Source organism: Allobosea sp. RCC_152_1 (assembly GCF_041360765.1).
GTDB classification, from domain to species: Bacteria; Pseudomonadota; Alphaproteobacteria; order Rhizobiales; family Beijerinckiaceae; genus Allobosea; species Allobosea spartocytisi.
The window spans coordinates 1-54,343 of the sequence record NZ_JBFUPU010000010.1; the positions used below are offsets into that span (position 1 = coordinate 1).

The following is a 54,343-nucleotide window of genomic DNA, read 5'->3' on the forward strand; positions in this document are numbered from 1 at the left end:
GCGCAGAAGAGGCGCCGCTCAGCGGCGGCGCCGTCTCGATGGGCGGTTTATAGGCGGGACCCCCGAGACATGTCAACACGCTCGATGAACTTTTTTTGACGGACCTGTTCGATTTCCTCGGAACGCCCCCTGCCGGCCCTGCGCATCTTTTTTATTTGGTACGCGCGCGTTGTGCGTGAGCGCATTGCGCGCGCGAAGACCTCTGGTTTCGCAAAACAGCCGCATTCCGCCGGCACAGGGGCGGACGGCAGGGCGGATTGATTCCGGCTGCCGACACGGGCATGTTCTCGGGACACCTTCGTTCAGAGCGCGCTCAAGACCGCCTCGCTCCGGCGGGGTTCGCGATCAAGGTCAAGACAGCACACGATGAACGCCCATCCCGAGTTCGCCCAACCGGTCGAGCCGCTTGCCCCCGAGGCAGCGGCTTTGCTGGTCGATCTCGGGATCGAGCCGCCCATTCTCCCGGTCGATTCGCGCCAGCAGCCGCTCGACCGGCGTGGCGTCTCGCTGCGCTGGCTTTTCGCCTGCGCGCTCGTCGGCTCCTGCGGCGCGGCGCTGCTCGGCGCGGCGATCCTGGTCGCAATGCGCGGCGACACCAGCTATCCCGAGCAGCCCGAGATGGTCGCGGTCCGTGCCTCCTCGGCGGCGGGGGACGGCGGCGGCGCCCGCAAGGCCGACAAGCTCGTCGCCGATCAGCCGGTTCTCGCGGCGCGCCACACGATGCGCGCGCCGATGTCGCAACGTGTCGGAGACCGCGAGGTCATCCGCGTCAGGCCCTTCGTGCGGCTCGCCACCAACCTGTCGCTGACCACCGGCGTCTATGCCACCAACATCCCGCCCTTCAACCCGTTGCGGCTCTTCGCCGAGGGCGGCCAGCCGGACGAGCGCTATGCCGAGCCGGCCCAGGACACCGCCGACGCCGACGTCACCATCGTCAAGCGTGACCTCGCCGACATCGTCATTCCGCCGGGCAAGCCGCAGCTCGGCGACAGCGAGGTCGTGTCGCAGATCGAGGAGGAGCGCGCCAACGTCGCCTCCGGCCGCCAGCGCGCCCTGCCGATCCCGCCGCAGCTCATGCTGAGCCGCACCTTGACCGGGGCGGCCCCCGTCAATGGCGACATCCTCGGCTATGCGCCCGCGACCGATACGCGCTTTTCGGGCATCGAGGTCCGCGTCGTTCCCGAGAACGTCACCAATGCGCCCAAGACCCCGATCCCGGCCTCGCGCGAGCCGGAGGTCGAGGACAAGCTGGTGATGGCCAAGCGCGGCGAGAATTTCGAGCAGGTGATGCGCGGCGCCGGCGCCCAGCCGGAGCAGATCCGGACCATGATCACCGCCTTCGGCGGCAAGGTGAAGACCGCGCCCCTGCCCGACGGGCAGGTCCTCCAGGTGCTCTATGCGCCGGGACCGGGCGCGGGCGACGCGCGCCAGATCATGCGCGTCTCGCTGCTCACCAACGGCCAGCCGGACGGCATCATCGCGATGAACGACAAGGGCGCCTTCGTTGCCGTCAACATCCCGGAGGCGGCCACGCCCCAGCGCGGCGAGCGGCGCAATGTCGAGAGCGAGGAGGAAGACGAGGATTCCGGCGGCGCCCGGCTCTATGAGAGCCTCTACGAGACGGCGGCCCGCCACGACCTGCCCCGGCCGCTCGTCGACGATCTCGTGCGCATCTTCTCCTATGATCTCGATTTCCAGCAGCGCATCCATGGCGGCGACAATCTGGAAGTGATCTACACCGAGGAAGAGGAAGGCGAGCGGTCCGAGATCCTCTCCGCCAGCCTCACCGTCAACGGCGAGACCCGCCGCGTCTATCGCTACCAGTCGCCGGAAGACGGGCTGATCGATTATTTCGACGATGACGGCAAATCGCTGAAGAAGTTCCTGCTGCGCAAGCCGGTCGCGGAAGGCGAGCTGCGCTCCGGCTTCGGCATGCGCTACCACCCGATCATGCGCTATTCGAAGATGCATACCGGCATCGACTGGGCCAACCGCATCGGCACGCCGATCCTCGCCGCCGGCAACGGCACGGTGCTCAAGGCCGGCTGGTCCTCGGGCTATGGCAAGCACACCGAGATCCAGCACGCCAACGGCTATGTCACGACCTATTCGCACCAGTCGAACTTCGCCCCCGGCATCGTGCCGGGGGCCAAGGTCCGCCAGGGCCAGGTCATCGGCTACATCGGCACCACCGGCCTCTCCACCGGCCCGCATCTGCATTACGAGGTGCTGGTCAACGGCAATTTCGTGAACCCGCTCAAGATCCGCGTGCCGCGCGGGCGCGAGCTGCAGGGCCCGACGCTGGCCGAGTTCAAGCGCCAGCGCGACGAGGTCCGCGGATTGATCGAGAAGGCGGGGGGCACCGTCGCACAGTTGCGCTGAACGCATGGCGCGCCGGCAAAACGCGGCGCGCTCTGCTTTCGCCAGTTGACATGAGCCGATAAAGGCGACACCGCGAAACGGCTTCCTGTCCTCGCGGCGTGACCCTGACCCATGCTCGCTTCCCTGCTTGTCGTCCTGCCCGTCTTCGGGCTGATCGGACTGGGCTATTTCGCCCGGTGGACGAAGCTCCTGCGCGAGACGACCGGCGAGGGCCTCTCCGACTTCGTCTTCGTCCTCGCCGTGCCCTGCCTGCTCTTCCGCACCTTGGCCAAGGCGGATATCCCGGCGACCCAGCCCTGGGGCTACTGGATCGCCTATTTCGCCGGGCTCGCCGTGGTCTGGGCGCTGGCGATGCTGATCGCCAGCCGCTTCTTCGCCCGGAAAGGGCCTGAGCTGGTCGTGTCCGGCTTCGCCGCCGCGCAGTCGAACACGGTCTTCGTCGGCGTCCCGATGATCCTGAAGGCCTATGGCGATGCCGGCGCCGTGCCGCTCGGCCTGCTTCTGGCCGTCCATCTGCCGGTGACGATGACGGTCGCGACCCTGCTGGCCGAAGGACGCACGGCCTCGATTCCGCTCCTGATCAAGCGCCTCTTCACCCATCCGATCATCATCGGCATCATCCTCGGCTCGATCGTGCGGCCCTTCGTGGCGCAGATACCGGAGCCCTTCTGGACGCTGGTCGATCTGCTGGCCGGTGCGGCCGTGCCCTGCGCGCTGATCAGCCTCGGCATCGCCATGCGCCGCTATGGGCTGGAATCGGGCCTCGCTTTGCCGACCGTGCTCAGCGGCCTCAAGCTCGGCCTCCACCCGCTGCTGGTCTACTGGCTCGCGACCCGGATCTTCGAGATGCCGGCGCACTGGTCCGGCGTCGCCGTGCTCTTTGCCGCCTGCCCCTGCGGGATCAACGCCTATCTCTTCGCCGAGCGCTATCGGCAGGGCGTGGCCGACGCCTCGAGCGCGATCACCCTGTCCACCTTGCTGTCGCTCTTCAGCACGGCCGCCTGGCTGACGTTTCTCGGCGTCGGGTAGCCCCACGCGGCGAGCCCGCCCGCATTCCGACCTTCAGGCAAAACCCAGCCGCTGCCTGATCGCGGCGGCGGTGACGCCTTGCGCCCGCAACTCCGCCAGGCTTTCGGAGGCGCGACTCTTGGCGAGCTTGCGGCCGTCCGCGTCGATCAGCAATGCGTGGAAATGATAGAGCGGCGTCGGCAGGCCGAGCAGGCGCTGCAGCACGACATGAACGTCTGTCGCAGCCTCGAGATCCCGGCCGCGCACGACATGGCTGACGCCCTGCAAGGCGTCATCGGTGACGACCGCGAGATGATAGCTCGTCGGCACGTCCTTGCGCGCGAGCACGACATCGCCCCAGCGAGCGGGCTGCGCCGGCACGAAGCAGCGGCGGCCTGCCTCATCGAACAGCTCGTAGCCCAGGCCATCCCCGGCTTGTGACAAGGCTCGCGCCATGTCGAGGCGTAGCACATGCGGCTCGCCGGCAGCGATCCGATGCTCCGCTTCCGCCTTGTCGAGCCCCTTGCAAAAACCGGGATAGAGCGGCGCGCCGTCCGGATCGACCGGCCAGGATTTCCCGTTTTCGGCCTCGCACGCAGCGACCGCCGCCTTGATCTCCTGCCGCGAGCAGAAACAGGGGTAGACCAGTCCACGTGCCTGCAACGACGCGAGCGCCCGTCCGTAATCGCCGAAATGCTCCGATTGTCGGCGGACCGATGGCTCGAAGCGGATGCCGAGCCAATCGAGATCCTCGAGGATGCCATCGACATAGTCCGGCCGGCAGCGGCCGAGATCGATATCCTCGATCCGCAGCAGGAGCCGCCCGTCGAAGCGCCGCGCCAGCGCTTCGTTGGTCAGGGCCGACAGGGCATGGCCGAGATGCAAGCGCCCGTTCGGGCTCGGCGCGAAGCGGAAGACCGGCTGGCAGGGAGGCTTGCGGCAATCGGGTGGATATGCGGCCATCGGTTCGATCTTGAGATATGTGGTTCTAGAGCATTTTCGAGCGAAGTGGACACCGGTTCGCGTGAAGAAAATGCGATAAAACAAAGAGATGGAGCATTCCCGCGATTCGGAGAAACGCGGGAATGCTCCAGAAGCGCCATCCGCCGGGGCCAAGTCGCTGCTGACGGGAAGCGTCCTGCCTGCCAGCCATCCTGACGCCCATGACCGAACGAATCACCTGCAACGCCGATCTCGAAGAAGGCATGGCCGCGCTCGCCGCGCGGCATCCGCATTGGCGCGCCATCATCGACCGCACCGGCCTGCCGCCGCTCCGGCTGCGCGAGGGCGGCCTCATTGGGCTTGCTGGCATCATCGTCTCCCAGCAATTGTCCGTGGCGAGCGCGCGGGCGGTCTGGAACCGCTTCGAGAGCGTCTTCGTGCCGCTGACGCCCGAGCGCCTGCTGGCCGCGACCGATGACGACATGCGCCTCTCGGGGCTGTCCCGGCCGAAGCAGCGCACGCTGCTGGCGCTGGCGGCGGCGCTCGCCGAAAAGCGTCTCACCTTCGAGGCGCTCGAAGGCATGAGCCCCGAGGAGGTCCATGCCGAGATGACCGCGATCTCCGGCATCGGCCCCTGGACGGCGGATGTCTATCTGCTGTTCTGCCTCGGCCATCGCGACGGCTTCGCCGCCGGCGACCTCGCGATCCAGGAGGCGGCCCGCCATGCCTTCGCCCTCACGGCCAGGCCGAAACCTGCCGAGCTCGCGGCGATGGCGGAGGCCTGGCGGCCCTGGCGCGGCGTCGCCGCGCGCCTGCTCTGGGCCTATTACGCCGTGCTGAAGCGGCGCGAAGGCATCAACGCTTAGGTATGCTGCTTTTCCACGAGAACACGGATCATCCCGGACGCAGCGAAGCGGAGATCCGGGATGACCGCGTAGTTCCAAGTCCCGAAAATCAGCCGCGGGCGATTTTCAACGCCGTCTGCGCACCGGCGCGCAGCATCCCGCTGTCGCTCATCACCGTGACCATGCGCGCGCCCATGGCGAGGCCGGCCTTGGCGCGCTCCGCGGTCCCGGCATAGAGCGCCACCGGCTTGTTCACCGCCGAGGCCCGGGCCACGACATGCTTCAGCGCCTCGTCCACCTCGCGCGCGGCCGCATCGACCTTCGCACCGCCGAACAGGGCGATCGAAAGGTCCGAGGGGCCCACGAAGAGCGCATCGATCCCCTCCAACGCCAGGATGTCGTCGACGATCGCCATCGCCTCGCGCGTCTCGATCATGGCGAAGGTCATGGAGAAGCCGTTGGCCTGCCTGAGATAGCTGTTCTGGTCGAGGCCGGAGGCGCCAAGCCCGCCATAGCTGCCCCAGCTGCGCTCGCCGAGCGGCGGATATTTGGAGTAGGCGGCGAAGCGGCGCGCATCCTCCATGGTGTTGATCATCGGCGCGATCACCCCGGAGACGCCGGAATCGAACAGCTTCGAGACGTTCTGGAACTCGCCGACCGGGATGCGGGCGATCGCCGGCTTGCCGGCCGCATTGATCAGCGGGATCGCGCGGATGACCTCGCCGAGCGTGATCGGCCCATGCTGCATGTCGAGCGTGACCGCATCGAAATCCTCCTGCGCGAGAATGGCGGAGACCGACGGGTCGGGCAGGCCGCACCAGGCCGAGACGACGGTCCCGCCTTTCGCGAAGCGATCGGCGAGGGAGGACAGGACGGTGGGCTTGGCCATGATGGGGTGATCCGCTTGGAAGCCCGCTCTCGACGAATGGCGGGCGTCTGCAAGGTGGACCGGCGGCGCCCCAAAAAGCAAACGGGCGCCCATGCGCCCGTTTCAATCTCGCCTTGCGTAAACCGGGAGGCGGCCCGGGCATCAGCCCAAAAAGCGGTTGCAAGCTTTTAAAGGGCACTAACGCCCGGCCTGAATCTCTTCCGCCGCCTGGATCAGCAGCTCGGCCATCACCCGGCGGATCTCCGTCTCCGGCACCGCGACATCGCCCAGCGTGAAATCGTTCTTCACCTTGCGCAGCACGTCCTCCTCGCCGGCCTCCTCGAAATCGGCCACGACGACCGCCTTGGCATAGGCGTCCGCCTCGGCGCCGCTCTTGCCCAGCTTCTCCGCCGCCCAGAGTCCGAGCAGCTTGTTGCGCCGTGCGGTAGCCTTGAAGCGCAGCTCCTCGTCATGGGCGAACTTGTTCTCGAAGGCGTCCTTGCGCTGGTCGAAGGTCGTCATGCGGCGTCGGGCTCCTGTGCGGGGCTTGAGATGGCGTCGTCGTCCCTCATATAGGGCGGCGCCCCGGCAAGAGCCAGTCTCGGCCGCGGGCGAGGACGCTTTTAAGGGCTTTCAGCCATCCGGCAGCGGGGCCGGAGGCGATTTGTTGCGTTTGCGGGCGAGACACTCCATATAGCAGGCGCATGGCGCCCTTCGGCGCGAAGCGAGAAACCGGCTCGACGCCGGTCCGCGATCCCCGACGGATCGCCTGGACCGGGGCGAACCGGCCGACACGATCAGGGGCCAAGATCCCGCCGCGACAGTCATCGCGTCCAGTGAAGGGCCGACCTTTGGATTTCCTCAAGCCACGGTACATCCCCATGAATCGCCGCCGTCGCATCTACGAAGGCAAGGCGAAGGTCCTCTATGAGGGGCCGGAGCCCGGTACGCTGATCCAACATTTCAAGGACGACGCCACCGCCTTCAATGCGAAGAAACACGAGGTGATCGACGGCAAGGGCGTGCTCAACAACCGCATCTCCGAGCACATCTTCTCGAACCTCAACGACATCGGCGTTCCCACGCATTTCATCCGCCGGCTGAACATGCGCGAGCAGCTCATCCGCGAGGTCGAGATCATCCCGCTCGAGATCTGCGTGCGCAATGTCGCCGCCGGCTCGCTCTCGACCCGCCTCGGCCTCGAGGAAGGCACGCAGCTCCCGCGCTCGATCATCGAGTTCTATTACAAGAACGACGCGCTGAACGATCCGATGGTCTCGGAAGAGCACATCACCGCCTTCGGCTGGGCGACGCCGCAGGAGATCGACGACATCATGGCGCTCGCCATCCGCGTCAACGACTTCCTCTCCGGCCTCTTCCTCGGCGCCGGCATCCGCCTCGTCGACTTCAAGATGGAGACGGGCCGCCTCTGGGAAGGCGAGATGATGCGCATCGTCGTCGCCGACGAGATCAGCCCCGATTCCTGCCGGCTCTGGGACATCAAGTCGAAGGACAAGATGGACAAGGATCGCTTCCGCCGCGACATGGGCGGCCTGATCGAGGCCTATTCGGAAGTCGCCCGGCGCCTCGGCATTCTCGGCGAGAACGAAAACCCCGGCCAGAGCGGCCCGCGCCTCGTGCAGTGAGCGCCGTCACCCGGCCACAATCGCAATCGAAGCGGGAGCGCATGCGCTCCCGTTTTCATGTCGCGCCCCTGTTCCTCGTGGCGAGCCTCCTGCTCGGCGGCTGCGCCGACCAGTACGGCGCCGGCATCGCCGAATTGCCGGCATCGGCCGGCTGGCACCGTCTGCCGATCGGCTCCTGGGTGCTGAATGACGGGCTCGAAGCCCGCGCGATGGTGTTCTGCCCGCGCGACGCCTGCCCCCGCCAGGGCTTTGCCGCCGTCGTTTCCTTCGAGGGCGCCGAGGCCCGCCGCATGGAGCAGGCGCTCTCGGAAAATCCGGCCGAACTCGCCCGCTCCTTCGCGCGGCTCAAGGCGGAGAAGGCGGCTGCCAAGGCAGCCGAACAGCGCAAATCCGGCAAGAAGCCTCAAAAGCCGGCACCGGAACGCAGCGTGACCGACTATGCGCGCTTCGATACCGCCGATGCCAAGGGCGTCCTCGTCACGATCCGCGCCAAGGATGTGCCCTCCCGGCAAGGCGTCACGGCAATCCTCTACGCCCGCGAGAACGACCGCCTCGTCGTCGCGCTCGCAGTCAGCGACGAGGCCGAGGCGGCCAAGCGCGAGGCGCAAGCCGCCTGGCACAGCCGCTGATTCACGTGAAACCGCCGGAAACGGCTGAGCCCTCCCCGATTCGCACAGAACCAGCAAGCTGAGCATGCCCTGATCGCAAAAGTGGTTTCCACTTTTGCGGAACATGCTCTAAGGCACCCGCAAACAGCCCGCGCTCGGAGAATGCCATGAAAGCCCGCGTCACCGTCACCCTGAAGACCGGCGTGCTCGATCCGCAGGGCAAGGCGATCGAGGGCGCGCTGAAGTCGCTCGGCATCGACGGCGTCGGTTCGGTGCGTCAGGGCAAGGTCTTCGACATCGAGCTTGCGACCGCAGACAAGGCCGCCGCCGAGGCGGCGCTGAAGGCCGCCTGCGAAAAGCTCCTCGCCAACACCGTGATCGAGAACTACCGCGTCGAGATCGGAGCCTGACCGATGAAAGCGGCCGTCATCACCTTTCCGGGCTCCAACCGTGACGGCGACGTCGCCAAGGCGCTGAAGCAGGCCGGTGCCACCGTCAGCCATGTCTGGCATGCCGATACCGAACTGCCTGGTGGGACCGATCTCGTCGTGCTGCCGGGCGGCTTCTCCTATGGCGACTATCTGCGCACCGGCGCCATCGCCGGCCGCGCCCATATCATGGACGCCACCCGCGCCCATGCTGCGCGCGGCGGCTATGTGCTGGGCATCTGCAACGGCTTCCAGATCGCCTGCGAGGCGGGGCTGCTGCCCGGCATCCTCGTGCGCAACGCCCATCTGAAATTCGTCTGCAAGCGCCAGCACCTCACGGTCGAGCGCAACGACACGCCCTATACCCGCGCCTACGCCAAGGGCCAGGCCATCGACGTCTGCATCGCCCATGGCGAGGGCAACTACATCGCCGACCCCGAGACGCTGGCCCGCCTCGAAGGCGAGGGCCTCATTGCCTTCCGCTATGCCGATGCGCAGGGCCAGGTCACGGCTGAGGCGAACCCGAACGGCTCGCTCAACAACATCGCCGGCATCTATTCGCAGGGCTTCAACGTGCTCGGCCTGATGCCGCACCCGGAAAACCTGATCGATTCGCTGGTCGGGGGCACCGACGGGCGCGGCCTGTTCGAGAGCCTCGTCGCGGCCAAGGCCGCCTGAAACCAGCGCCACAAGCCGTCATTCTCGGGCGAAGCGAAGCGCAGACCCGAGAATCTCACGACAAGAAGGCGCCGGTTGAAGAGATGCTCGGGCCAAGCCCGAGCATGACGGCTGTTCGTCAGCTTCCCTTCAGCGCGCGCTGGAGCAGCCTCGCCGCCGCCGCCTGATCCAGCGGGCCGACATGCTTGTCGAGGATGCGCCCGTCCGGGCCGATCAGGAAAGTCTCCGGCACGCCGTAGACGCCCCATTCGATCGCGGCGCGGCCGCCCTTGTCGGCGCCCACCGCCGAGAAGGGGTTGCCGAGCGCGCCAAGGAAGCGGCGGGCATTCTCGGCCTCGTCCTTGTAGTTCATCCCGACCAGCGCGACCTTGCCCTGCTTCACCGCATCCGTCTGCGACAGGCCGACGAGCACGGGATGCTCGACCTTGCAGGGCGCGCACCAGCTCGCGAAGACGTTGACCAGCGTCGCCCGGCCCTGACCCAGATCGGCATTGCCGAAAGCCGGGACCGGCTGGCCGCCCCGCGCCAGACCCTCGACCGGCGTCAGCGCGATCGCCGGCGCGGTCTTGCCGATCAGCGCCGAGGGCACGCGGCTCGCATCGCCGGAGAACAGCCCGATCCCGAAGATGATGGCGAGGCCGCCGAACAGGATCAGCGGCACCAGGAACAGGAGCGGCGAACGGCGCCGCGGCGCGGCCTCGCCTTCCATCGTCGTCTTCGCCTGCTGTTCGGTGCCCGCCGAACTCATGCCGCCTCTCCACCCTGGCGGCGGCGCCCGGCGCCGCGCTGCTCCAGCGCGGCGAGAGCCCGCTTCTGCGCACGGTGATCGCGGATGATCGAGAGCGTCAGCCCGGTGAGGACGACGGCGACCGCCGCATAGGCGGCGAGGATGAAGCCGGCATGCGGCCCGAGGCTCGTGGCCAGCGCGGTCATGCCGGCGCTCCCTGCGCCGACAGCCGGTCGAGCCGCTCGGCCTCGAGGATCGTCAGGGTGCGCACGCGCCGGCGCATGATCTCGGCGCGCATCGCCAGCATGTGCAGCGTCAGCGCGAAGAGCGTGAAACCCAAGGCCAGGATCAGCAGCGGCCAGAGCATGGAGCCATCGATGGTCGAGCCGCCCATGCGGAAGACCGAGGCCGGCTGGTGCAGCGTATTCCACCAGTCGACCGAGAACTTGATGATCGGCACGTTGACGAAGCCGATCAGCGTCAGGATCGCGACCGCCCGCCCCGCCCGCGAGGGGTCGTCGAGCACGCGCCAGAGCGCGATGATCCCGAGATAGACCAGGAACAGGATCAGGACCGAGGTCAGCCTGGCATCCCAGACCCAGTAGGTGCCCCACATCGGCTTGCCCCAGAGCGCCCCGGTGACCAGGCAGATCAGCGCGAAGCAGGCGCCGATCGGCGCCGCCGCCTTCTGCGCGACATCGGCGAGCGGGTGGCGCCAGACCAGCGTGCCCAGCGCCGAGACAGCCATCATCGCGTAGAACATCATGGCGAGCCAGGCCGCCGGCACGTGCACGAACATGATGCGGATGGTCTCGCCCTGCTGGTAATCGGGCGGCGCCACGAACCAGGCGAGATAGAAGCCGACGACCAGCAGCAGCGCCGACACGCCCGCGAGCCACGGCAGCAGCGCGGAAGACAAGCGCATGAAGCGCGTCGGGTTGGCGAGGTCGATCAGGCTGGCCATGTCATCTGCAAACGGTGCCATCGGGCACGGGCGCCGCAGCAATAGCAATCCCGGCCCCGTCACGGCAATGCGCCGCAGCCTCGCTGCGACATCACGAAGCTGCTGGCGCACGAATCAGGCAGTCCCGAGGCAAGCCCTTCGAAGGCTTGATCTTTTCCGATTTTGGCTCGAAAGGCGCCGTTGCGTCAACCGCGTGCGCCACGGTATCACATTGAATATATTACAGATTCAGAACTCTCCGCTTGCGGGGCGAGCGCTCGCATTCTACCGTCGGGAACCGATGGGGGGACCACCATGGAAATGCGTTTGTCCGACGCGGTCCAGCGCGAGGTCGAGCTTGCGATTCGCTCGAAAGCGAGCCAGTCGCTCGTCGTAGACGTCTACGCGACGGCCGAGGAAATCCAGCGCGAACACGATGTCGGCGGCATCGGCCTCGATGCCATCGCCGACACGGTCGCGCGGCTTGCGGCGCAATGCGGCTGCGCCGTGGAGCTCGACCACCACGGCCGCGGCGCCGCTCACTCCGGCTGACGCAGCGCGGCTGCCGCCGCCAGCGTCCCGACCACGATCGCCGCCAGCGACAGCGCGACCAGGATCACGAACGGCGTGCGGAACGGCACCGTTCCGCCGAGCGCCGCATTCGCGGCCGAGACCCCGAAGATCAGCACGGGAATCGTCAGCGGCGCCACCAGCACCGGCACGATCAGCCCCCCGCGCCTGAGGCTCGCCGCCAGTGCCGCGCCGGCCGCGCCGATGAAGCTGAGCGCCGGCGTGCCGACCAGCAGCGTGGCGAAGAGCGGCAGTACCGCCTCGCCCGGCAGCGCAACGAGGAGCCCGAGCAGCGGTGAGACGAGCGCCAGCGGCAGGCCCGTGGTCAGCCAATGCGCCAGCCCCTTGGCCAGAACCGCCCCTTCCAACGGCAGCGCAGAGGCCCGCATCAGCTCGAGCGAGCCGTCCTCCTCGTCGCTCTGGAACAGCCGGTCGAGCCCGATCAGCACGGAAAGCAGCGCCCCGAGCCACAGGATCGCCGGGCCGATCCGCGACAGCAGGTTGAGGTCCGGCCCGAGCGCGAAGGGAACCAGCACCACAAGCGTCAGGAAGAAGACGAGCGCGAGCTCGCCGCCGCCGCCGGCACGCGCCGCCAGCGCCAGATCGCGTTTCAGGATGGCGATGAAGGCGCGTCTCACGGCCCGATCCTGAGTTCGCGCGCCGCGTCCAGCCCGAGCGGCCCATGCGTCGCGGCGAGAATCGCGCCGCCCATCAGCAGATGCGCACGCATCAGCCCGGTGAGCATCGCCTGCGAGGCGGTATCGAGCGCCGCCATCGGCTCGTCGAGCAGCCAATAGGGGCGCCGCGACACCAGAAGCCGCGCCAGCGCCACCCGGCGCCGCTGGCCGGCGGAGAGGTAGCCGACCGGCAGCGTGGCGACATGGGCGAGCCCGACAGCCTCCAGCGCCGCCTCGGGCGACAGGGCCGGGCTGCCCAGCAGATCCTGCGCGAAGGCGAGATTCTCCCGCGCCGTCAGCGCCGTCTTCAGCCCGTCGCGGTGGCCGACGAGGTGGCTGAGCTCGGGAAGTTCCGCCTCATCCGCCCCCTCGATGCGGATGCTGCCGCCATCGGGCCGCAACCGTCCGCACAGCATGGTGATGAGGCTCGACTTGCCGGCGCCGTTGCGGCCGGTCAGCGCCAGCGCCTCGCCATTGCCGAGCGACAGGCTCACGCCATCGAAAATCAGCCTGCCGCCGCGGCGACAGGCGAGATTCTCGACGCGGAGGCGCGAATCCTGGAACGGAGTTTGCGTCAAGGCAGCAATGCCGCCGATGCATTCGACCACATTTCGTTCATGTAGCGCGCTTCTTGGAATTGCTCTATAGAACCCGCGGCTACGCCGCACGCCGATCCGGCGCGGGGCCCGGGCACTCCCGGGGCGGCGCGCGCGCCACGCGCATTAGGCCTTCGAACGGCAGCGTCCGCAAGGGCAGAAACCCTTGGAGACTTGCCGGTCGCGACCGCAACCCCTTGATCAGGATATTGCCCGCATGGCTTCGCTCGATTCATTCAAGGCCCGCAAGACACTCGATGTCGGCGGCAAGAGCTACACCTATTATTCCCTGCCCGACGCCGAGAAGAACGGCCTGCCCGGCATCTCGAAGCTGCCCTTCTCGATGAAGGTGCTGCTCGAGAACCTGCTGCGCAACGAGGACGGCCGCTCGGTGACGAAGGCCGATATCGAGAACTTCGTCGGCTGGCTCGACGACAAGGGCAAGGCCGGCAAGGAGATCGGCTTCCGCCCGGCCCGCGTGCTGATGCAGGACTTCACCGGCGTGCCGGCGGTGGTCGACCTCGCCGCGATGCGCGACGGCGTCAAGGCGCTCGGCGGCGACGCCCAGAAGATCAACCCGCTCGTTCCCGTCGATCTCGTCATCGACCACTCGGTGATCGTCGACGAGTTCGGCACGCCCAAGGCGCTCGCCCAGAACGTCGAGCTCGAATACGAGCGCAATGCGGAGCGCTACAAGTTCCTCAAATGGGGCCAGGGCGCCTTCGACAATTTCCGCGTCGTCCCGCCCGGCACCGGCATCTGCCACCAGGTCAATCTCGAATACCTCGCCCAGACCGTCTGGACCCGTAGCGAGACCATCGACGGCACCGAGGTCGAGGTCGCCTATCCCGACACCGTCGTCGGCACCGATTCGCACACCACCATGGTCAACGGCCTCGCCGTGCTCGGCTGGGGTGTCGGCGGCATCGAGGCGGAGGCCGCCATGCTCGGCCAGCCGCAGTCGATGCTGCTGCCGGAGGTCATTGGCTTCAAGCTGACCGGCGCGCTCAAGGAAGGCATCACCGCGACCGATCTCGTGCTCACCGTCACCCAGATGCTGCGCAAGAAGGGCGTCGTCGGCAAATTCGTCGAGTTCTTCGGCCCCGGCCTCTACAATCTGACCCTGGCCGACCGCGCGACCATCGCGAACATGGGCCCGGAATACGGCGCGACCTGCGGCTTCTTCCCGGTCGATGCCGAGACGCTGGACTATCTCACCACCACCGGCCGCAAGGCGGAGCGCATCGCGCTGGTCGATGCCTACAGCAAGGCTCAAGGGCTCTTCGCCACCCGCGAGACGGCCGATCCGGTCTTCACCGACACGCTGGAGCTCGATCTCTCGACGGTCCAGCCCTCGATGGCCGGCCCGAAGCGCCCCGAGGGCCGCGTCGACCTCTCCGCCGTCAAGGCCGGCTTCGCCGCCGCCATGGAGAGCGACTACAAGAAGGGCGGCGAGCTTTCGCGCCGCGTTGAGGTCGAGGGCGAGGATTTCGATCTCGGCCATGGCGACGTCGTCATCGCCGCCATCACCTCCTGCACCAACACCTCGAACCCCTCGGTGCTGATGGCGGCCGGCCTGCTCGCCCGCAATGCGGTCGCCAAGGGCCTCAAGGTCAAGCCCTGGGTGAAGACCTCGCTGGCGCCCGGCTCGCAGGTCGTCGCCGAATATCTGGCCAAGTCCGGCCTGCAGACCGACCTCGACAAGCTCGGCTTCAACCTGGTCGGCTTCGGCTGCACCACCTGCATCGGCAATTCCGGCCCGCTGCCGGCGCCGATCTCGAAGACGATCAACGACAAGGGCCTGATCGCCGGCGCCGTCATCTCCGGCAACCGCAACTTCGAAGGCCGCGTCTCGCCGGACGTGCAGGCGAACTACCTGGCGTCGCCGCCGCTGGTCGTCGCCTATGCGCTGGCCGGCTCGGTCCAGATGGACCTGACCACGCAGCCGCTCGGCCAGGGCTCTGACGGCAAGGACGTCTATCTCAAGGACATCTGGCCCTCCAACAAGGAGATCCAGAGCTTCATCCAGCAGAACGTCACCCGCGCGATCTTCGAGGCGAAGTACGCCGACGTCTTCAAGGGCGACGCGCACTGGCAGGCGGTCGACGCCCCGCAGAGCGAGACCTATGCCTGGGACGACGATTCGACCTATGTGCAGAACCCGCCCTATTTCCAGGGCATGCACCAGAAGCCGGACGCGATCGGCGACATCAAGGGCGCCCGCATCCTCGGCCTCTTCGGCGACAAGATCACCACCGACCACATCTCTCCGGCCGGTTCGATCAAGGCGGCCTCCCCGGCCGGCGCCTATCTGACCGAGCATGGCGTCGCGGTCGCCGACTTCAACCAGTACGGCACGCGCCGCGGCAACCATGAGGTGATGATGCGGGGCACCTTCGCCAATATCCGCATCCGCAACCACATGCTCGGCCCGAACGGGCGCGAGGGCGGCTACACCATCCACTACCCGTCGAAGGAAGAGCTGCCGATCTACGACGCCGCGATGAAGTACAAGCAGGAGAAGGTGCCGCTGGTGATCTTCGCCGGCGTCGAGTACGGCAACGGCTCCTCGCGCGACTGGGCGGCGAAGGGCACCAACCTCCTCGGCGTCAAGGCGGTGATCGCCCAGAGCTTCGAGCGCATCCACCGCTCGAACCTCGTCGGCATGGGTGTCGTGCCCTTCACCCTGCAGGAGGGCACGAGCTGGGCCTCGCTCGACCTGAAGGGCGACGAGATGGTCACCATCCACGGGCTGGCCAACGTCAAGCCGCGCCAGATGATGGAAGCCGAGATCACCTATGCCGACGGCACGGTGAAGAAGGTGCCGATCCTCTGCCGCATCGATACGCTGGACGAGATCGACTACTTCAAGAACGCCGGCATCCTGCAATACGTGCTGCGCGGGCTCGCCGCGTAAGCATCCTGGCAGCGAAGGTCGTGTTTCCGGCACGGCCTTCGGTGACCAAAACGTCACAACGCGGCCGGCGCAAGCCGGCCGCGCTCGTATCGGGACCCATCCCAGTTGTCCTCGCGCCCGGCGCGGTGTAAGGGGGCCGGTCAGTCATCCTCGGCGGAGACTTGGGGCAGGCGCAGGGATCATCCCGCGCTCGGACGTCGTCCGCCGACATCCTTTCAAGACGGGAGCACCCGCATGTCCGCCACGTTCGAGACGGTCGCCGGCATCATTTCGGAAACCTGCGATATTCCGCGTGAGAAGATCACGCCGCAGAGCCATGCCATCGACGATCTCGGCATCGACTCGCTCGCCTTCCTCGACATCGCCTTCGCGATCGACAAGGCCTTCGGCATCAAGCTGCCGCTCGAGCAGTGGACGCAGGAGGTCAATGAGGGCAAGGCCCCGGCAGAGCAGTATTTCGTGCTCGAGAACCTCTGCAAGCGCATCGACGACCTCGTCGCCGCCAAGAAGGCGTAACGCCTGCGCGGGGGCTGCCGGACTTGAGCCGGCGCCCCGCTCCCGATAGAGCATAGGCCGCTGAACGGATCAGACCGATCCGCACGGCGGCCGCGCGCCGTTCTGGCGTGCCCAGCTGGTCAAGGATCGCATGCGCCTCGAATATTTCGACATGATCGACAGGGTCGTTTCCTTCGATCCGTCGCTGCAGCGCATCGTCACGCGCTCCACCGTCCCGGCCGCAAGCCCGGTCTTCGAGGGCCATTTCCCCGGCCACCCGCTCGTTCCTGGCGTGCTGCTGACCGAGACCATGGCCCAGGCCTCGGGCTATCTGCTGCTCGGCCTCAACGGTCTCAGCCAGATGCCCTTCCTGATGACCGTGGACAAGGCGCGCTTCCGCAGCTTCGTCGAGCCCAACGCCGAGCTGGAAGCCAGCGCCGAGCTCGTGATCGAGGGTTCCGGCTATGCCGCGACGAAGGCGAAGCTGACGAGCAACGGCAAGCCGATCTGCGATGCGGAGCTGCGCTTCCGCCTGATGCCCTTCCCCGCCGATATGCGCGCCCTCATGCAGAGCCGCATCGAAGCCATCGGCCTGAAGCCGGAGCCTGCTCCATGAGCGATATGACGATGAACCGCCGGGACGTGGTCATCACCGGCATCGGCATCGCCTCCAGCCTCGGCGAAGGCGTCGAGGTCCATGCCGCGGCACTCGCCGCAGGCGGCCCGCCGACCGTCGACACCGAGAGCTTCAAGCCCTATCCGGTCCATCCGCTCCTCGCGCTGGAGCTCGACCGGCAGATCCCGAAGAAATCCGACCAGCGCCAGATGGAGCCCTGGCAGCGCCTCGGCGTGTACGCCGCCGGCCTCGCCCTCGATTCCGCCGGGATCAAGGAGGATGCCGAGGCCAAGAGCGCGCTGCAGGTCATCGTCGCCGCCGGCGGCGGCGAGCGCGACCATGCGGTGGATTCCGCCATCCTCACGGGATTGCGCGGCGCCAACGAGCCCGGCACCTATCTCAACGAGCACCTGATGGGTGATCTGCGCCCCACGCTCTTCCTCGCCCAGCTCTCCAACCTGCTCGCCGGCAACATCGCCATCGTCCATGGCGTCACCGGTCCCTCGCGCACCTTCATGGGCGAGGAGCAGGCCGGCGTCGACGCCATCCGCACCGCCCACGCCCGCATCGCCTCGGGCCAGTCCGACCTGATGCTGGTCGGCGGCGCCTATAATGCCGAGCGCCGCGACATGCTGCTGCTCTTCGAGCTCGGCGGCTATCTGCGCCAGGGCAGCTTCGCCCCCGTCTTCGCGCGCGAGGAGGCTCCGGGCCTGATCACCGGCAGCGCCGGCGCCTTCCTCGTCCTCGAATCGGCCGAGCGGGCCGCCGCACGCGGCGCCAGGGTCTACGCCAAGCTCAGCCATGCCGGCGCGACGCGCAGCCGCCGTGCGCCCGGCACGGTCGAATCGGCCCTGGCCGGACTCGTCGGTGGCTTCGGCCCGCTCGGCGCCGATGCGCTCGCCATTTCGGCAGCGACAGGCTGCGCCGGCATCACGGCCGAAGAAGCCAACGCGCTCGCGAAGGCCGCGCCATCGGCGAAGCGGATCGCGGCGGGCGATCTCGTCGGCCATGGCGTCGAGGCCGCGTTTCCGGTCTCCGTCGCCCTCGCAGCCATCGCCTTGTCGGCTGGGCAGGCGAAGGAGGCGGTCGTCACCGGCGCCGGCCATTGGCGCGGCGAAGGCGCCGCGCATCTGGTTCAAGCGTGAGAGGTTGAAGCCATGACCACGCATCGTGATGCCAAGGGCCGCCCGATCGTCGCCGTCACCGGGCTCGGCGTCGTCACCTCGCTCGGCCAGGGCAAGGAAACGAACTGGAAGGCGCTGACGGCCGGCCAATCCGGCATCCACCGCATCGAGCGCTTCCCGACCGAGGGCTTGCGCACCACGATCGGTGGCACCGTCGATTTCCTGTTCGACGAGCCCTTCACCGCCCCCCAGCTCTCCGAGAAGCTGGCGACGCTGGCGGCGGAAGAAGCCGTCACCCAGAGCGGGCTCGGCACCTCCGGCGATTTTCCGGGCGAGCTCTTCATGGCCGTCCCGCCGGTCGAGATGGAATGGCCGCAGAAGCAGGAGATGGCTCAGGCCATCGAAGGCGACGTCGATTACGACGGGCTGCTGCGCGCGGCCGAGACCGGCAAGTTCCGCGCGATGCACGAGCTTTTCGTCTTCGGCGGCGTCGCCGATCATATTGCCGACCGCTTCGGGACCAAGGGCTCGCCGATCTCCCTCTCGACCGCCTGCTCGTCGGGCGCGACCGCGATCCAGATGGGCGTCGAGGCGATCCGCCGCGGCGACACTGAGGCCGCGCTCTGCATCGGCACCGACGGCTCGATCCATGCCGAGGCGCTGATCCGCTTCTCGCTGCTCTCCGCCCTCTCGACCCAGAACGATCCGCCGGAAGGCGCGGCCAAGCCCTTCTCGAAGAACCGGGACGGCTTCGTCATGGGCGAGGGCGCCGGTGCGCTGGTGCTGGAGGATTACGACCACGCGCTGGCGCGCGGCGCGACCATCCTCGGCATCGTCGCCGGCTGCGGCGAGCGCGGCGACGGCTTCCACCGCACCCGCTCGAGCCCGGACGGCAAGCCGGCGATCCTCGCCATGCAGGACGCGCTGGCCGATGCCGGGCTGACGCCCGACGACGTCGACTACATCAACGCCCACGGCACCTCGACGCCGGAGAACGACAAGATGGAGGCGATGAGCTGCGCCGCCGTCTTCGGCGAGCGCATGGCGAGCCTGCCGATCTCCTCGAACAAGTCGATGATCGGCCATACGCTGACGGCGGCCGGCGCCGTCGAGGCGGTGATCTCGTTCCTGACCATCGCCAACGGCAAGATTCCGCCGACGATCAACTATGCCAATCCGGACCCGGCGATCACGCTCGATGTCGTGCCGAACACCGCTCGCGACGCGAAGGTGCGCACCATCATCTCCAATTCCTTCGGCTTCGGCGGCCAGAACACCTGCCTCGTGCTGACGGCGCCTCCGGAGGCCGCATGACCAAGATTCTGGTAACGGGCGGCGCCAAGGGTGTCGGCGCCGCGATCGTGCGCGCCCTCGTCGCGGCCGGTCACGATGTCGATTTCACCTTCCGCTCCTCCGCCGATCAGGCGAAGGCGTTGGCCGGGGAGATCGCCACCGCCCATCCCGGCCGGGCGGTCAGCGCCCTGTCGCTCGACCTCTCCGACAAGGCCGAGCTCGACGCCTTCTGCGAGGAGCGCGAGGGCGAGAGCTATTTCGGCCTCGTCCACAATGCCGGCCAGCCCTATGATTCGCTGGCCGCGATGATCGTGCAGGACAAGGCGGAAGCCGCGATGCAGGTCAATTTCTGGGCCTTCACCCGCCTCGCCAAGAGCCTGATGCGCAACATGATCCGCGCCAAGGCCGGCCGCATCGTCGCCATCGGCTCGGTCGCGGCGCTGCGCGGTAATCCCGGGAACGCCGCCTATGCCGCCTCCAAGGGCGCCTTGATCTCCTATGCCAAGACGCTCGCCGTCGAGACCGGCAAGCGCGGCGTCACGGTCAACGTGATCGCGCCGGGCTTCGTCGACACCGACATGATGGCGCCCTACGCCGCCTATCGCGAAAAGATGCAGGGGCAGATCCCGGCCGGACGCTTCGCCAAGCCCGAGGAGGTCGCCGGCCTCGCCGCCTTCCTGATGAGCGAGCCCGCCGCCTATATCAGCGGCACCGTGCTGCCGATCGACGGCGGGTTGACCGCCCAGCTCGGCGTTCACCGCTGATATCGACCGACAGGGCTGTTCATGTTAAGGTTCATCCTGAACCGGAGTGAACCGACATGACGGCAGCCTTCACCATCCGCCTCGACGACGAGATGCTGGCCAAGCTCGACGCGCTGGCCGCCGACACCGACCGCTCACGCAACTGGATCGCGGCGAAGGCGATCGAGGACTATGTCGCGCTGAACGCCTGGCAGATCGCGAGGATCAAGGAGGGGATCGCCGAAGCCGATCGCGGCGAGTTCGCGACGGACGAAGAGGTCGAGGCCGTGTTCCGCAAGTACAAGGCCGTGGCGGAGTGAGGCTCGTCTGGACGAAACGCTCACTGCGCGAGCTCGACCAGATCTTTGCCTTCATCGCGAAGGACAGCCGCTCCGCCGCTGCAGCACTGGTTGATCTCGTTGAGCAGCGCTCCGCAATGCTGACCAGCCATCCAGAGATCGGGCGGCCGGGACGGAGCGATGGAACCCGCGAACTCATCGTGACTGGCACGCCCTATATCCTCCCCTACCGCGTCAGCGACGGCCGCGTCGAAATCCTCGCGGTCCTCCACACCTCCCGGCAATGGCCGGACCAGATCTGAAAGACGTCGAATCCTCATGCGCTCCCTCCAGCTCCATGGCGACCGCGATCTCCGTCTCGAGGAGATCGAGCCGCCGCCGCCGCCCGCTCCCGGCGAGGTGCAGATCCGCATCAAGGCGGTGGGCTTGAACTATCTCGACCTCTGGGGCTTCCGCGGCATGGCCTTCGCCAAGCGCAAGATGCCGCAGGCGGCGGGCGTCGAGGCCGCCGGTGAGATCGTCTGCGTCGGCGAGGGCGTGACCGGCTTCGCGCCCGGCGATGTCGTCACCGCCTATGGCGCCGACACCTGCGGCCAGTGCAAGGCCTGCCGCGAGGGCCGCGACAATCTCTGCGAGAACGTCGCCGGCATCATGGGCTTCCATATCGACGGCTTCGCCCGCGAAGTGCTGAACCGCCCGGCCCGCCTCACCATCAAGGCGCCGAAGGGCGTCTCCTTCGAGGACGCCGCCTGCGCGCCGATCGGCTTCGGCACGGTCCAGCATATGCTGTTCGACAATGCGAAGCTCGAGCCCGGCGAGTCGGTCCTCGTCCATGCCGGCGGCTCCGGCATCGGCACCGCCGCGATCCTGATGGCGAAGGCGATCGGCTGCACGGTCTACACCACGGTCGGCGACGACGAGAAGGGCGCCAAGGCCAAGGCGCTCGGTGCCGATCACGTCATCAACTACCGCGAGGATCGCTTCGAGGGCGTCGTCCGCAAGCTCACCGGCCGCAAGGGCGTCGATGTCGTCTTCGAGCACGTTGGAGCCGACACCTGGAACGGCTCGCTGCTCTGCCTGAAGCGCGGCGGCCGGCTCGTCACCTGCGGCGCGACCTCCGGCCCCTCGGCGACGATCAACCTGATGCAGCTCTTCCAGCAGCAATACCGCATCACCGGCTCCTTCGGCTGCCGCATCGAGAACATCGCGCAATCGCTGGAGAAGATGGCGGGCGGCATGAAACCGGTGATCGACTCGGTCTTCCCGCTCGCCGAATTCGAGAAAGGCCTCGACCGGATCGAAGGGCGCAAGGTCTTCGGCAAGGTCGTCATCGCCTTCTGAGCAGGGCTCCCGGCCCCGCCGGAGACTTGACGCCGGCGCATTCCTGCCCCAGATCGCGCCTTCAAGGCCCGGTCTTGCTCTCGGCACGGGCGGGATAGGGCTGGCAGGACATTGAGACGGATCAAGGCTTTCGCCGCGCGAATCGGCGCGGCGGTGATGATCGGCGTGATCCGCACGCTGTTTGCGGGCTTGCGCCTGCTGGGGCCGGAGCGCTCCAGCGACCTCGGCGGCTGGCTGCTCAGGACCGCGAGCCCGCTCATCCCGGTCAACCGGGTCGCGCTCGCCAATATCCGCGCCGCCTTCCCGGAAAAGGACGAGGCCGAAATCAGGCGCATCGCCCGCGCCGCCTGGGAGAATCTCGGCCGCACCGCCGCCGAATACGCGCATCTCAAGACGCTGTTCGATTACGACTACCATAACCCCGACCCCAACTCGCGCGTCGAGGTCGTCGGCATCGAACATTTCATCGCGCTCAAGGACGACGAGAAGCCAGGCCTGATCTTCTCGGCCCATCTCGCCAACTGGGAACTGCCGGCGATCTGCGCGGCGGCCTATGATCTCGAAACCACCGCCGTCTTCCGCGCGCCCAACGATCCCGCGATCGCAGCCGTGGTCCACGAGATCCGTTCCGGCGCCATGGGTGGGCTCGCGGCGGCGAAGCAGGGCGCGGCCTTCGCCATGCAGGGCGTGCTGGAGAAGGGCGGCCATCTGGGCATGCTGATCGACCAGCATTTCACCCGCGGCGTCGTGGTGCCGTTCTTCGGCCGCCCGGCCCTGACCAACCCGATCATGGGCAAATTCGCCAAGCGCTTCGAATGTCCGGTGCATGGCGTGCGCGTCATCCGCCTGCCGAAGCAGCGCTTCCGCCTGGAGCTGACGCCGCCTCTCGACCTGCCGCGCGATGCGCAGGGCGAGATCGACGTCCAGGGCGCCATGGCGATGATGACGGCGGTGGTCGAAGGCTGGGTGCGCGAAAATCCCGAGCAGTGGCTCTGGATGCACCGCCGCTGGCGGCCCAACATGATTTCGGCCGCGGCGCTGGCGGAATTCGATCACACCCGCGCGACGACGCCTGTTTTCAAGGCAACGTGATTTCCAAATGAAGGCGAATGAGGGCTTTGGTAACCTCGTCAAAAGAAGTTGTCCGCAGAGTTCGATGATGTCCCCCGGCAAGCGCCTCATTGCTGTGACGATTGCGGCCCTCGCCATGGGCATCGCGACCGTTGACGCGCAGGCGCCCGGCAAGCAGCCGAAGGCGCTGCTTGAGCTGTTCACCAGCCAGGGCTGCTCCTCCTGCCCGCCGGCCGATGCGCTGGTGATCGAGCTCGCGAAGGACCCCGACCTCATCGCCCTGACGCTGCCGGTGACCTATTGGGATTATCTCGGCTGGAAGGACACGCTGGGGAAGGACTCCTTCGCCAAGCGCCAGAAATTCTATGCCAAGGCCCGTGGCGACGGGCAGGTCTATACTCCGCAGGTCGTCGTCAACGGCTCCGGCCATCTGGTCGGCTCCGACAAGGACGAGATCCAGAAGACGATCCGCCAGCTCGCCCCCTCCGGCTTCCCGGTCCGGATCGGGCTCGAGGAGAAGAGCGGCAATCTCGAGATCAAGCTCACGCCCTCGGGCCTGGCGAGCGAGCGAGCAGCCGGCGTCTGGGTCCTGCCGACGACGCGCCTGGCCTCGGTGCCGGTGACGCGCGGCGAGAACCAGGGCAAGACCCTGTCCTATGCGAATGTGGTACGCGGCATGGTCCGCGTCGGCGACTGGGACGGCAAGGAAACCACCATCACGGCCCCGCTGAGCGCCACCCAGGCGCCGGAGGCGGACGGCTACGTCGTCATCGTCCAGACCGACCAGCCGGGAAAATACGGCATGATGCCGGGGCCGATCCTCGGCGCCGCGCGCGGCAAGACGGCGCCCTGAGCCAGCATCCCGGCTCGGCAGGAGCGCAGCCTCAGAGCAGGATCACCTTGTTCGGCAATTCGTCGACGTCGCCGGGAACCGGTGGGACGTGCTGCGCCAGCACCGCGCCGACCGCATCCACTGCCGCGATGAGGCCTTCTGTCAGCCGGTCATCGCGCGCCGCTGCGAGCAGGGGCTCGATGATGCCGTCCCAGGTCTTTTCATCGACCCGCCCGTCGATGCCGGTATCGACCAGAATTTCGGCGTAGCGCTCCTGCAGCGCCACATAGAGCAGCACGCCGGTGCGCCCCTTCGTCCGCGTCAGCCCCCGCGCCGTGAACTCGCGCAGCGCCGCGTCATGGGCCCGGCGCCGCTTGATGAAGCCCGGCACGAAGCGCCCGCCGCGACCGTACCAGAGCAGCGCGCCGAGCAGGGTGAGGGCACAGAAGAGCTGGATCATGAAGATGCGCTGCGCGCTCATCGCCGTCAGCGAGATCAGCGGCCAGGGCACCAGCAGCGCGAGCGCCAGCGCCATCACCACCGGAACGTTGCGATAGCTCGACGCGGCCCGGTCGATGACGACGACGATCTCGCCGGCCGTGTTCAGCTCGGCGCGGCGCACCGCCTCGGCGATCGCATCCCTGTCGAAGGTATCCATCACCAGCTCCCCGAAGCGCCGCCGCCACCTGACGAGCCCCCGCCGCCCGAGAAGCCGCCTCCGCCGGAAAAGCCACCGCCCGAACTCCAGCCCCCGCCGCCGCTCCAGCCCGAGCCGGATCCCCAGCCCGAATTGCCCGGCGGCAGCACGATCCAGCGGCCGTCGCGTGTCCGGTATCGGCGCGCGCCGCCACTCTGCTGGCTCAGGCCCCGCAGGAAGGCGACGATGAACAGGAAGATCAGGACCATCGCGACGACGACGGCGATGTCCTCCTGAATCGTGCTCTCGTCAGAGCGAACCTCGGCGCGGCGCTGCCATTCCTCGGCGTCGCCCGCCAGGATGGTCAGGATGGCGTCGGTCCCGGCCTCGATGCCCCCGGCGAAATCGCCCGTCTTGAATTTAGGCGCGATCGCCGTGGTGATGATCACCTTGGAGAGCGCGTCGGTCAGCGCGCCTTCGAGCCCATAGCCGACCTCGATGCGGACCTTGCGCTCGTTCGGCGCCACGATCAGCAGCACGCCGTTGTTCTTCGCCTTCTGGCCGAGCTGCCAGTGCCGGTAGAGCCCGTTGGCGAAATCCTCGATCTCCAGCCCCTGCAGCGAAGGCACGGTCGCGACCACGACCTGGTCCGACGTCTTGTCCTCATGCGCCTTGAGCTTGTCCTCGATGCGCTGGCGCGCCTCCGGGGCGATGATGTTGGCGCCATCGACGACGCGGCCCGTGAGTGCCGGATAGGTCGGATCGGCGGCGAATGACGGCAGAGCGCAGAGGCAAAGGATCAGCGCGACGGCAGCGCGAAACCCCGTCATCCTCGGACGAAGCGAAGCGTAGATCCAAGAATCTCGTTTGGGAGATGCTCGGGTCGAGCCCGAGCATGACGCCACGCTCTGCCGCACGGGACCGTTGACCTCAGAACTTCACCGCCGGCGGCCGCTCGGCACCGGCCGTGGCGGTGAAGGTTTCCATCGGCTTGGCGCCCCAGAACAGCTTGGCCCAGATCACGCCCGGGAAGGTGCGGATCTCGGTGTTGAAGTCCTGCACGGCCTGGATGTAGTCGCGCCGCGCCACGGCGACACGATTCTCCGTCCCCTCGAGCTGCGACTGCAGCGCCAGGAAGTTCTGGTTCGACTTCAGGTCCGGGTAGCGCTCCACCGTGACGAGCAGCCGCCCCAGCGCGCCGGTGAGCTGGTTCTGCGCGTCCTGGTATTCCTTGAACTTGGCCGGGTCGCTGATGGTCGAGGCATCGACCTTGACCTGCGTCGCCTTGGCGCGGGCCTCGATCACGGCCGTCAGCACCTCGCGCTCCTGCGCGGCGTAACCCTTCACCGTCTCGACGAGATTGGGAATCAGGTCGGCGCGGCGCTGATACTGGTTCTGCACCTCCGACCAGGCGGCCTTCGCCTTCTCTTCCAGCGTCGGCACGTTGTTGTAGCCGCAGCCGGCGAGCGCGATGCCGAGAAGGCCGAGCGCGAACCAGGCCAGCGGACGGCGAAGCTGGGCGGAGAACGTCATGCCGAAAACCCCTTTTGGCAGCGTTGCAATGGTGTCGATTCGGACCTTACCTGTCGCGCCGCTCCGGTCAAAGCTGCCAGGGCGCGGCGAATGGCCTATGGTGGGCCGAACCCCGCCGGAGGCTTGCATGCGCTTCGCCCGACTGACCGTCTTGCCAGCCGCGCTTTTCGCCGCGCAGATCGCGATCGCGCAGCCTCTCGCCCCCGCGCCGGAGGCGGGAACCGGCCGGATCGCCAGGGTCGAGACGACCGCGCGGCAGTTCATGGCGGCCGCGGCCAATCCGCTCGCGGCTTCGGCCGGGCGCGACATCCTGCGCGCCGGCGGCAGCGCCACCGACGCCGCCATCGCCATCCAGCTCGTGCTCAATCTGGTCGAGCCGCAGAGCTCAGGCATCGGCGGCGGCGCGTTCTTCGTTCATTGGGGCGAGTTCGACCGCAAGGTGACGACGCTCGACGGCCGCGAGACGGCGCCCGCCGCCGCAAAGCCCGACCGCTTCATGAAGGACGGCAAGCCGATGCCGTTTCGGGAGGCCGTGATCGGCGGCCGCTCGGTCGGCGTGCCCGGCACGCTCAGGCTGCTGGAGGAGGCGCATCGGCGCTGGGGCAAATTGCCCTGGGCCGATCTGGTCGCTCCCGCACTCAAGCTCGCGGAGGAGGGCTTTGCGATATCGCCGCGCCTCAACGGCCTCCTCGCCGGCGACAAGGATCTCCCCAAAAATCCGCGCGCCGCCGCGTATTTCTACGAGACGGACGGACAGCCCAAAGCCGTCGGCACGATCCTGAAGAACCCGGCCTTCGCCGAAACATTGCGCGCTATCGCGGCACAAGGCGCGGATGCGCTCTACAAGGGCCCGATCGCCGAGGACATCGTCGCCACCATAGCGGAGCATCCGGGCAATCCCGGCGACATGACGCTTGCGGATCTCACGGCCTACAAGGTCGAGGAGCGCGAGCCGGTCTGCGGTGCCTACCGCGTCTGGCGGCTCTGCGGCATGGGGCCGCCGAGCTCGGGCGCCGTCGCCGTCCAGCAGATCCTCGGCATGCTCGAGCGCGTCGATCTCAGGCGGATGGGGCCGGGCCCCGAGGCCGCCCATTGGCTGAGCGAGGCCGGCCGGCTCGCCTTCGCCGATCGCAACCTCTATCTCGCCGACCCCGCTTTTCTCGCCGTGCCGGTGCGCGGCCTGATCGACCGCGACTATATCCGCTCGCGCGCTGCCCTGATCAGCCCGGAGCGTTCCATGGGCCGGGCGCAGGCTGGCGATCCGCCGCATCGGCGCGCCGGCTTGCTCGCCCCCTCCGAGGGCATCGAGCATGGCACCAGCCATATCTCGGTGGTGGATGCGGACGGCAACGCCGTCGCGATGACGACGACCATCGAGGGCGGCTTCGGCTCGCATCTGATGACGAAGGCCGGCTTCCTGCTCAACAACGAACTGACCGATTTCAACTTCGCGCCGGAAGAGGACGGCAAGCCGGTCGCCAACCGGGTCGAGCCCGGCAAGCGCCCACGCTCCTCCATGGCGCCCACCCTGGTCTTCGACGCCTTCGGCCGGCTTTACGCGGTCGCGGGTTCTCCCGGCGGCAGCCAGATCATCGAATTCGTCGCCAAGACGTTGGTCGCCTTGCTCGACTGGCGCATGGACCCTCAAGCTGCCGCCGATTTCGGCAATTTCGGCAGCCGCAACGGCCCGACCGAGCTGGAGGCGGGCACCGAGGCGGAAGCCTGGAAGGCGGCTCTGGAAGCGAAAGGCCACAAGGTCCAGCTCATGGAGATGACCTCCGGCACGCAGGTGATCGTCAAGACGCCGGAAGGGTTCGTCGGCGGTGCCGACGGCCGGCGCGAGGGCGTGGCGATCGGAGACTGAGCGGGTTCATCACGCTGTCATATTCTCGGCGCGTCCCTCCCCAGCCAACCAGGGACCGCCACCATGCGCCATTTCGCACTCGCCCTTCTGACTGCCGCCACGCTCGCCTTCTCGCCGGCCCAGGCCGAGGACGCCGCGCCGTTCACATCCGCCAAATCCGTCGATCTCCAGCTGTTCCTCAAGCCGCCGCCGGCCGATGATTCCGTGCAGACCAAGGCCGAGCTCGGCGAGGTGCTGACGCTGCAGGTCACCCGCACGCCGGAGATGGAGGCCAAGGCCAAGGCCGACGCCGAGGAGAATGTCTGGCGCTTCGCCGATGTGATGGGCCCCGCCTTCAAGCCGGAAGCGCTGCCGGTCTTCTCGGCCTTCTTCGATCGCGTCGTCGCGACCGAAGGCGCCGTCGTCGATCCGGCCAAGGACTCATGGAAGCGCCCGCGCCCGCATCAACTCAGCCCGCTGGTCAAGCCGGTGGTGAAGATCTCGAACTCCGGCGCCTATCCGTCCGGTCACACCACGGTCGGCACGCTGATGGGCATCGTCCTGTCGAACATGGTGCCGGAGAAGCGCGTGGAGATCATGAACCGCGCCTGGTTCTATGGCGAGAACCGCATCATCGGCGGCATCCACTACCGCTCGGACATCGAGGCCGGTCGCATCGCCGGTTCGGTCATCGCGGCGCGGATCATGGAACAGCAGGACTTCCAGACCGAATTCGCCGCCGCCAAGGCCGAGCTGCGCAAGGCCCTCGGCCTCTGACGATTACCGAGATATGGGGTCGGCGGGGCGCCTGTCGCCGCCGGCCTCGCGCCCGGCGATCAGCCAGTAGATGAAGCCCGTCGCTGCACCGACCAGGAAGAGCCCGGAGATGATCTGCAGCTCGGCCGGGCTCGGCGTGCGCGAAAGCCTCAGCATGGCCAACGGCAAGAGCGCCGCGAGCAGGCCGGTGAGCCCGCTCTGAACCAGCAGGCTGCGCAATCCGAACAGCTCCGAACCGACCGCCACCAGCACGACCGGCGCGACGATGATCGCAAGGCCCAGCCGCGCGATCAGGGCAAACGCCGCCTGCGCCGCCGGCGTCGGATCGACGCCGCTTTCCGCCAGGCCGAACAGGATGTCGAGCAGGCGTTCGATGCCGCCGCCGATCAGCAGCGCCACGGCCGGCGATGCGACGCTGGCCGCCGTCAGGAAGAACAGCCCCGCCCCCATGGCGACGAGGCAGGCGAAGGGGATCAGCAGCAGCCAGCGCAGCATCAAGCCGGCCTATTCCGCAGCCACGGCCGGCGCGGCGGCGTTGGCCTCGTCCTGCTCCAGCATCAGCCGGGCGCGCGCGGAGAGCTTCTCGGTCTCGCTCTTGAGCTGGCCGCAGGCGGCGAGGATGTCGCGCCCGCGCGGCGTGCGCACCGGCGAGGCGTAGCCGGCGCGGAAGACGATCTCCGAAAAGCGCTCGATCCGGTCCCAGTCCGAGCATTCGTATTTGGTGCCGGGCCAGGGATTGAACGGGATCAGGTTGATCTTGGCCGGGATGCCCTTGAGCAGCCGCACCAGTTCGCGCGCCTCGGCATCGGAATCGTTCACGCCCTTGAGCATGACGTATTCGAAGGTGATCCGCTTCGCGTTCGACAGGCCGGGATAGTTCCGGCAGGCCTCGAGCAGATCCTTGATCGGGTATTTCTTGTTGAGCGGCACCAGCTCGTTGCGCAATTCGTCGCGCACCGCATGCAGCGAGATCGCCAGCATCGTGCCCATCTCGTCGCCGAGCGGCCCGATCTGCGGCACCACGCCCGAGGTCGAGACGGTGATGCGCCGGCGCCCGAGCGAAAGCCCCTGATCGTCCGAGATCACGTCGATGGCGTCGCGCACCCCGTCGAAATTATAGAGCGGCTCGCCCATGCCCATGAAGACGATGTTGGAGATGAAGCGCCCGCCATCGTTCGGCACGAAGGCGCCCTCCGGCGGCTTGCGATTCGGGAAATCGCCGAGCCGGTCGCGCGCCACCATGAGCTGCGCCACGATCTCCTCGGTCGTCAGATTGCGCACCAGGCGCTGCGTGCCGGTATGGCAGAAGGTGCAGGTCAGCGTGCAGCCGACCTGGCTGGAGACGCAGAGCGTGCCGCGGTCGACCTCGGGAATGTAGACGCATTCGATCTCGGCGCCGCGGTCGCGCGGGCCGGTGGAGGGCATGCGCAGCAGCCATTTGCGGGTGCCGTCGGTCGAGACCTGCTCGGCGGTGACCTCCGGCAGATCGAGCGAGAAGTGCTGGGCGAGTTCGGCCCGCAGCCCCTTGCCGATCGTCGTCATCGCGTCGAAATCGCGCACGCCGTAATGGTAGATCCAGTTCCAGAGCTGGCCGACGCGCATGCGCCGCTCCTTCTCGGGAACGCCGATCTCGGACAGCGCCTCGGCCAGGCCGGCGCGTGTGCGCCCCACCAGCGAGGGGCGCCGCAAAACAGGTTCGGCCGCCGGGGCGGCAGTTTCAAGAACGGACACGGTCATCGGAGCTCTGTCGTCGCCCATGAGTGAAGGCGCGGAATTTCGCCGCTCCCTAGCACAGATGCGCGAAAAGCGGAAATCTCCCGCCGCGCGCCTTACTTGCAGGCGTCCTCGGCCCGCTTCACCGCCTGGGACATGCCCGAGAGCGAGTACTTGTCGGCGGTGGGATTGCCACGCTTGGACGTAGCCTTGATCTCGAGGCCCGCGCCACGGCGCAGCGCATCGAGCATCCGCGGCTCCTCCGCCGGATTTTTCAGCCACATGTTCTTGCCCTTGGCCACCAGGGCGAAACGCTCATTGCCGATGATCGCCTGATGCTCGACGCCTTCCTTGACGTCGAAATTCATGACGAAGCTGATCTCGTTGCGCACGCCCTCGGCCGGGCGGCTGGAGACGAAGAGGAGCCCCTCGACATCCTTGAGATTGGCCGGCATGCGGCTCTCGGCCTTGGAGAGGGCGTAGCAGACCTTGGTGCGGCCCTGCTGCGAGGAGAAGGCCTGCCATTTTCCGGCGGTTTCGAGCAGCATGGCCTGGCCCTGGCCGGCACTGGCCGGAGCGGCCGCGGCCGCCGCCGCGGCAGGCTTCGGAGTGGCCGGCTTCGGCTTGGCCGGCTGGGCCAGCACTGACCCGGCCATCAGCGTCATGCTTCCGACGAGCGGAAGCATGATTGCGAGACGAAGACGGCCACGAGCGCCGGAGGAAGGGAGCAAGCTGATCATGGACCGCCATCAGTCACTAAAATTCTTAATACCGCGTTTACCACCTGTTGATCAGGCGGCCTCGCGGTCGCTGGCGGCATAGAGTGTCACGATCCTGGCGAAAATGCGAATGGACCGGAGGCGCCGATCTGTTCCGCCGGGCAGCACGCCATGGCACCATCGCGCCTCCCGAAGGACGGCGACGGACAGACGATGAAAGCCCTGCTCTGCGAACATCACGGCCCGGCCGAGGAACTGGCGATCCGCGACCTGCCGGAGCCGATACCCGCTCCCGGAGAGGTCGTCGTCGCCGTCACGGCGGCGGCGCTGAACTTCTTCGACACGCTGATCATCCAGAACCGCTACCAGACCAAGCCGGCCCTGCCCTTCTCCCCCTCGGCGGAATGCGCCGGCACCATCGCCGCCATCGGCGAGGGCGTCACCGGCTGGCAGATCGGCGAGCGCGTCGCGGCCTGGCTGGGCCATGGCGCGGCACGTGAGAAGGTCGCGGTGTCGGCCGAAGCGCTGATTCGCGTACCGGAGAAGCTCTCCGACGCACAGGCCGCCGGCCTCTTCGTCACCTATGGCACGGCGATGCACGGGCTGATCCAGCGCGCCGGGCTGAAGGCAGGCGAGACACTGGCGATCCTCGGCGCCTCCGGCGGCGCCGGCCTCGCCGCCGTCGAGATCGGGGCGCTGCTCGGCGCCCATGTCATCGCCTGCGCCTCATCGGCCGACAAGCTCGCGCTCGCCCGCGAACACGGCGCGCAGGAAGAGATCGACTACGGCACGAACGACATCCGCGCCGCCCTGAAACGGGTGACGGCGGGACGCGGCGTCGACGTGCTCTACGACACGGTCGGCGGCGATCTGGCCGAGCCGGCGTTGCGGTCAATGGCCTGGGAGGGTCGCTATCTCGTCGTCGGCTTCGCCGGCGGCACGATTCCCAAGATCCCGCTCAACCTGCTGCTGCTGAAGGGCTGCGACCTGCGCGGCGTCTTCTGGGGCGAATTCGTCACCCGCGAACCGGCCGCGCATCGCCGCAACATGGAGCGCCTGCTGGACTGGGCGGCAGGCGGCCATATCCGCGCCCATGTCCATGCCGCGATTCCCGTCGAGCGCTGGACGGAAGCCTATGCGCTGATCGGCAACCGCCAGGCCAAGGGCAAGGTCGTGCTAACGTTCTGAAGCGCTCAGAGATCAGCCATCGCCGTTTTCGCCCTCTCGCGATGCTCGGGCTTGATCGAGCCCGCCACGGCCGCGATGGCCGCCGCGATCACCGCCGCATCGTCGGTGAAGCCGATCAGCGGCATGAAGTCGGGAATCGCATCCAGCGGCAGCACGAAATAGCCGAGCGCTGCGAGCAGCGTCAGCTTGACGCGCCGCGGCGTCTGCGGATCGCGCGTGCAGAACCACGCCGCCAGCAGATCCTCGGTGAACGGAATACGCTTCGCGACGCGCTTGAGGCGGGCCATGAAATCGGCGCCGAACCTCGCTTCGTCACGCAGGCTCTTGCGGATCGCCTCCATCTCCTCGCGGCTGAAGCTTGCGCTGAACCCCTCGCTCATCCCTGTCTTTCTCCTTGGCGTCGGATGACGCCGATGATCGCGCGCTCCCAACCGGCGCGCCATGTCGAAAGATGGCCCCGTCGCAATCCTGCACAAGAGGCCTGCCGGAAAACCCGCTTGGAACAGGAGGAAACGCCCTCTAAACCGGCTCCAGAACCAGGATTGACGGGAAACGCGCCATGAAACTCGATTCCTCCCTCGCCGCCATCGTCACCGGCGGCGCCTCCGGCCTCGGCGAGGCGACCGCGCGCATGCTGGCGGGCCAGGGCGTCAAGGTCGCGCTGCTCGACCTCAACGCCGAGCGCGGCGAGGCGGTCGCTAAGGAGATCGGCGGGGTCTTCTGCCCCTGCGACGTCACCAGCGAGGCTTCGGTCGACGAGGCGCTGGCCAAGGCCCGCGCCGCCCATGGCGTCGCCCGCATCATCGTCAACTGCGCCGGCATCGCGCCCGGCCGCCGCGTCGTCTCAAAGAAGCGCGACACCGGCGAGCTCGTCGCCCACGACACCGCGACCTTCGAGAAGGCGGTCGCGATCAACCTCGTCGGCACCTTCCGGGTCATCGCCAAATCCGCCGCGGCGCTGGCCGCGCTCGAGCCGATCACGGCCGATGGCGGACGCGGCGTCATCATCTGCACGGCCTCCGTCGCGGCGGAGGATGGCCAGATCGGCCAGGCCGCCTACGCCGCCTCGAAGGCCGGCGTCGCAGGCATGACGCTGCCGATCGCGCGCGATCTCGCCTCGGTCGGCATCCGCATCGTCACCATCATGCCCGGCCTGTTCGAGACGCCGATGTTCGCGGGGCTCCCCGAGGAGGCCAAGGCCTCGCTCGCCGTTTCGGTGCCGCATCCCTCGCGCCTCGGCAAGCCGGAGGAATACGCCGCGCTCGCCCGCAGCATCGTCGAGAACGACATGCTGAACGGCACCGCGATCCGCCTCGACGGCGCGATCCGGCTCGCGCCGAAATAGGCCTCAAACGATGCGGTAGACCTCGCCGGCGCTGCGGTCCCGGTAGAGGTCCACCCGCTCGCCGTTCCAGTGATAGTCGAGATGCCGGCCCTGCACCGGATGGCTCGCGCCATCGGGATAGAACAGACCGGCGCATTCGCCGCCCGGACAGCGCACGCTCGAATAGACCACCCCTTCCGAGCCGGCATCCCTCAGGCGCTCGCCGAGCAACTGGCTCTGCGCATAATCGGCCGGATCGAGCAGCGCCGCCGCCGCCTCGCCCAGCCCGCGCAGATCATGCAATCCGGCATCGATATCGAGCACGATCTCGCGGAACTGCGAGGTCCAGCCCGGCGGCTGCGCTGTCGCCAGCATGAAGCGGGCGTGATGATGCACCGTTTCCAGCAAAGCGACCTCGAAGCGGTCGCCGGCATAGAGCACGCCGAAGCCGCCAGCGCTGAAGCGGCTCGGCCGGTCCGGGCTGACATGGGTGAAGGGCGCCATCAGCCAGCTCGCCCCCGGCCCGGAGATGCGCCGTTCGGGCGGCACGAGATCGAGATTGCCGATCGTCTCCATCAGGCGCGGATTGGTCTTCTGCTCGGCCGCGATCAGCAGCGGCCAGTCGGCGGGATCGGCGATATCCTCGAACAGGTCGATCGGCGGGAAGATGCTGCGGATGATCCGGACCGCACCGCGCCATTCAACCTGCGCGACCGGCAGATCAGCCGGATCGATCACCAGCCGCCCCGCTCGGCATCGAGCAGGCGGCGCACCCGCATCAGGTCGGTCAGTTCTCCGCCCAGCATGATGTCGAGCGCCGATTTTCCGCCGAAATCGCGGTTGGGGCGCTTGATCCAGTCATAGCCGCGCTGCGGCTCGGCGAAGATCAGCCGGAGCGCCTTGTGGATGCCCATCAGGTTCGAGAGCCGCGCCTTGCCATCACGCGAGATGCGGCCCACGCCGCCGGCTTTCCAGCGGGCATAGGTCCGCACCGGCAGGTCGATCAGAACGGCCGCCTCGTCGTCGGTGATCCGCCAGAGCCGGAACAGGTTGACGGCGGCGCGGAACATCGCGCCCGCCTCGTCATCGCTGATCGGGTCAGGAACGAAATCGCGCTGGGCGGTCTCGATGCGCAGCAGGGCGCTCATGGCATCTCTCTCCATTTGGCATAAAATGGAGAGAATTTTGCCAAATGGCAAGTACCTCTCAAAAACGCCGCCGTCATCCCGGACAAGCCGCGAAGCGGCGCCGATCTGGGATCCATGCCTGAACCGTTCCGGAATCGATCCCGGGTCTGCGCTTCGCTCCGCCCGGGATGACTCGCGTGAGAGCAAGCGAAATCCGGCCTATTCCTCGGTCTTCGCCGGCTTGATCTCGTGCTTCAGGATCAAGGGCGTCTGCGCCAGCGCGAAGATCATGGTCAGCGGCATCACGCCCCAGACCTTGAAGGCGACCCAGAAATCCTGGGTCTGCGTGCGCCAGACCGCCTCGTTCAGCGCGGCCAGCACGAAGAAGAACAGGCCCCAGCGGAAGGTCAGCTTGCGCCAGCCCTCCGCGTCGAGCTGCAACACCGTCTCCAGCACCAGCGACAGGAGCGACTTGCCGAAAAAGAGGCCGCCGAGCAGCACGCAGCCGAACAGCGCGTTCACGATGGTCGGCTTGACCTTGATGAAGAAGGCGTCGTCCAGCGCCAGCGTCAGCCCGCCGAAGACGGTGACGACGATCGCGTTCACGATCGCCATGCGCGGCAGATAGCCCATCAGCACCCGCGACAGCACCAGCGCCACCAGCGACGCGACGATGAAGATGCCGGTCGCAACGAAGATGCGCCGGTCCTCGGCGACATGGAACAGCCGGTCGCCATAGGAATTCGCGAAGAAGAAGATCGCGAGCGGCCCGAACTCCAGCGCGAGCTTCAGAAGCGGGCTGACCGGCCTGCCCTTGGCCTCCACCGGAATCGGCCGGGTGGTTTCGCTTGCGCCATCGCTCACGCCGCTTCTCCCAATCCCGCCACGGCGCGGGCGAAATCGCGCGCCGAAAACGGCTCCAGATCCTCGACGCCTTCGCCGACGCCGATGAAATGCACCGGCAGGCCGAACTGCGCCGCCAACGCCACCAGGATGCCGCCGCGCGCCGTACCGTCGAGCTTGGTCATGACGAGGCCGGTCACGCCGGCCGTCTCGCGGAAAGCTTCCACCTGCGAAATCGCGTTCTGGCCGACCGTGGCGTCGAGCACGAGCAGTGCCGCATGCGGCGCGTTCGCATCCTGCTTGCGGATGACGCGCACGACCTTGGCGAGCTCGTCCATCAGCCCCTGCTTGTTCTGCAATCGCCCGGCGGTGTCGACGAGGAGCACATCGGTGCCGTTGGCTTTCGCCTTCTGCAGCGCCTCGAAGGCGAGGCCCGACGCATCCGCCCCCTGCTGGCCGAACACGACCTCGGCCCCGGTGCGTTCACCCCAGACGCGCAATTGCTCGATCGCCGCCGCGCGGAAGGTATCGCCGGCCGCCAGCATCACGGATTTGCCTTCAGTGCGGAATTTCGCCGCGAGCTTGCCGATCGTGGTGGTCTTGCCCGAGCCATTCACGCCGACCATCAAGATCACGAACGGCTTTTTCGTGGCGTCGACCGCCAGCGGATGAGCGACCGGCATCAGGATCGCCTCGACCTCGCGCGCCAGGATCGCCTTCACCTCAGCCGGATCGATCTGCTTGTCGTAACGGCCTTCGCCGACGGCCTTCGCGATCCGCCCCGAGGTGGCGAGGCCGAGATCGGCCTGGATCAGGATGTCCTCGAGATCCTCCAACGTGCCGGCATCGAGCTTGCGCTTGGTGAAGAGGTCGGTGATCCCCGTCGTCAACGCCGAGGAGGTGCGCGACAGCCCCTCCGTCAGCCGCCGCCACCAGCTCCGCTTTGGTGGCGGCACCGGGATGGGAGCAGGTTCGGGAGCGGCAACGGACTCGGACGGCGGAACAGCGATAGCGACGGGTTCCGGCTCCGGCTCGACAGGCGTAACCTCCTCAACCGGAACAGGTGGTGCGGGGGCCAGCGCATCGGCGACAAGCGCTTCCGCCTCGACAGCCGTCGTGGGAGCAGCCTCTTCGACGTCCGGCTTCGATTCCTCGACCGGCTCAACAACCCGCTCGATCACCGGCTCGGGGGCCGGCACCGGCGCGGCCTGCTCTTCCTCGCGTCCGAACAGCCTCGAAAAGAAGCCGCGTTTCTTGGGCTCAGTCTCGCTCATCGCCATCCTGTCTACGGTTCGGCGGGCATCTTCAGTTGCGCCGCCGGGCCGGCTTAGCTAGCGCAATGCCATGGCGCAGCCGCTTCAACCAGAAAATTCGCAAGCCTCGGGCCAGGTCGACGCCGAGCTACCCGTGCCGCTGCTCTATCGCGACGCCATGATGCTCGTCATCGACAAGCCTGCCGGGCTGCCTTCGCATCGCGGCCCGCAAGCGAAGCGCCGCATCATACCCGTGCTGACCGATTATCTCGACCAGCTCCGCTTCGGCCTGCCGCGCAAACCGGAAGCGGCGCACCGGCTCGACAAGGACACCTCCGGCTGCCTCGTCCTCGGCCGCCATCCCCGCGCCATGGCCGAGCTCAACCAGATGTTTCGCGACGGCCGGATCGACAAGACCTATTGGGCGATCGTGCAGGGCGAGCCCGCGCAGGACGAGGGCTTGATCGATCTGCCGCTCGCCCGTCGCTCGCCTGAACGCGGCTGGTGGATGAAGGTCGATCCCGCCGGCCTGCCCTCGCAGACGCGCTATCGCGTGCTCGGGCGTGGGCAAGGCGAAGGCGGTCCGCTGGCCTGGCTCGCCATGGAGCCGCTGACCGGACGCACCCATCAGTTGCGCGTCCACTGCCAGGCTTCCGGCTGGCCGATGCTCGGCGATGAAATCTACGGCAGCGCGCCGCGCGAGGGCGGACCCGGCCTTCAGCTCCACGCCCGCGCGATCACCGTGCCGCTCTACCGCAAGCGCGAGCCCATCCATGTCGAGGCGCCGCCACCGCCGCATATGCTGGCGGCGCTGAAGGCTTGCGGTTGGAGTGGCTGAGCCCGCTCAATTCCCCAGGGCGTCGATGGCCCGCGCCAGCTTGACGTCGAGCTCGGTCAGACCGCCGGCATCATGGGTCGCGAGCGTCACATCCACCGTCCGGTAGACATTCGACCATTCGGGATGGTGATTCGCCGCCTCGGCCAGCAGCGCCACCCGCGTCATCCAGCCGAAGGCCTCGCTGAAATCGCGAAAGACGAAGCGCTTGCTGATCGCCTCGCGTCCCTGCGCCAGCTTCCAGCCGGTCAGGGTCGCCAGCGCCTCCGCCTGAGCCTCGGGACTCAGTCGTTTCGGTCTCGTCATCGCCGCTGGACCTCCCTCGGCAGGCGATTGGGATAGGACGGGCCGAGCGGATAGGCGGCCTCCAGCACATAGGGCCCGCCACCGGTCGAATCGCGCGACGACATCAGCGCCACGCGGCGCGCAGTGAAGTTGATCGGCCTGATGATCGGATGCAGGCTGAGATAATGCGCGAGCTCGACCGGCGAGGTATCGCGCAGCCGGGCCAGCGTGACATGCGGCACGAATTTGCGCCCTTCGGCCGGCATGCCGAGCCGGCGCATCTGCCGCTCGACATCGCCCTGGAGCTCGGTCAACGCCTTGGTCGGCACCACCCGGGCGAAGACCGCCCGCGGCTTGTCGCCGCCGAAAGAGCCGAGCGCATCGAGCGTCACCTCGAAGGGATAGGCGCCGAGATCGGGCAGCATATGGTCGACATCATTCGCCATGCGCCGGTCGACATCGCCGAGGAAACGCAGCGTGACATGGTAGTCGGGCGGCTCGATCCAGCGCGCGCCCGACAGGCCGCCGCGATGCAGCGTCAGCTCGGATGCGACATCGGCGGGGATTTCCAGAGCGATGAACAGCCTCGGCATGAGTCGATTCCTGCCAAGCGATTGTGACTCTGGCGAGACGGTAGGCGGGAAGCCGGCTCAAGGGAACCGGTTTTCACCTGCATCGCGCAAGCCGTTCCCGCGCACCGTCATTCGGGACAAGCCGCGTCAGCGGCGCCGATCCGGAATCCATCGGAGGGTGTCACGCCCTACGATGGATTCCGGGTCTAGGCTTCGCTTCGCCCGGAATGACGCGATATTTTGAAAATCAGGGGCAGGGATTGCCGACGAGCTGGTGGATCGCGTCGATCTTCTCTTCGATCTCGGGCGTCAGCTTGACGTCGATCGAGGCGATGTCGGTCCTGAGCTGCTCCATCGAGGTCGCGCCGATGATGTTTGCCGTCACGAAATCGCGCGAATTGACGAAGGCGAGCGCCATCTGCGCCGGGTCGAGCCCGGCCTCGCGCGCCAGCGCGATGTAGCGCTTGATCGCATCCTCGGCGCCCGCGCCCTCATAGCGCTGGCCGCGGTTGAACAGCGTCGTGCGCGCCCCGGCCGGGCGGGCGCCATCGAGATATTTGCCGGTGAGGTAGCCCTGCGCCAGCGGCGAATAGGCGAGCAGCCCGACATCCTCGCGGATCGCGACCTCGGCCAGCGCCGTCTCGAAGGTGCGGTTCAGGAGGCTGTAGGCGTTCTGGATCGACTGGACGCGCGGCGTGCCGCGAACCTCCGAATCGGCGACGAAGCGCATGGTGCCCCAGGCGCTCTCGTTGGAGAGGCCGAGATGGCGGATCTTCCCAGCCTTCACCACCTCGGCGAAGGCGTCGAGCTGCTCGGGAATCGAGGTCTCGTCGGCCGGCTTCTCATAGGCCGCATGCGAGAAGCGCGTCGGGTTCGAGCCCCAGGGCATCGGCCGCTCGGGAAAATGGATCTGGTAGAGGTCGATATAATCGGTCTGCAGCCGCGCGAGGCTCTTGTCGACCGCCTCCATGATCTGCTTGCGGGTGACGCGTGTCGGGCTCTGGTCGTCGCGGAACCAGCTATTGCCGCCGCGCCCGCAGATCTTCGAGGCCAGGATGATCTTGTCGCGGTTCCCGCGCGCCTTGAACCAGCTGCCGATGATCCGCTCGGTCGAGCCCTGCGTTTCCGGTTTCGGCGGGATCGAATAGAGCTCGGCGGTATCGAAGAAATTGACGCCCTGCTCGACAGCGTAGTCCATCTGGGCGTGGCCTTCGGCCTCCGTATTCTGCTCCCCCCAGGTCATGGTTCCCAGGCAGATCACCGAGACCTTGAGATCGGTGCGTCCGAGGCGGCGGTAGTCCATGGCAAAGCAACTCCGGAAACGGTGCCGGCGGGCGGCGTGGAAAAGGCTTGGGGATTCGTCCCGCTGGAACCGGGAACGGATCAGGATCTGGCCGGCAGCGTCGCGATGAAGCGCTCGACCGTCGGCAGGATGTTGCGGACGATGACCTTGACGCCCTCGACCGTGGGATGGAGCCCGTCCGCCTGGTTCAGCGCGCGGTCGCCCGCGATGCCCTCCAGGAAGAAGGGGTAAAGCACCAGAGCGTGCTTTTCCGCAAGCTCCGGATAGATCGCATCGAAGCGCTTGGCATAATCCGTGCCGAGATTGCGCGGCGCATACATGCCGGCGAGCATCACGGGGATGCCACGCTCTTTCAAACGCGCGATCATCGCCTCCAGCGCTTGCCGCGTCTGGGCCGGATCGACACCGCGCAGGGCATCGTTGGCGCCAAGTTCGAGGATGACGCCATCGGTCCCATCGGGCACCGACCAGTCGAGCCGCTCCAACCCGCCCTGCGTCGTGTCGCCGGAAACGCCGGCATTCACGATTTCGACAGCGATGCTCTTCTGGCGCAGCGCTTGCTCCAGAACGGCAGGGAAGGCGGCGCTGCCCGGCAGGTTGTAGCCGGCCGAGAGCGAATCGCCGAACGCAACGAGCTTGAGCGTCTTTCCGGCCGGAGGAACCGGGGTCGCGGTCTGGGCGAAGGCCATCGGAGCAGCCACCATCAAGGTGAGGGCGATCAGCGTGAAAATCGCCGCAAACGATTGGACAACTAGGAAACCGCGCCCATATCGGCGCAAGCCCCGCCTCGGCGCCTCACGGCTCCGCAGGGGCCGCGACGAGGTCCCGGCCGGGACGGCGATGGAAGCGTAAGTCAGGATCATGGCGTGATGAGCGAAAAGGCCGCCCCGGCGATCGAGTTGCAGGATGTGCATTTAAGTTTGGGGCGTGGAGCCGCTCGCGTCCATATCCTGAAAGGCGTCTCGGTGTCGCTGCCCGATGGCGAGGCGTCCGGCCTCGTCGGCCCTTCCGGCTCCGGCAAGTCGACCCTGCTGATGACCATGGCCGGGCTGGAGCGCCCCGATTCCGGCATCGTCAAGGTCGCCGGGCAGGATCTCGGCCAGCTCGACGAGGACGGGCTCGCGGTCTTCCGCGGCCGGCGTATCGGCATCGTCTTCCAGTCCTTCCATCTCGTGCCGACCATGACGGCGCGTGAGAACGTGGCGCTGCCGCTCGAGCTTGCCGGCACCCCCGACGCCTTCGCCCGCGCCGAGGCCGAACTCCGCAATGTCGGCCTCGGCCACCGCATGGACCATTATCCGGCGCAGCTTTCCGGTGGCGAGCAGCAGCGCGTCGCCATCGCGCGGGCCGTCGCGCCCGATCCGGCAATCCTCGTCGCCGACGAACCGACCGGCAATCTGGACGAGGCGACCGGCCGCTCCATCGTCGACCTGATCTTCGCCTTGAAGCGCGAGCGCGGCGCCACCCTCGTGCTCGTCACCCATGACCTCTCGCTCGCGGCGCTTTGCGACCACACCGTCCGCCTGCGCTCCGGCGTGATCGAGCAAGAAGACGCGATGGCGGACATCTGACGATGCACGCGCCCGTCAAGCCGCTCGGCGGCCCGCCCGCCCGCTCCTCCCTCGGCTTCGGCCTGTCGCTGCGCCTGGCCCTGCGCGATCTGCGCGCCGGCCTGCGCGGCTTCGGCGTCTTCATCGCCTGCCTGGCGCTGGGCGTCATGACCATCGCCGCCGTCGCCTCCGCCTCGCGCGGCCTCACCGAGGGGCTGGCGCGCGAAGGCCGGCGCATCCTCGGCGGCGACGCCTCCTTCAGCCTGATCCAGCGCGAGGCGACACCGCAGGAGCTCACCTTCCTGACGGCTCGCGGCACGGTCTCGACCATCGCCACGATGCGCGCCATGGCCAATGCCGGCGAGAAGGGCGCGGCCCTTGTCGAGATCAAGGCCGTCGATGCCGGTTATCCCAGCATCGGCACGGTCGAGACCGACCCTCGGCAGCCGATCGCCGGCCTGCTCGGCGAGCGCGACGGCACCTATGGCGCAGTCGCCGACCCCATCCTGTTCGGCCGGCTCGACCTCAAACCCGGCGACACCGTCACGGTCGGCGGCGCGAAGATCCAGCTCCGCGCCAATCTCGTCTCCGAGCCCGACAAGATCGCCGCCGGAGTCGGCTTCGGCCCGCGCCTCCTCATCTCGCAGGACGCGCTGCGCGCCACCGGCCTGATCCAGCCCGGCAGCCTGATCCGCTGGACCTACCGCCTCCAACTGCCGCAGGCTGCGTCTGGTGACGCCGATCTCGACAGGCTGATCGCGGATGCCGGCACGCAGCAGCGCGACGCCGGCTGGGAAATCCGCTCCCGCGCCAATGCCGCGCCAAGCTTCCAGCGCAACCTCGAACGCTTCACCCAGTTCCTGACGCTGGTCGGCCTCACTGCCCTGCTGGTCGGCGGCGTCGGCGTCGCCAATGCGGTGCGCCGCTTCGTCGAGGCCAAGAAGCTCGACTTCGCCACCATGAAAGCCGTCGGCGCCACCGGCGGACGCGTCGTCGCGATCCATCTGACCGAGGTGATGCTCGTCGCCGCCATCGGCACCGCGATCGGCCTCGTGCTCGGCGCTGCCGCCCCCTTCGCGCTCGGCGCCCTGCTGCAAAGCATCCTGCCCGTGCCCTTCGAGCCGACGCTGGCGCCTGGAGAGCTCGCCATCGCCGCGCTTTACGGCCTGCTGACGGCCCTGGTCTTCGCCATCATCCCGCTCGGCCGCGCCCATGACGTGCCGGTTTCGGCCCTGTTCCGCGACCAGGTCGAGCCCGATCCGCGTCGTCCGCGCGCGATCTACCTTGTTCTCTGCCTGCTAGCGCTGGCCGGATTGGTCGGCGTCGCGCTCGGCTTTGCCTATGACCGGCGCATCGCGCTGATCTATATCGGCGTCATGTTCGGCGTCTTCGTGCTCTTGCGCGGAGTCTCGGTCGGACTGATGGCGCTCGCCCGCCGCCTGCCCCGCCCGCGCAGCCCGTCGCTCAGGATGGCGCTCGCCAACAGCCATCGCCCGGGCGCCCTGACCCCGTCGCTGGTGCTTTCGCTGGGCTTGGGCGTCGCCCTGCTCTCCGCGCTCGCCTTCATCGATGTCAGCCTAACGCGCCAGCTCACCGGCGCGCTGCCGGCCAAGGCGCCGAGCTTCTTCTTCCTCGACATCCCCAGCCGAGATTCCGCTCGCTTCGACGCTTTCCTCGCGCAGGAAAGACCGGGCGCGGCCGTCGAGCGCGTGCCGATGATGCGCGGGCGCATCCTGGCGGTGAACGACACCCGCGCCGAGGACGTCAAGGCGAGCGAGCAATCCGCCTGGGTGCTCGATGGCGACCGCGGCATTACCTATGCGGCAAACCTGCCCGAGGGCTCGAAGATCGCAGCGGGAGAATGGTGGCCGGCCGACTACAAGGGCGAGCCGCTGGTGTCCTTCGACGCGCAGAACGCCGCCGGCATCGGCCTCAAGATCGGTGACCGGCTCACCGTCAACGTGCTCGGGCGCAGCATCACTGCCCGCGTCGCCAATTTCCGCAGCATCGACTGGCGTTCCTTCGGCATCAATTTCGTCATGGTGTTCTCGCCCAACACCTTCGCGGGCGCCCCGCATACCGATCTCGCCACCATCACCGCGGCCCCGAATGGCAACGGCTCCGGCGACCCCGCTCTGATGCGCCGGCTCGCAACCGAGTTCCCGGCCGTCACCGCCGTGCGGGTCAAGGATGCGCTGGAGGCGGTCAACACCATCGTCGAACAGCTCGCCACCGCGATCCGCGGCGCCTCGGGCCTCGCCATCGCCGCCAGCCTGCTGGTTCTGGGTGGCGCGCTGGCGGCCGGACAGAGGGCGCGGCTCTATGACGCGATGATCCTGAAGACCCTCGGCGCGACCCGTCGCTTTATACTTTCGTCGTACGCCCTTGAATACGCCGCCATCGGACTGGTCGCGGCGCTGTTCGGCGTTGTCGCGGGTACTGCGGCCGGCTGGGGTGTCGTCACGCAAGTGATGCGCATCGAATTCGTCAGTGATCCGACCGGTGCTTTACTGGCTGCGACTGCCGCCATCGTGGTTACCGTCCTGTTCGGGCTCGTCGGTACGATAAAAATACTGTCGAAAGCGCCGGCTTCTCATCTCAGGAATTTATGATGACTGACCGAAGCATCACCGGGATAGACATTAAAATCCTGTAATTCTGCATGCGGCGCCGGCCGAACTTCTATGCTCGCACCGGCCTTAACCATGGCCGGCTCTTGTAAGGAAGGCGAAACCCCCTCATATTCCCTCCATCGCGATGATTGTGCGCGAGGACGGGTGGCATTGCGTGCCTTCCGTCGTCCGAAACTACGTCAGGGGAAACTCGCTCGATGAGCAACTTCGACCGCAATGCTCCAGTCTGGGGTGCCGGCCGCGCACAGCAGACCAGCGCCGTCGAGATGGATCAGGGCCTGCGCTCGTTCATGCTCGGCGTCTACAACAACATGGTGATCGGTCTGGCGATCTCGGCGCTGTTCGCGCTGGGCGTCAACAAGATGGCCGTCACCGACCAGGCCAACGCCGTCGCGCGTATCGGCAACACCTATCTCACCTCCTTCGGCCAGCTGATGTACGGCACGCCGCTGATGTGGGTGTTCGCGCTCGCGCCGCTGGCCTTCATCTTCTTCTTCTCGTTCCGGATTGACCGGATGTCGGCCTCCTCGGCCCGTTCCATGTTCTTCGCCTTCGCGGCGGTCATGGGCGTCTCGATGTCGACGCTGCTGATCCGCTACACCGGCGCCTCGGTGGTGCAGGTGTTCTTCATCACGGCGGCGGCCTTCGGTGGCCTCAGCCTCTACGGCTACACCACCAGCAAGTCGCTGTCGGGCATGGGCTCGTTCCTGGTCATGGGCCTGATCGGCCTGATCCTGGCCTCGCTGGTGAATATCTTCCTCGCCTCGAGCGGGCTCGGCTTCGTGATCTCGCTGGTCGGCGTCGGCATCTTCGCCGGCCTCACCGCCTGGGACACCCAGCGTCTGAAGGAGATGTACCTCTCCTCGGACATGAACCCCGAGGAAGCCGCGAAGCTTTCGGTCAACGGCGCGCTGTCGCTGTACCTGAACTTCGTCAACATGTTCCAGTTCCTGCTCTCGCTGCTCGGCAACCGCGAGTAAGCGAGCGAGACGGACCTGCTCCTTCCACGGAGCCGACATGCCCCGGCCGCAAGGCCGGGGCATTTGTTTTGGCACGGCCGTTGCTCAATCTGCAGGCATGACACTGCCTTCGATCCGCCCGGCCGCCCCTGCCGACATTCCCGCTATCGCGGCGATCTATGCCCATGCGGTGTGCAACGGCACCGCCTCCTGGGAGCTCGACCCGCCGGGCGAGGCCGAGATGCTGCGCCGCCTCGAAGCGACCCTGGCCGGCGGTTACCCCTATCTCGCCGCCGAGCGCGATGGCTCCCTGCTCGGCTATGCCTATGCCGGGGCCTACCGCCCCCGCCCGGCCTATCGCGCCACTGTCGAGAACTCGATCTACCTCGCGCCCGCCGCGCAGGGGCTCGGGATCGGCAGCCTGCTGCTCGATGCGCTGATCGCGGAGTGCACGAAGCGCGGCTTCCGCCAGATGATCGCCGTCATCGGCGACGGCACCGGCGCCTCGATCGGCTCGCGGCGCCTGCATGAGAAGGCGGGTTTCCGGCTGATCGGGGTCGCCGAGAAGGTCGGCTTCAAGCATGGCCGCTGGCTCGACCAGATGCTGATGCAGAAGGAGCTCGGCGAGGCCGACCGCTCGCCGCCGGGCTTCTGATCTCAGTTCACGATGCTGAGCTGCCTGTCGAGCACCCTGAGCACGCGCGACAATTCCGAGCCGCGCTTCAGGATCAGCCCCGTCGCCGCCACCACCGAATAGGCTCCCTGCCGGCGCGCCAGCGCCGGGTCCTTCACGATGCGGTAGAGCGGCATTTCGGAGGAGCGGCGGAAGACCGAGAACTGCGCCTTGTCTTTCAGGAAATCGATGGCGTAGTCGCGCCACTCACCGGCCGCGACCATGCGGCCATAGAGATTGAGCAGTTCGGAAAGCTCGCGTCGATCGAAGGTGACGGTGGTGGGCCGTGCCGGCGCCGGAAAAGTCACGACGGCGTCGGCCGGCCGCGATTGTGGCGTTTCGCTTTCGCTCATGGCGCCTCCCCGCTCCGGTGGATGAAACGCGAACTCGACATGCCGCGATGATGCGCCCGCGATAGCGAGCTGGCAAGGGACACCGCACCGGCAGCGGAGATCGCGTGCCGCCGCTCCTCGCGGCTTCGTCAGCAATGCCGCAATTTCGCCGTCAACGCGCCAACGACCCGCCAAGTTGCGCCGCTCAATTACGGTCGTTGCCTCGACGGCCCGGTTCTGCTGAGCCCCGGCTTGTCAGCCCCCAGCCCCCCGGAGTTCTGGTGGAGCCGGGCCATCGGGTCGAGGCCAACTAGCGGCTGGCATTGCGCCGGCCGTTTTCTTTTTGGGCCTCAGCGCGCCTGCCGGTGATAGTCCGCATTCGGGCGCATATCGACCGCCGAGGCCATTCGGTTCGACATGTTGTAGAAGGCCGCCACCGCGCCGATGTCCCAGATGTCGCGCTCGCTGAAGCCGGCTTCGCGCAGCACTGCGCGATCCTCCTCGCCGATCAGATGTGGCGTCTCGGTCAGCTTCACCGCGAAATCCAGCATGGCGCGATGGCGCCTGGAAAGCGCGGCCGCGCGGTAGTTCATCACCATCAGCTCGCCGAGCACGGGATCGCCCGAGAGCTGGCGCACCGCGGCGCCATGGGCGGTGAGGCAGTAATAGCAGCGGTTCACGCTCGACACCGCCACCGCGATCATCTCGCGCTCCAGCTTCGAGAGCCCCGAGGGGGCCAGCATCAGGTCGTTGTAGAAGGCGGCGAAGGCCGAGAGCTTGGCGTCGTCATGGGCATAGGACGCCAGCACATTCGGCACGAAGCCGAGCTTTTCCTGGCATTTCTCGAAATAAGCTTGATTCTCCGCCGAAAGCGCGCCCGGATCGAGAGCGAGCGCCATCACGGCCGGCGGAGCATCCTGCTTCGCAGGTTCCTCTCCGACCTTTGGTTTGTCATGCTTCGTCGCCATGGTGCGTCCTGTCTTGGTCCGGAACAGCAATTTTGCCGCTTTGTTGGGCAAGGCAAAGTTGAAAGGCCGTGCAGCCTATGTCATCGCTGCGGCAAAACAACGGGGGTTGAGCATGGGCAAGCGGGTCACGAATGCCACGGCCGCGGCGGTTGCCGCCATTGAAGCTGCTGCCGCCGGGCTGAAATCGCCCATGCCCGCCGAATTTCCAAGGCTGCTCTACGGTCGCTCCGTCGCCGAGGATCTCGAAATCCTGCCGCCGGAGCTGCTCGCCCGCGCGGCAGCGGCTGCCTATGAGCACCTCACCGAGCCGCGCGAGCCCGAGACAATCAATCTGCGCTTCCGCGACGACGAGTTCGAGGCGGATGGGCGCAAGCACCAGATCACGATCCTCGAGGTCGTCAACGACAACAAGCCGTTCCTGCTCGATTCGACGCTGGCGGAATTGCAGGACCAGGGCTACGAGCCGCGCCTCGTCGCCCACCCGATCCTGGCCGTGGCCCGCGACGCCAAGGGCCGATTCGTCTCGCTCGCCGGCGAGGCGGCAGGCAGGGCGCCGGAAGGCACCCGTCGCGAGAGCCTGATCCATATCCATCTCGATCGAATCGATTCGGCGGAGGCGCGCCAGCGTCTCGAGCATGGGCTCGGCCAAGTCTATGCCGATGTCGGCCTCGCGGTCGACGACTGGGCGGCGATGCGCGGGCGCATCACCGAGGTCATCCAGGCCTATCGCGCCAATCCGCCGCCGCTGCCCGAGGACGAAATCGCCGAGGCGCTGCAATTCCTCGAATGGATCGCCGGCGACAATTTCACCCTGCTCGGCGCGCGGGCCTATCGTTTCCCCGGCGGCGACGTCGCCGCCGACCCGATCGAGGGCTCCGGCCTCGGCATCCTGCGCGACCCCGCCGTCAAGGTGCTGCGCCGCGGCCGCGAGCTGGTGACGACCACGCCCGAGATCCGCGCCTTCCTGGCCCGGCCGCAGGCGCTCATCATCACCAAGGCCAACGTCAAGAGCCGCGTCCACCGGCGCGTCCATCTCGACTATGTCGGGGTCAAGCTTTTCACGCCGGAAGGGCGGCTCGATGGCGAATTGCGCATCGTAGGCCTGCTGACCTCGAACGCCTATACCGGTTCGGCCCGCGCCATCCCCTATCTGCGCCTCAAAGTCGCCCGCGTCGCCAAGAATATCGGCTTCGACCCGGCGAGCTATTCCGGCCGCGCCCTGCTGAACGTGCTCGATGCCTATCCGCGCGACGAGCTCTTCCAGATCGACGTGCCGACGCTGGAGCAGTTCGCGCTCGACATCCTGCAGCTCACCGAGCGGCCGCGCATCCGGGCGCTCGCCCGTGTCGATGAGTTCGACCGCTTCGTCTCGATCCTCGTCTTCATCCCGAAGGACCGCTACGACACCAATGTCCGCCTGCGCGTCGGCGAATTCCTCGCCCGCATCTATAACGGGCGGATCTCGGCTGCCTATCCCGCCTATCCGGAAGGGCCGCTCTCGCGCACCCATTACATCATCGGCCGCGACGAGGGGAAAACGCCCCGGATCGACCGCGCCACGCTCGAAGCCGGCATCGGCGCGATCGTCCGCACCTGGAGCGACGGGCTGAAGGACGTCCTCGACCAGGAGAAGGCCGGGCCCGCCGCCCGCGCGCTCGCCGAGCGCTACGCCGCCGCCTTCGGCGCCGCCTATCGCGAGCGCTTCTCCGCCACGGATGCACTGATCGACATCGAGATGCTGCAGCAGCTCTCGGCCGAGCGTCCTCGCGCCGTCAACCTCTACCGCCGCGAGGGTGACGCCGCGACGCGCGCCAATCTCAAGGTATTCTCGCGCGGGGGCGCGATCTCGCTCTCGGCTCGCGTCCCGCTGCTGGAGAATATGGGCTTCCGCGTCGTCAACGAGCGGACCTACAACGTCTTGCCGCAGGGCAATGGCGGCGCGGGCGAGGATGTCCGCGTCTGGCTCCACGACATGACGCTGGAGCGCGCCGACGACGGCGAGATCGACATCGAGCATCTCGACCCGACCATCGAAGCCGCGCTGATGGCGCAGTTCCGTGGGCTGGCCGAATCGGACCGCTTCGACCAGCTCGTGCTCGCCGCCGGCCTCGGCTGGCGGGAAGCCGCGCTGCTGCGCGCCTTCGGGCGCTATCTCCGGCAGGTCGGCGCGCCCTATGCGCAGGGCTACATCGCCGACGCGCTGACGCGCCACCCCGGCATCGCCGCCGATCTCGTCGGCTATTTCACCGCCAAGTTCGATCCGCGCATCAAGCCGGAGGAGCGCGAGCAGCGCATGGCGCAGAAGCGCGCCGAAATCGAGGGCGCGCTCGACGCCGTCACCAGCCTCGACGAGGACCGCATCCTGCGCCGTCTGGTCAATCTGGTCGATGCCGCACTGCGCACCAACTTCTTCCAGATCGGTCCGGACGGCCAGCCGCGCGGCACCATCACCTTCAAATTCGACTGCGCTCAGGTCGACGGCCTGCCGCTGCCGCGCCCGCTCTACGAGATCTTCGTCTATTCGCCGCGCGTCGAGGGCATTCATCTGCGCTTCGGCAAGGTCGCGCGCGGCGGCCTGCGCTGGTCCGACCGCCCGCAGGATTTCCGCACCGAGGTGCTCGGCCTGGTCAAGGCGCAGCAGGTCAAGAACGCGGTGATCGTTCCAGTCGGCGCCAAGGGCGGCTTCGTGCCGAAGCAGCTTCCGCCGGCATCCGACCGCGCCGCCTGGCTCGCCGAGGGCACCGAGAGCTACCGCATCTTCGTCCGCAACCTGCTCGAATTGACCGACAATCTCGACGGCGAGACCATCGTGCCGCCGCCGGACACAGTGCGCCATGATGGCGACGACCCCTATCTCGTCGTCGCTGCCGACAAGGGCACGGCGACCTTCTCCGACACCGCCAACGCGATCTCGCTGGAGAAGCATCACTGGCTCGGCGACGCCTTCGCCTCCGGCGGCTCTCAAGGGTACGACCACAAGGGCATGGGCATCACGGCGCGCGGCGCCTGGGAGGCGGTGAAGCGCCATTTCCGCGAGGTCGATGTCGACATCCAGACCACGCCCTTCACCGTCGCCGGCGTCGGCGACATGTCGGGCGACGTCTTCGGCAACGGCATGCTGCTCTCCCCCGAGATCAAGCTCGTCGCTGCCTTCGACCACCGCGACATCTTCCTCGATCCCGATCCCGATCCGGCCACCTCGCTGGCCGAGCGCCAGCGCCTCTTCGCCCTGCCGCGCTCGTCCTGGCAGGACTACGACAAGAGCCTGATCTCGAAGGGCGGCGGCATCTTCTCGCGCCAGGCCAAGAGCATCCCGCTGTCGGCCGAGATCCGGGCGCTGCTCGACCTCGACAAAAAGGAGGTCTCGCCGCCCGAGCTGATGACCGCGATCCTGAAAAGCCGCGTCGACCTGCTCTGGTTCGGCGGCATCGGCACCTATATCCGCGCCACGGACGAGAGTGACGCCCAGGTCGGCGACCGCGCCAACGACGCGATCCGCATCGCCGGCAACGATCTCCGGGCCCGCGTCATCGGCGAGGGCGCCAATCTCGGCGTGACCCAGCGCGGCCGCATCGAGGCGGCGCGCAAGGGCGTCAAGCTCAACACCGACGCCATCGATAACTCCGCCGGCGTCAACACCTCGGACGTCGAGGTCAACATCAAGATCGCGCTCGCCAACCCGGTGAAGGACGGCCGCCTCAAGGAGGAAAAGCGCAACGAATTGCTCGCAGCGATGACCGACGAGGTCGGGCTGCTCGTCCTGCGCAACAACTATCTGCAGACGCTGGCACTCTCGCTCACCGAGGCCAAGGGCGTGGCTGCGACGCCCGGCCTGCGCTTCCTGATGCAGACGCTGGAGCAGGACGGCCGGCTCGACCGCGGCGTCGAGTTCCTGCCGAGCGACGCCCAGCTCGTCGAGCGCGAGAAGCGCGGCGAGGGGCTGACGCGGCCGGAACTCTCCGTGCTGCTGGCCTATGCCAAGCTCGCGCTGCACGACGCGCTGCTCGAATCGAGCGTGCCTGATGACCCCTATCTCGCCACCGAACTGGTCCGCTATTTCCCGAAGGCGCTGCGCGACGCCTATCCGGACGAGATCGCCGGCCACAGGCTGCGCCGCGAGATCGTCGCGACCCAGCTCGCCAACGCCATCGTCAATCGCGGCGGGCCGGCGCTGGTCCCGATCCTGGCGGCGCTGACCCGTTCGGAGGTGCCGGCCATCGCCGCCGCCTACGCGATCGCGCGCGATTCGTTCGATCTCATCGGCCTCAACGGCGAGATCGACACGCTCGATGCGAAGATTCCCGGCAAGACCCAGCTCGGCCTCTATGCCGCCGCGCAGGAGCTCGTCATCGACCGCATGGGCTGGTTCCTGCGGCGCGGCGCGGCCAAGCCCGGCACGATCGAGCAGACCATCGCGCATTACGCCAGGGGTGTTACCGATCTCTCGGCCGAGCTCGATGCGCTGCTGCCGGAAGCCGCCGCCCAGGCGCGGCTCGCCCGCATCGCCGTCCTCTCCTCCGAGGGCGTGCCCGAGGCGCTCGCCACCCGCGTCGCCAGCCTGCCCTCGCTCGCCCAGGCGACGGATATCGTCGACATCGCCGAGCGCAGCAAGCGCAAGATCGGCGATGTCGCCCGCATCCATTTCGGCGTCGATGCCTTCTTCGGCCTCTCGAATCTCGAGGCGGCCGCGGCGGCGGTGCCGGCGACGGACGACTATGAGCGTCTCGCCCGCGAACGGGCCGTGGAGACGCTCGACGACGCCCATGCGCAGATGACGCAGGAGATCGCCTCCTCGGATGGCGGCAAGGGCTCGCTCGAAAGCTGGCTCGCCGAGCGCGGCCAGGATGTCGAGCGCACCCGCAGCACGATCAACGCCATCGCCACCTCGGGCCTCACCCTGCCGAAGCTGATGGTCGCGGCCGGGATGCTGGCCGATCTGCCGCGCAAGAGCTAAGGAAACCGCATGACCAACGAAACCGACACGACCACCCGCGTCGATCCCAAGCTGCTCGAGATCCTGGTCTGCCCGCTGACCAAGAGCACGCTGGAATACGACGCGGCGAGGCAGGAACTGATCAGCCGCGCCGCGAAGCTCGCCTACCCGATCCGCGACGGCATCCCGATCATGCTGCCGGAAGAGGCCCGACCGCTGGAGGATTGAAGCTGTGTCGCTAGCTCCTCTCCCTTGTGTTAAGATGTACACACGACAACACAGGAGTAGGAACGATGGCCGCGACGGAAACGATGACGATTCGGGTTTCGGCCGAGACGAAGCGCAAGCTGGAGCGAATCGCGACCGACACCCGGCGCAGCAAATCCTTCCTCGCGGGCGAGGCGGTGTCAGCCTATGTCGACCGCGAGCTTGAGATCATCGAGGGGATCAAACGGGGCTTGGGCGACGTCGAGGCCGGACGGGTCGTCGCGCACGACCAGGTCACCGCCGACGCTCGCCAAATCGTCGCGGATGCGAGGCTGAGGAAGGCCGGCCGAGGATGAGGCCCGTCATCTGGTCGGACGATGCCAGACGCGACTACCTCGATATCCTTCGATACATCGCCGAAGACAACCCCGACGCGGCTGAGCGGGTCGTCGATGCAATCGAGCAGGCCGGGAACGAGCTCGGTGATTTCGCGACCGGACGGCCGGGACGCGTGAGTGGCGTCTACGAGAAACTGGTTCCCCGCCTGCCCTACATCCTGGCCTATGCGCTCGCGCTCCAGGGCGGACGCGAGGTCGTCGCGATCCTGCGCGTCATCCACACCGCACGCGACTGGCCCGAGGAGGGCTGGCCAGGCTGAGCGGGCGCGCTCAGAGCGTCTCGCCCCGCAACAGCCGCGGCGGCGCTCCGGCGACACCGGCGGCCTCGCGGATGAAGAAGCGCTTCAGCCCCGGCAGCCGATCGACCAGCCCGAGCCCGAGATCGCGCGCCAGCCGCAGCGGCGTCGCATCGTTCGAGAACAGCCGGTTGAGCCCGTCCGTCACTGCGCCCATCGCGACCGTGTCGAAGCGGCGCGCCTTCTCGTAATCCTCGAGCACGTCGAGCGCGCCGGCATCGAGCCCGAGGCGCGCGGCATCGACGATGACCTCCGCCAGCGCCGCGACATCCTTCAGCCCGAGATTGAGCCCCTGTCCCGCGATCGGGTGGATGAGATGGGCGGCATCGCCCAGCAGCGCGAACCGCCGGTCGACGAAGCGCCGCGCCACGCCGAAGCCGAGCGGATGAGCGCTCACCGGGCTCTCCAGCGTGATCTCGCCGAGCTCGAGCCCGAAGCGCATCTCGATCTCGGCCAACATGTCCTGCGCATCGAGCGACAGCAGCGGCGCGACGTTCCCGGTCCTTTCCGTCCAGACGATCGAGGAGCGGTGGCCGAGCCTGCCGCCATCCGTGAGCGGTAGGATGGCGAAGGGCCCCGAAGGCAGGAAGTGCTCGACCGCCCTGCCGTGATGCGGCCGCTCATGGCCGATCGTCGCGACGATGCCGGATTGCGGATAATTCCAGCCGACCCAGCCGATCCCGGCCTGCTCGCGCAGCCGCGAGCGGGCGCCATCGGCCGCGACCAGCAGCGCCGCCTTGTCCTCAGCACCATCGGCGAAGGTGATCGCGACAGCCTCGTCCTCGACGGCGAAACCGCGCACGCCGACCGGCCTCAGATCGACCCCGGCCCGCTCGCAGGCGGCCTTCAGCTCCGCCACCAGCGCGGCATTCTCGACCATATGAGCGAAAGGCTGGCCGGGCTCGACCTCGCCGTCGAAGGTGAGGAAGACGGGCCGGACGGCATCGTTCGTCCGGCTGTCCGAGATCACCATCTCCATCATCGCCTGGGCATGGCCGGAGACCGCTTCCCAGACACCGAGCGTCTCCAGCATCGAGCGGGCGCCGGCCGCCACCGCATAGGCGCGATTGTCTGGCTTGGGAGCGGCGTTCACCCCCGGATCGGCCAGCACCACCGCGAAGCCCGCTCCGAGCGCCTGCTTCAAGGCGAGCGCGAGACTCAATCCGGCGATGCCGCCACCGGCGATGACGATGCGCATGCTTGCGTCCGGCACGACGGCCATTCTGCTTCTCCCTGGATCGCCGCGCATCCTGACGGACGCGATAACCGTGATCTATCCATTTGTTATCGCATCGGTTTCTTCCGAAAAGCGGATTCCACTTTTCGGCCCGATGCCACAGCGGCCCGCTTGACGAGGCAAGCCGCCTCGGTGCTGATGCGGGTAAACCCGGCTGTTCCTCTGCGGGCCGCCGACGCCAACGTCAACCCGACCGCGATACGGCCTCATGTCACAGCAGATCAGCGCTTCCCTGACGGCGATCCTCGACCTCGAGCAGCTCGAAAGCAATCTGTTCCGCGGTCGCAGCCCGAAGTCGACTTGGCCGCGCGTCTTCGGCGGCCAGGTGATCGCGCAGTCGCTCTATGCCGCCTGCAAGACCGTGGAAGACCGCCAACCGCATTCGCTGCACGCTTATTTTCTGCTGCCCGGCGATCCCGAAATGCCGATCGTCTATGAAGTCGACCGCCTGCGCGACGGCCGCTCCTTCACGACGCGGCGCGTGCTCGCCATCCAGAAGGGCGAGGCGATCTTCGCCATGTCGGCCTCCTTCCAGGTCGACGAGCCCGGCTACGAG

59 protein-coding genes (1 of these 59 cut by a window edge) are annotated in these 54,343 nt (G+C 67.6%); 33 read left to right on the top strand and 26 right to left on the bottom strand.

Annotated features, from left to right (window positions below):
• The first annotated feature begins 366 nt into the window (after positions 1–366).
• Together AB6806_RS24315 and AB6806_RS24320 are read left to right on the top strand one after the other, a co-directional pair.
• Complete coding sequence (locus AB6806_RS24315; RefSeq protein WP_081925054.1) at positions 367–2,382, top strand: M23 family metallopeptidase; 2,016 nt, start codon at positions 367–369, stop codon at positions 2,380–2,382.
• A 111-nt stretch (positions 2,383–2,493) separates the two neighbouring features.
• Entirely contained in the window at positions 2,494–3,411 is a 918-nt protein-coding gene (locus tag AB6806_RS24320) for an AEC family transporter (protein WP_038358097.1), read from the top strand.
• A gap of 33 nt (positions 3,412–3,444) precedes the next feature.
• Here the strand turns inward: AB6806_RS24320 and gluQRS are convergent, their stop codons facing one another.
• The gene (gene gluQRS, locus AB6806_RS24325; protein ID WP_142023436.1) at positions 3,445–4,353 is read right to left on the bottom strand and encodes a tRNA glutamyl-Q(34) synthetase GluQRS; all 909 of its coding nucleotides are present in this window, start codon (positions 4,351–4,353) and stop codon (positions 3,445–3,447) included.
• A 200-nt stretch (positions 4,354–4,553) separates the two neighbouring features.
• On the opposite strand from gluQRS, the gene AB6806_RS24330 reads away from it, so the two are divergent.
• Positions 4,554–5,198 (top strand): DNA-3-methyladenine glycosylase family protein, encoded by a 645-nt coding sequence (locus AB6806_RS24330; RefSeq protein WP_142023438.1) that lies wholly within the window; start codon positions 4,554–4,556, stop codon positions 5,196–5,198.
• An 88-nt stretch (positions 5,199–5,286) separates the two neighbouring features.
• Here the strand turns inward: AB6806_RS24330 and AB6806_RS24335 are convergent, their stop codons facing one another.
• A complete protein-coding gene (locus AB6806_RS24335; RefSeq protein WP_142023439.1) occupies positions 5,287–6,066 on the bottom strand; it encodes an HpcH/HpaI aldolase family protein in 780 nt (259 codons plus the stop codon).
• Between the two features lie 177 nt (positions 6,067–6,243).
• Positions 6,244–6,567 (bottom strand): DUF1476 domain-containing protein, encoded by a 324-nt coding sequence (locus tag AB6806_RS24340; RefSeq protein WP_038358103.1) that lies wholly within the window; start codon positions 6,565–6,567, stop codon positions 6,244–6,246.
• A 329-nt stretch (positions 6,568–6,896) separates the two neighbouring features.
• Here AB6806_RS24340 and purC point away from each other — a divergent pair, with 329 nt between their 5' ends.
• The 4 genes from purC to purQ all read left to right on the top strand — a co-directional run bounded on the left by purC (position 6,897) and on the right by purQ (position 9,405).
• Complete coding sequence (purC, locus tag AB6806_RS24345) at positions 6,897–7,691, top strand: phosphoribosylaminoimidazolesuccinocarboxamide synthase (protein WP_038358105.1); 795 nt, start codon at positions 6,897–6,899, stop codon at positions 7,689–7,691.
• Positions 7,692–7,732: 41 nt separating this feature from the next.
• Positions 7,733–8,320, top strand: coding sequence for a hypothetical protein (locus tag AB6806_RS24350; RefSeq protein WP_142023440.1), 588 nt, complete (start codon positions 7,733–7,735; stop codon positions 8,318–8,320).
• 146 nt (positions 8,321–8,466) lie between these two features.
• Positions 8,467–8,709, top strand: a complete 243-nt coding sequence (purS, locus tag AB6806_RS24355; protein ID WP_038358108.1) for a phosphoribosylformylglycinamidine synthase subunit PurS — start codon at positions 8,467–8,469, stop codon at positions 8,707–8,709.
• A gap of 3 nt (positions 8,710–8,712) precedes the next feature.
• Positions 8,713–9,405, top strand: coding sequence for a phosphoribosylformylglycinamidine synthase subunit PurQ (gene purQ, locus AB6806_RS24360; protein ID WP_370955737.1), 693 nt, complete (start codon positions 8,713–8,715; stop codon positions 9,403–9,405).
• A gap of 118 nt (positions 9,406–9,523) precedes the next feature.
• Here the strand turns inward: purQ and AB6806_RS24365 are convergent, their stop codons facing one another.
• From AB6806_RS24365 to AB6806_RS24375, 3 genes are read right to left on the bottom strand one after another with little or no spacing between them, the layout of a single operon-like run.
• The gene (locus tag AB6806_RS24365; RefSeq protein WP_248312799.1) at positions 9,524–10,153 is read right to left on the bottom strand and encodes a DsbE family thiol:disulfide interchange protein; all 630 of its coding nucleotides are present in this window, start codon (positions 10,151–10,153) and stop codon (positions 9,524–9,526) included.
• Positions 10,150–10,338 carry a heme exporter protein CcmD gene (ccmD, locus tag AB6806_RS24370; RefSeq protein WP_038358112.1) on the bottom strand — a complete coding sequence of 63 codons (189 nt, stop codon included), beginning with the start codon at positions 10,336–10,338 and terminating at the stop codon, positions 10,150–10,152. Before ccmD ends, AB6806_RS24365 begins: the two co-directional genes overlap by 4 nt.
• Positions 10,335–11,096, bottom strand: coding sequence for a heme ABC transporter permease (locus AB6806_RS24375; RefSeq protein ID WP_370955738.1), 762 nt, complete (start codon positions 11,094–11,096; stop codon positions 10,335–10,337). Before AB6806_RS24375 ends, ccmD begins: the two co-directional genes overlap by 4 nt.
• Before the next feature lie 294 nt (positions 11,097–11,390).
• Here AB6806_RS24375 and AB6806_RS24380 point away from each other — a divergent pair, with 294 nt between their 5' ends.
• Positions 11,391–11,627 (top strand): hypothetical protein, encoded by a 237-nt coding sequence (locus tag AB6806_RS24380; RefSeq protein WP_113254767.1) that lies wholly within the window; start codon positions 11,391–11,393, stop codon positions 11,625–11,627.
• Here the strand turns inward: AB6806_RS24380 and ccmB are convergent.
• Positions 11,615–12,283 carry a heme exporter protein CcmB gene (ccmB, locus tag AB6806_RS24385; RefSeq protein ID WP_370955739.1) on the bottom strand — a complete coding sequence of 223 codons (669 nt, stop codon included), beginning with the start codon at positions 12,281–12,283 and terminating at the stop codon, positions 11,615–11,617. The genes AB6806_RS24380 and ccmB overlap by 13 nt on opposite strands.
• A complete protein-coding gene (gene ccmA, locus AB6806_RS24390) occupies positions 12,280–12,900 on the bottom strand; it encodes a heme ABC exporter ATP-binding protein CcmA (RefSeq protein WP_370955740.1) in 621 nt (206 codons plus the stop codon). The genes ccmB and ccmA overlap by 4 nt, the downstream gene beginning before the upstream one ends.
• 235 nt (positions 12,901–13,135) lie before the next feature.
• Between ccmA and acnA the strand changes: the two genes are divergently transcribed.
• The 11 genes from acnA to AB6806_RS24445 all read left to right on the top strand — a co-directional run bounded on the left by acnA (position 13,136) and on the right by AB6806_RS24445 (position 23,670).
• Positions 13,136–15,835, top strand: coding sequence for an aconitate hydratase AcnA (gene acnA, locus AB6806_RS24395; RefSeq protein WP_038358120.1), 2,700 nt, complete (start codon positions 13,136–13,138; stop codon positions 15,833–15,835).
• 234 nt (positions 15,836–16,069) lie between these two features.
• Entirely contained in the window at positions 16,070–16,351 is a 282-nt protein-coding gene (locus tag AB6806_RS24400) for an acyl carrier protein (protein WP_038358122.1), read from the top strand.
• A 130-nt stretch (positions 16,352–16,481) separates the two neighbouring features.
• Positions 16,482–16,946: a 3-hydroxyacyl-ACP dehydratase FabZ family protein gene (locus AB6806_RS24405; RefSeq protein WP_038358124.1), complete on the top strand. Its 465-nt coding sequence runs from the start codon at positions 16,482–16,484 to the stop codon at positions 16,944–16,946.
• Positions 16,943–18,091: a beta-ketoacyl-ACP synthase gene (locus AB6806_RS24410; protein WP_370955741.1), complete on the top strand. Its 1,149-nt coding sequence runs from the start codon at positions 16,943–16,945 to the stop codon at positions 18,089–18,091. Before AB6806_RS24405 ends, AB6806_RS24410 begins: the two co-directional genes overlap by 4 nt.
• Positions 18,092–18,103: 12 nt before the next feature.
• On the top strand, positions 18,104–19,384 hold the full coding sequence (locus AB6806_RS24415; RefSeq protein WP_113254770.1) for a beta-ketoacyl-ACP synthase: 1,281 nt from the start codon (positions 18,104–18,106) through the stop codon (positions 19,382–19,384).
• Positions 19,381–20,127, top strand: coding sequence for an SDR family NAD(P)-dependent oxidoreductase (locus AB6806_RS24420; RefSeq protein WP_142023444.1), 747 nt, complete (start codon positions 19,381–19,383; stop codon positions 20,125–20,127). Before AB6806_RS24415 ends, AB6806_RS24420 begins: the two co-directional genes overlap by 4 nt.
• A gap of 56 nt (positions 20,128–20,183) precedes the next feature.
• Positions 20,184–20,426, top strand: coding sequence for a CopG family ribbon-helix-helix protein (locus tag AB6806_RS24425; protein ID WP_038358129.1), 243 nt, complete (start codon positions 20,184–20,186; stop codon positions 20,424–20,426).
• On the top strand, positions 20,423–20,707 hold the full coding sequence (locus AB6806_RS24430; protein ID WP_038358131.1) for a type II toxin-antitoxin system RelE/ParE family toxin: 285 nt from the start codon (positions 20,423–20,425) through the stop codon (positions 20,705–20,707). The genes AB6806_RS24425 and AB6806_RS24430 overlap by 4 nt, the downstream gene beginning before the upstream one ends.
• 16 nt (positions 20,708–20,723) lie before the next feature.
• Entirely contained in the window at positions 20,724–21,746 is a 1,023-nt protein-coding gene (locus AB6806_RS24435; RefSeq protein WP_142023445.1) for a zinc-binding dehydrogenase, read from the top strand.
• Between the two features lie 111 nt (positions 21,747–21,857).
• On the top strand, positions 21,858–22,838 hold the full coding sequence (locus tag AB6806_RS24440; RefSeq protein ID WP_081925056.1) for a lipid A biosynthesis lauroyl acyltransferase: 981 nt from the start codon (positions 21,858–21,860) through the stop codon (positions 22,836–22,838).
• Between the two features lie 64 nt (positions 22,839–22,902).
• A complete protein-coding gene (locus AB6806_RS24445; protein ID WP_166652912.1) occupies positions 22,903–23,670 on the top strand; it encodes a DUF1223 domain-containing protein in 768 nt (255 codons plus the stop codon).
• Between the two features lie 31 nt (positions 23,671–23,701).
• Here AB6806_RS24445 and AB6806_RS24450 read toward each other — a convergent pair whose 3' ends face one another.
• The 3 genes from AB6806_RS24450 to AB6806_RS24460 all read right to left on the bottom strand — a co-directional run bounded on the left by AB6806_RS24450 (position 23,702) and on the right by AB6806_RS24460 (position 25,819).
• Complete coding sequence (locus AB6806_RS24450; protein ID WP_370955742.1) at positions 23,702–24,307, bottom strand: TPM domain-containing protein; 606 nt, start codon at positions 24,305–24,307, stop codon at positions 23,702–23,704.
• Positions 24,307–25,116 (bottom strand): TPM domain-containing protein, encoded by an 810-nt coding sequence (locus AB6806_RS24455; RefSeq protein WP_113254777.1) that lies wholly within the window; start codon positions 25,114–25,116, stop codon positions 24,307–24,309. Before AB6806_RS24455 ends, AB6806_RS24450 begins: the two co-directional genes overlap by 1 nt.
• 100 nt (positions 25,117–25,216) lie before the next feature.
• On the bottom strand, positions 25,217–25,819 hold the full coding sequence (locus AB6806_RS24460; protein WP_051987414.1) for a LemA family protein: 603 nt from the start codon (positions 25,817–25,819) through the stop codon (positions 25,217–25,219).
• Positions 25,820–25,946: 127 nt separating this feature from the next.
• Here AB6806_RS24460 and ggt point away from each other — a divergent pair, with 127 nt between their 5' ends.
• Both ggt and AB6806_RS24470 read left to right on the top strand, forming a co-directional pair.
• Entirely contained in the window at positions 25,947–27,683 is a 1,737-nt protein-coding gene (gene ggt, locus AB6806_RS24465) for a gamma-glutamyltransferase (RefSeq protein ID WP_142023449.1), read from the top strand.
• Between the two features lie 63 nt (positions 27,684–27,746).
• Positions 27,747–28,439 (top strand): acid phosphatase, encoded by a 693-nt coding sequence (locus AB6806_RS24470; RefSeq protein ID WP_038358141.1) that lies wholly within the window; start codon positions 27,747–27,749, stop codon positions 28,437–28,439.
• 3 nt (positions 28,440–28,442) lie between these two features.
• On the opposite strand, the gene AB6806_RS24475 is transcribed toward AB6806_RS24470, so the two are convergent.
• The 3 genes from AB6806_RS24475 to AB6806_RS24485 all read right to left on the bottom strand — a co-directional run bounded on the left by AB6806_RS24475 (position 28,443) and on the right by AB6806_RS24485 (position 30,808).
• Positions 28,443–28,934: a hypothetical protein gene (locus AB6806_RS24475; protein WP_142023450.1), complete on the bottom strand. Its 492-nt coding sequence runs from the start codon at positions 28,932–28,934 to the stop codon at positions 28,443–28,445.
• Between the two features lie 9 nt (positions 28,935–28,943).
• Positions 28,944–30,176, bottom strand: coding sequence for a dual-specificity RNA methyltransferase RlmN (gene rlmN / locus AB6806_RS24480; RefSeq protein WP_142023451.1), 1,233 nt, complete (start codon positions 30,174–30,176; stop codon positions 28,944–28,946).
• Between the two features lie 92 nt (positions 30,177–30,268).
• Complete coding sequence (locus AB6806_RS24485) at positions 30,269–30,808, bottom strand: hypothetical protein (protein WP_051987418.1); 540 nt, start codon at positions 30,806–30,808, stop codon at positions 30,269–30,271.
• Between the two features lie 276 nt (positions 30,809–31,084).
• Between AB6806_RS24485 and AB6806_RS24490 the strand changes: the two genes are divergently transcribed.
• Positions 31,085–32,059 carry an NADPH:quinone oxidoreductase family protein gene (locus AB6806_RS24490; RefSeq protein ID WP_142023463.1) on the top strand — a complete coding sequence of 325 codons (975 nt, stop codon included), beginning with the start codon at positions 31,085–31,087 and terminating at the stop codon, positions 32,057–32,059.
• A 5-nt stretch (positions 32,060–32,064) separates the two neighbouring features.
• Here AB6806_RS24490 and AB6806_RS24495 read toward each other — a convergent pair whose 3' ends face one another.
• On the bottom strand, positions 32,065–32,439 hold the full coding sequence (locus AB6806_RS24495) for a YkvA family protein (protein ID WP_038358143.1): 375 nt from the start codon (positions 32,437–32,439) through the stop codon (positions 32,065–32,067).
• 179 nt (positions 32,440–32,618) lie between these two features.
• On the opposite strand from AB6806_RS24495, the gene AB6806_RS24500 reads away from it, so the two are divergent.
• Positions 32,619–33,404, top strand: coding sequence for an SDR family NAD(P)-dependent oxidoreductase (locus AB6806_RS24500; protein ID WP_038358145.1), 786 nt, complete (start codon positions 32,619–32,621; stop codon positions 33,402–33,404).
• Between the two features lie 3 nt (positions 33,405–33,407).
• On the opposite strand, the gene AB6806_RS24505 is transcribed toward AB6806_RS24500, so the two are convergent.
• The 4 genes from AB6806_RS24505 to ftsY form a co-directional block, all read right to left on the bottom strand.
• Complete coding sequence (locus AB6806_RS24505) at positions 33,408–34,118, bottom strand: RES family NAD+ phosphorylase (protein WP_210245717.1); 711 nt, start codon at positions 34,116–34,118, stop codon at positions 33,408–33,410.
• Positions 34,118–34,531: an MbcA/ParS/Xre antitoxin family protein gene (locus AB6806_RS24510; RefSeq protein ID WP_038358148.1), complete on the bottom strand. Its 414-nt coding sequence runs from the start codon at positions 34,529–34,531 to the stop codon at positions 34,118–34,120. Before AB6806_RS24510 ends, AB6806_RS24505 begins: the two co-directional genes overlap by 1 nt.
• Before the next feature lie 198 nt (positions 34,532–34,729).
• Complete coding sequence (locus AB6806_RS24515; RefSeq protein WP_142023453.1) at positions 34,730–35,374, bottom strand: septation protein A; 645 nt, start codon at positions 35,372–35,374, stop codon at positions 34,730–34,732.
• The gene (gene ftsY / locus AB6806_RS24520) at positions 35,371–36,627 is read right to left on the bottom strand and encodes a signal recognition particle-docking protein FtsY (RefSeq protein WP_142023454.1); all 1,257 of its coding nucleotides are present in this window, start codon (positions 36,625–36,627) and stop codon (positions 35,371–35,373) included. Before ftsY ends, AB6806_RS24515 begins: the two co-directional genes overlap by 4 nt.
• A 157-nt stretch (positions 36,628–36,784) precedes the next feature.
• On the opposite strand from ftsY, the gene AB6806_RS24525 reads away from it, so the two are divergent.
• Complete coding sequence (locus AB6806_RS24525; protein WP_370955772.1) at positions 36,785–37,444, top strand: RluA family pseudouridine synthase; 660 nt, start codon at positions 36,785–36,787, stop codon at positions 37,442–37,444.
• A 6-nt stretch (positions 37,445–37,450) separates the two neighbouring features.
• Here the strand turns inward: AB6806_RS24525 and AB6806_RS24530 are convergent, their stop codons facing one another.
• The 4 genes from AB6806_RS24530 to AB6806_RS24545 form a co-directional block, all read right to left on the bottom strand.
• Positions 37,451–37,747, bottom strand: coding sequence for a 4a-hydroxytetrahydrobiopterin dehydratase (locus tag AB6806_RS24530; protein WP_038358149.1), 297 nt, complete (start codon positions 37,745–37,747; stop codon positions 37,451–37,453).
• Positions 37,744–38,319 (bottom strand): RNA 2',3'-cyclic phosphodiesterase, encoded by a 576-nt coding sequence (thpR, locus tag AB6806_RS24535; RefSeq protein WP_142023456.1) that lies wholly within the window; start codon positions 38,317–38,319, stop codon positions 37,744–37,746. Before thpR ends, AB6806_RS24530 begins: the two co-directional genes overlap by 4 nt.
• A gap of 226 nt (positions 38,320–38,545) precedes the next feature.
• On the bottom strand, positions 38,546–39,601 hold the full coding sequence (locus AB6806_RS24540) for an aldo/keto reductase (protein ID WP_142023457.1): 1,056 nt from the start codon (positions 39,599–39,601) through the stop codon (positions 38,546–38,548).
• A gap of 80 nt (positions 39,602–39,681) precedes the next feature.
• Positions 39,682–40,290, bottom strand: a complete 609-nt coding sequence (locus AB6806_RS24545; RefSeq protein WP_370955743.1) for an arylesterase — start codon at positions 40,288–40,290, stop codon at positions 39,682–39,684.
• A 180-nt stretch (positions 40,291–40,470) separates the two neighbouring features.
• Here AB6806_RS24545 and AB6806_RS24550 point away from each other — a divergent pair, with 180 nt between their 5' ends.
• The 4 genes from AB6806_RS24550 (at position 40,471) to AB6806_RS24565 (ending at position 45,398) form a co-directional block, all read left to right on the top strand.
• The gene (locus AB6806_RS24550) at positions 40,471–41,172 is read left to right on the top strand and encodes an ABC transporter ATP-binding protein (RefSeq protein WP_038358155.1); all 702 of its coding nucleotides are present in this window, start codon (positions 40,471–40,473) and stop codon (positions 41,170–41,172) included.
• 2 nt (positions 41,173–41,174) lie between these two features.
• Positions 41,175–43,763, top strand: coding sequence for an ABC transporter permease (locus tag AB6806_RS24555; RefSeq protein WP_142023458.1), 2,589 nt, complete (start codon positions 41,175–41,177; stop codon positions 43,761–43,763).
• Positions 43,764–43,981: 218 nt separating this feature from the next.
• The gene (locus AB6806_RS24560) at positions 43,982–44,764 is read left to right on the top strand and encodes a Bax inhibitor-1/YccA family protein (protein ID WP_112765112.1); all 783 of its coding nucleotides are present in this window, start codon (positions 43,982–43,984) and stop codon (positions 44,762–44,764) included.
• 97 nt (positions 44,765–44,861) lie between these two features.
• Complete coding sequence (locus AB6806_RS24565) at positions 44,862–45,398, top strand: GNAT family N-acetyltransferase (RefSeq protein WP_142023459.1); 537 nt, start codon at positions 44,862–44,864, stop codon at positions 45,396–45,398.
• A 2-nt stretch (positions 45,399–45,400) separates the two neighbouring features.
• On the opposite strand, the gene AB6806_RS24570 is transcribed toward AB6806_RS24565, so the two are convergent.
• Both AB6806_RS24570 and AB6806_RS24575 read right to left on the bottom strand, forming a co-directional pair.
• On the bottom strand, positions 45,401–45,769 hold the full coding sequence (locus tag AB6806_RS24570) for a DUF2794 domain-containing protein (RefSeq protein WP_038358163.1): 369 nt from the start codon (positions 45,767–45,769) through the stop codon (positions 45,401–45,403).
• A gap of 329 nt (positions 45,770–46,098) precedes the next feature.
• Positions 46,099–46,647 carry a peroxidase-related enzyme gene (locus tag AB6806_RS24575; protein ID WP_112765123.1) on the bottom strand — a complete coding sequence of 183 codons (549 nt, stop codon included), beginning with the start codon at positions 46,645–46,647 and terminating at the stop codon, positions 46,099–46,101.
• A gap of 181 nt (positions 46,648–46,828) precedes the next feature.
• On the opposite strand from AB6806_RS24575, the gene AB6806_RS24580 reads away from it, so the two are divergent.
• From AB6806_RS24580 to AB6806_RS24595, 4 genes are all read left to right on the top strand, one after another.
• Positions 46,829–51,670, top strand: a complete 4,842-nt coding sequence (locus tag AB6806_RS24580; protein WP_142023460.1) for an NAD-glutamate dehydrogenase — start codon at positions 46,829–46,831, stop codon at positions 51,668–51,670.
• A 9-nt stretch (positions 51,671–51,679) separates the two neighbouring features.
• The gene (locus tag AB6806_RS24585) at positions 51,680–51,877 is read left to right on the top strand and encodes a Trm112 family protein (RefSeq protein ID WP_038358169.1); all 198 of its coding nucleotides are present in this window, start codon (positions 51,680–51,682) and stop codon (positions 51,875–51,877) included.
• A 65-nt stretch (positions 51,878–51,942) separates the two neighbouring features.
• Positions 51,943–52,212, top strand: a complete 270-nt coding sequence (locus AB6806_RS24590; protein WP_038358171.1) for a CopG family ribbon-helix-helix protein — start codon at positions 51,943–51,945, stop codon at positions 52,210–52,212.
• Positions 52,209–52,514 (top strand): type II toxin-antitoxin system RelE/ParE family toxin, encoded by a 306-nt coding sequence (locus AB6806_RS24595; protein ID WP_142023461.1) that lies wholly within the window; start codon positions 52,209–52,211, stop codon positions 52,512–52,514. Before AB6806_RS24590 ends, AB6806_RS24595 begins: the two co-directional genes overlap by 4 nt.
• A 10-nt stretch (positions 52,515–52,524) precedes the next feature.
• On the opposite strand, the gene AB6806_RS24600 is transcribed toward AB6806_RS24595, so the two are convergent.
• A complete protein-coding gene (locus AB6806_RS24600) occupies positions 52,525–53,772 on the bottom strand; it encodes a ubiquinone biosynthesis hydroxylase (RefSeq protein WP_142023462.1) in 1,248 nt (415 codons plus the stop codon).
• A 223-nt stretch (positions 53,773–53,995) separates the two neighbouring features.
• Here AB6806_RS24600 and tesB point away from each other — a divergent pair, with 223 nt between their 5' ends.
• Positions 53,996–54,343 carry the start of an acyl-CoA thioesterase II gene (gene tesB / locus AB6806_RS24605; protein WP_038358177.1) on the top strand. The gene runs 522 nt beyond the window's last position, so 348 of the gene's 870 nt are visible here — the first part of the coding sequence; it begins with the start codon at positions 53,996–53,998; the stop codon falls past the right edge of the window.

Coding starts and splice junctions, on each gene's coding strand:
- AB6806_RS24315 (WP_081925054.1), top strand. CDS start 367: ATGAACGCCCATCCCGAGTTCGCCCAACCGGTCGAGCCGCTTGCCCCC.
- AB6806_RS24320 (WP_038358097.1), top strand. CDS start 2,494: ATGCTCGCTTCCCTGCTTGTCGTCCTGCCCGTCTTCGGGCTGATCGGA.
- gluQRS (WP_142023436.1), bottom strand. CDS start 4,353: ATGGCCGCATATCCACCCGATTGCCGCAAGCCTCCCTGCCAGCCGGTC.
- AB6806_RS24330 (WP_142023438.1), top strand. CDS start 4,554: ATGACCGAACGAATCACCTGCAACGCCGATCTCGAAGAAGGCATGGCC.
- AB6806_RS24335 (WP_142023439.1), bottom strand. CDS start 6,066: ATGGCCAAGCCCACCGTCCTGTCCTCCCTCGCCGATCGCTTCGCGAAA.
- AB6806_RS24340 (WP_038358103.1), bottom strand. CDS start 6,567: ATGACGACCTTCGACCAGCGCAAGGACGCCTTCGAGAACAAGTTCGCC.
- AB6806_RS24350 (WP_142023440.1), top strand. CDS start 7,733: ATGCGCTCCCGTTTTCATGTCGCGCCCCTGTTCCTCGTGGCGAGCCTC.
- purS (WP_038358108.1), top strand. CDS start 8,467: ATGAAAGCCCGCGTCACCGTCACCCTGAAGACCGGCGTGCTCGATCCG.
- purQ (WP_370955737.1), top strand. CDS start 8,713: ATGAAAGCGGCCGTCATCACCTTTCCGGGCTCCAACCGTGACGGCGAC.
- AB6806_RS24365 (WP_248312799.1), bottom strand. CDS start 10,153: ATGAGTTCGGCGGGCACCGAACAGCAGGCGAAGACGACGATGGAAGGC.
- ccmD (WP_038358112.1), bottom strand. CDS start 10,338: ATGACCGCGCTGGCCACGAGCCTCGGGCCGCATGCCGGCTTCATCCTC.
- AB6806_RS24375 (WP_370955738.1), bottom strand. CDS start 11,096: ATGGCCAGCCTGATCGACCTCGCCAACCCGACGCGCTTCATGCGCTTG.
- AB6806_RS24380 (WP_113254767.1), top strand. CDS start 11,391: ATGGAAATGCGTTTGTCCGACGCGGTCCAGCGCGAGGTCGAGCTTGCG.
- acnA (WP_038358120.1), top strand. CDS start 13,136: ATGGCTTCGCTCGATTCATTCAAGGCCCGCAAGACACTCGATGTCGGC.
- AB6806_RS24400 (WP_038358122.1), top strand. CDS start 16,070: ATGTCCGCCACGTTCGAGACGGTCGCCGGCATCATTTCGGAAACCTGC.
- AB6806_RS24405 (WP_038358124.1), top strand. CDS start 16,482: ATGCGCCTCGAATATTTCGACATGATCGACAGGGTCGTTTCCTTCGAT.
- AB6806_RS24410 (WP_370955741.1), top strand. CDS start 16,943: ATGAGCGATATGACGATGAACCGCCGGGACGTGGTCATCACCGGCATC.
- AB6806_RS24415 (WP_113254770.1), top strand. CDS start 18,104: ATGACCACGCATCGTGATGCCAAGGGCCGCCCGATCGTCGCCGTCACC.
- AB6806_RS24420 (WP_142023444.1), top strand. CDS start 19,381: ATGACCAAGATTCTGGTAACGGGCGGCGCCAAGGGTGTCGGCGCCGCG.
- AB6806_RS24425 (WP_038358129.1), top strand. CDS start 20,184: ATGACGGCAGCCTTCACCATCCGCCTCGACGACGAGATGCTGGCCAAG.
- AB6806_RS24435 (WP_142023445.1), top strand. CDS start 20,724: ATGCGCTCCCTCCAGCTCCATGGCGACCGCGATCTCCGTCTCGAGGAG.
- AB6806_RS24445 (WP_166652912.1), top strand. CDS start 22,903: ATGATGTCCCCCGGCAAGCGCCTCATTGCTGTGACGATTGCGGCCCTC.
- AB6806_RS24450 (WP_370955742.1), bottom strand. CDS start 24,307: ATGGATACCTTCGACAGGGATGCGATCGCCGAGGCGGTGCGCCGCGCC.
- AB6806_RS24455 (WP_113254777.1), bottom strand. CDS start 25,116: ATGACGGGGTTTCGCGCTGCCGTCGCGCTGATCCTTTGCCTCTGCGCT.
- AB6806_RS24460 (WP_051987414.1), bottom strand. CDS start 25,819: ATGACGTTCTCCGCCCAGCTTCGCCGTCCGCTGGCCTGGTTCGCGCTC.
- ggt (WP_142023449.1), top strand. CDS start 25,947: ATGCGCTTCGCCCGACTGACCGTCTTGCCAGCCGCGCTTTTCGCCGCG.
- AB6806_RS24470 (WP_038358141.1), top strand. CDS start 27,747: ATGCGCCATTTCGCACTCGCCCTTCTGACTGCCGCCACGCTCGCCTTC.
- AB6806_RS24475 (WP_142023450.1), bottom strand. CDS start 28,934: ATGCTGCGCTGGCTGCTGCTGATCCCCTTCGCCTGCCTCGTCGCCATG.
- rlmN (WP_142023451.1), bottom strand. CDS start 30,176: ATGACCGTGTCCGTTCTTGAAACTGCCGCCCCGGCGGCCGAACCTGTT.
- AB6806_RS24485 (WP_051987418.1), bottom strand. CDS start 30,808: ATGGCCGGGTCAGTGCTGGCCCAGCCGGCCAAGCCGAAGCCGGCCACT.
- AB6806_RS24490 (WP_142023463.1), top strand. CDS start 31,085: ATGAAAGCCCTGCTCTGCGAACATCACGGCCCGGCCGAGGAACTGGCG.
- AB6806_RS24495 (WP_038358143.1), bottom strand. CDS start 32,439: ATGAGCGAGGGGTTCAGCGCAAGCTTCAGCCGCGAGGAGATGGAGGCG.
- AB6806_RS24500 (WP_038358145.1), top strand. CDS start 32,619: ATGAAACTCGATTCCTCCCTCGCCGCCATCGTCACCGGCGGCGCCTCC.
- AB6806_RS24510 (WP_038358148.1), bottom strand. CDS start 34,531: ATGAGCGCCCTGCTGCGCATCGAGACCGCCCAGCGCGATTTCGTTCCT.
- ftsY (WP_142023454.1), bottom strand. CDS start 36,627: ATGAGCGAGACTGAGCCCAAGAAACGCGGCTTCTTTTCGAGGCTGTTC.
- AB6806_RS24525 (WP_370955772.1), top strand. CDS start 36,785: ATGATGCTCGTCATCGACAAGCCTGCCGGGCTGCCTTCGCATCGCGGC.
- AB6806_RS24530 (WP_038358149.1), bottom strand. CDS start 37,747: ATGACGAGACCGAAACGACTGAGTCCCGAGGCTCAGGCGGAGGCGCTG.
- thpR (WP_142023456.1), bottom strand. CDS start 38,319: ATGCCGAGGCTGTTCATCGCTCTGGAAATCCCCGCCGATGTCGCATCC.
- AB6806_RS24540 (WP_142023457.1), bottom strand. CDS start 39,601: ATGGACTACCGCCGCCTCGGACGCACCGATCTCAAGGTCTCGGTGATC.
- AB6806_RS24545 (WP_370955743.1), bottom strand. CDS start 40,290: ATGGCCTTCGCCCAGACCGCGACCCCGGTTCCTCCGGCCGGAAAGACG.
- AB6806_RS24550 (WP_038358155.1), top strand. CDS start 40,471: ATGAGCGAAAAGGCCGCCCCGGCGATCGAGTTGCAGGATGTGCATTTA.
- AB6806_RS24555 (WP_142023458.1), top strand. CDS start 41,175: ATGCACGCGCCCGTCAAGCCGCTCGGCGGCCCGCCCGCCCGCTCCTCC.
- AB6806_RS24560 (WP_112765112.1), top strand. CDS start 43,982: ATGAGCAACTTCGACCGCAATGCTCCAGTCTGGGGTGCCGGCCGCGCA.
- AB6806_RS24565 (WP_142023459.1), top strand. CDS start 44,862: ATGACACTGCCTTCGATCCGCCCGGCCGCCCCTGCCGACATTCCCGCT.
- AB6806_RS24570 (WP_038358163.1), bottom strand. CDS start 45,769: ATGAGCGAAAGCGAAACGCCACAATCGCGGCCGGCCGACGCCGTCGTG.
- AB6806_RS24575 (WP_112765123.1), bottom strand. CDS start 46,647: ATGGCGCTCGCTCTCGATCCGGGCGCGCTTTCGGCGGAGAATCAAGCT.
- AB6806_RS24580 (WP_142023460.1), top strand. CDS start 46,829: ATGGGCAAGCGGGTCACGAATGCCACGGCCGCGGCGGTTGCCGCCATT.
- AB6806_RS24585 (WP_038358169.1), top strand. CDS start 51,680: ATGACCAACGAAACCGACACGACCACCCGCGTCGATCCCAAGCTGCTC.
- AB6806_RS24590 (WP_038358171.1), top strand. CDS start 51,943: ATGGCCGCGACGGAAACGATGACGATTCGGGTTTCGGCCGAGACGAAG.
- AB6806_RS24595 (WP_142023461.1), top strand. CDS start 52,209: ATGAGGCCCGTCATCTGGTCGGACGATGCCAGACGCGACTACCTCGAT.
- AB6806_RS24600 (WP_142023462.1), bottom strand. CDS start 53,772: ATGGCCGTCGTGCCGGACGCAAGCATGCGCATCGTCATCGCCGGTGGC.